Annotated in this window: 57 protein-coding genes and 2 riboswitches (2 of these 59 only partly in view); of the genes, 46 read left to right on the top strand and 11 right to left on the bottom strand. The window is 58.4% G+C overall.

Annotated features, from left to right (window positions below; all coding sequences use genetic code 11):
- From ABC336_RS05460 to ABC336_RS05400, 13 genes are all read left to right on the top strand, one after another.
- A protein-coding gene (locus tag ABC336_RS05460) for a hypothetical protein (RefSeq protein ID WP_413237706.1) crosses the window boundary here: on the top strand, positions 1 to 661 show its 3' portion. Its footprint begins 59 nt before the window's first position; only the last 661 of its 720 coding nucleotides appear in the window; the start codon falls outside the window, past its left edge; its stop codon occupies positions 659 to 661.
- A gap of 123 nt (positions 662 to 784) precedes the next feature.
- Positions 785 to 1,009, top strand: coding sequence for a hypothetical protein (locus tag ABC336_RS05455; RefSeq protein WP_413237705.1), 225 nt, complete (start codon positions 785 to 787; stop codon positions 1,007 to 1,009).
- A 41-nt stretch (positions 1,010 to 1,050) separates the two neighbouring features.
- Complete coding sequence (locus ABC336_RS05450; RefSeq protein ID WP_413237704.1) at positions 1,051 to 1,446, top strand: spore coat protein; 396 nt, start codon at positions 1,051 to 1,053, stop codon at positions 1,444 to 1,446.
- 154 nt (positions 1,447 to 1,600) lie between these two features.
- Positions 1,601 to 2,674, top strand: coding sequence for a DUF4397 domain-containing protein (locus tag ABC336_RS05445; protein ID WP_413237703.1), 1,074 nt, complete (start codon positions 1,601 to 1,603; stop codon positions 2,672 to 2,674).
- A gap of 206 nt (positions 2,675 to 2,880) precedes the next feature.
- Entirely contained in the window at positions 2,881 to 3,372 is a 492-nt protein-coding gene (locus tag ABC336_RS05440) for an Lrp/AsnC family transcriptional regulator (RefSeq protein ID WP_413237702.1), read from the top strand.
- A 17-nt stretch (positions 3,373 to 3,389) separates the two neighbouring features.
- A complete protein-coding gene (locus tag ABC336_RS05435) occupies positions 3,390 to 4,610 on the top strand; it encodes an aminotransferase class I/II-fold pyridoxal phosphate-dependent enzyme (protein WP_413237701.1) in 1,221 nt (406 codons plus the stop codon).
- Between the two features lie 110 nt (positions 4,611 to 4,720).
- Positions 4,721 to 4,960 (top strand): Spo0E family sporulation regulatory protein-aspartic acid phosphatase, encoded by a 240-nt coding sequence (locus tag ABC336_RS05430; RefSeq protein WP_413237700.1) that lies wholly within the window; start codon positions 4,721 to 4,723, stop codon positions 4,958 to 4,960.
- A 92-nt stretch (positions 4,961 to 5,052) separates the two neighbouring features.
- Positions 5,053 to 5,628, top strand: a complete 576-nt coding sequence (locus tag ABC336_RS05425) for a cob(I)yrinic acid a,c-diamide adenosyltransferase (RefSeq protein ID WP_413237699.1) — start codon at positions 5,053 to 5,055, stop codon at positions 5,626 to 5,628.
- A complete protein-coding gene (locus tag ABC336_RS05420; protein ID WP_413237698.1) occupies positions 5,625 to 6,605 on the top strand; it encodes an RluA family pseudouridine synthase in 981 nt (326 codons plus the stop codon). Before ABC336_RS05425 ends, ABC336_RS05420 begins: the two co-directional genes overlap by 4 nt.
- Positions 6,598 to 6,975, top strand: a complete 378-nt coding sequence (locus ABC336_RS05415; RefSeq protein ID WP_413237697.1) for an arsenate reductase family protein — start codon at positions 6,598 to 6,600, stop codon at positions 6,973 to 6,975. Before ABC336_RS05420 ends, ABC336_RS05415 begins: the two co-directional genes overlap by 8 nt.
- Before the next feature lie 6 nt (positions 6,976 to 6,981).
- Positions 6,982 to 8,058, top strand: a complete 1,077-nt coding sequence (locus ABC336_RS05410; protein ID WP_413237696.1) for a site-2 protease family protein — start codon at positions 6,982 to 6,984, stop codon at positions 8,056 to 8,058.
- A 227-nt stretch (positions 8,059 to 8,285) separates the two neighbouring features.
- The gene (locus ABC336_RS05405; RefSeq protein WP_413237695.1) at positions 8,286 to 9,545 is read left to right on the top strand and encodes an aminotransferase class I/II-fold pyridoxal phosphate-dependent enzyme; all 1,260 of its coding nucleotides are present in this window, start codon (positions 8,286 to 8,288) and stop codon (positions 9,543 to 9,545) included.
- On the top strand, positions 9,529 to 10,440 hold the full coding sequence (locus ABC336_RS05400; protein WP_413242441.1) for a 5'-3' exonuclease: 912 nt from the start codon (positions 9,529 to 9,531) through the stop codon (positions 10,438 to 10,440). The genes ABC336_RS05405 and ABC336_RS05400 overlap by 17 nt, the downstream gene beginning before the upstream one ends.
- Here ABC336_RS05400 and ABC336_RS05395 read toward each other — a convergent pair.
- Positions 10,437 to 11,864, bottom strand: coding sequence for a histidine kinase dimerization/phospho-acceptor domain-containing protein (locus ABC336_RS05395; protein ID WP_413237694.1), 1,428 nt, complete (start codon positions 11,862 to 11,864; stop codon positions 10,437 to 10,439). The two genes, ABC336_RS05400 and ABC336_RS05395, sit on opposite strands and share 4 nt — an antisense overlap.
- Before the next feature lie 165 nt (positions 11,865 to 12,029).
- Positions 12,030 to 12,143, top strand: a riboswitch (TPP riboswitch).
- Positions 12,144 to 12,212: 69 nt separating this feature from the next.
- Here ABC336_RS05395 and ABC336_RS05390 point away from each other — a divergent pair.
- From ABC336_RS05390 to ABC336_RS05330, 13 genes are all read left to right on the top strand, one after another.
- Positions 12,213 to 13,313, top strand: a complete 1,101-nt coding sequence (locus ABC336_RS05390; RefSeq protein ID WP_413237693.1) for a LuxE/PaaK family acyltransferase — start codon at positions 12,213 to 12,215, stop codon at positions 13,311 to 13,313.
- Entirely contained in the window at positions 13,310 to 14,755 is a 1,446-nt protein-coding gene (locus ABC336_RS05385; RefSeq protein WP_413237692.1) for an acyl-CoA reductase, read from the top strand. Before ABC336_RS05390 ends, ABC336_RS05385 begins: the two co-directional genes overlap by 4 nt.
- 11 nt (positions 14,756 to 14,766) lie before the next feature.
- Complete coding sequence (locus ABC336_RS05380) at positions 14,767 to 15,513, top strand: ABC transporter ATP-binding protein (protein ID WP_413237691.1); 747 nt, start codon at positions 14,767 to 14,769, stop codon at positions 15,511 to 15,513.
- The gene (locus ABC336_RS05375) at positions 15,510 to 16,286 is read left to right on the top strand and encodes an ABC transporter permease (protein WP_413237690.1); all 777 of its coding nucleotides are present in this window, start codon (positions 15,510 to 15,512) and stop codon (positions 16,284 to 16,286) included. Before ABC336_RS05380 ends, ABC336_RS05375 begins: the two co-directional genes overlap by 4 nt.
- A 44-nt stretch (positions 16,287 to 16,330) precedes the next feature.
- Complete coding sequence (locus tag ABC336_RS05370) at positions 16,331 to 17,350, top strand: ABC transporter substrate-binding protein (RefSeq protein WP_413237689.1); 1,020 nt, start codon at positions 16,331 to 16,333, stop codon at positions 17,348 to 17,350.
- Between the two features lie 9 nt (positions 17,351 to 17,359).
- On the top strand, positions 17,360 to 18,148 hold the full coding sequence (locus tag ABC336_RS05365) for a 3-oxoacyl-ACP reductase (protein WP_413242440.1): 789 nt from the start codon (positions 17,360 to 17,362) through the stop codon (positions 18,146 to 18,148).
- On the top strand, positions 18,145 to 19,167 hold the full coding sequence (locus ABC336_RS05360) for a ThiF family adenylyltransferase (protein WP_413237688.1): 1,023 nt from the start codon (positions 18,145 to 18,147) through the stop codon (positions 19,165 to 19,167). The genes ABC336_RS05365 and ABC336_RS05360 overlap by 4 nt, the downstream gene beginning before the upstream one ends.
- 26 nt (positions 19,168 to 19,193) lie before the next feature.
- Positions 19,194 to 19,838 carry a thiamine phosphate synthase gene (thiE, locus tag ABC336_RS05355; RefSeq protein ID WP_413237687.1) on the top strand — a complete coding sequence of 215 codons (645 nt, stop codon included), beginning with the start codon at positions 19,194 to 19,196 and terminating at the stop codon, positions 19,836 to 19,838.
- Positions 19,835 to 20,032: a sulfur carrier protein ThiS gene (thiS, locus tag ABC336_RS05350; RefSeq protein WP_413237686.1), complete on the top strand. Its 198-nt coding sequence runs from the start codon at positions 19,835 to 19,837 to the stop codon at positions 20,030 to 20,032. Before thiE ends, thiS begins: the two co-directional genes overlap by 4 nt.
- Before the next feature lie 3 nt (positions 20,033 to 20,035).
- Complete coding sequence (locus tag ABC336_RS05345; protein WP_413237685.1) at positions 20,036 to 20,833, top strand: thiazole synthase; 798 nt, start codon at positions 20,036 to 20,038, stop codon at positions 20,831 to 20,833.
- On the top strand, positions 20,833 to 21,963 hold the full coding sequence (gene thiO / locus ABC336_RS05340; protein WP_413237684.1) for a glycine oxidase ThiO: 1,131 nt from the start codon (positions 20,833 to 20,835) through the stop codon (positions 21,961 to 21,963). Before ABC336_RS05345 ends, thiO begins: the two co-directional genes overlap by 1 nt.
- A gap of 34 nt (positions 21,964 to 21,997) precedes the next feature.
- Positions 21,998 to 22,795, top strand: a complete 798-nt coding sequence (thiD, locus tag ABC336_RS05335; protein WP_413237683.1) for a bifunctional hydroxymethylpyrimidine kinase/phosphomethylpyrimidine kinase — start codon at positions 21,998 to 22,000, stop codon at positions 22,793 to 22,795.
- Positions 22,796 to 22,892: 97 nt separating this feature from the next.
- Positions 22,893 to 23,237: a hypothetical protein gene (locus tag ABC336_RS05330; protein WP_413237682.1), complete on the top strand. Its 345-nt coding sequence runs from the start codon at positions 22,893 to 22,895 to the stop codon at positions 23,235 to 23,237.
- Here the strand turns inward: ABC336_RS05330 and ABC336_RS05325 are convergent.
- Entirely contained in the window at positions 23,234 to 23,512 is a 279-nt protein-coding gene (locus tag ABC336_RS05325) for a hypothetical protein (protein WP_413237681.1), read from the bottom strand. The genes ABC336_RS05330 and ABC336_RS05325 overlap by 4 nt on opposite strands.
- A gap of 52 nt (positions 23,513 to 23,564) precedes the next feature.
- Complete coding sequence (locus ABC336_RS05320) at positions 23,565 to 23,861, bottom strand: DUF3055 domain-containing protein (protein WP_413237680.1); 297 nt, start codon at positions 23,859 to 23,861, stop codon at positions 23,565 to 23,567.
- A gap of 297 nt (positions 23,862 to 24,158) precedes the next feature.
- Between ABC336_RS05320 and ABC336_RS05315 the strand changes: the two genes are divergently transcribed.
- Positions 24,159 to 25,160 (top strand): HRDC domain-containing protein, encoded by a 1,002-nt coding sequence (locus ABC336_RS05315; RefSeq protein ID WP_413237679.1) that lies wholly within the window; start codon positions 24,159 to 24,161, stop codon positions 25,158 to 25,160.
- A gap of 13 nt (positions 25,161 to 25,173) precedes the next feature.
- On the opposite strand, the gene ABC336_RS05310 is transcribed toward ABC336_RS05315, so the two are convergent.
- Positions 25,174 to 26,196 carry a hypothetical protein gene (locus ABC336_RS05310; RefSeq protein ID WP_413237678.1) on the bottom strand — a complete coding sequence of 341 codons (1,023 nt, stop codon included), beginning with the start codon at positions 26,194 to 26,196 and terminating at the stop codon, positions 25,174 to 25,176.
- 163 nt (positions 26,197 to 26,359) lie between these two features.
- Between ABC336_RS05310 and ABC336_RS05305 the strand changes: the two genes are divergently transcribed.
- The 5 genes from ABC336_RS05305 (at position 26,360) to ABC336_RS05285 (ending at position 31,111) form a co-directional block, all read left to right on the top strand.
- The gene (locus ABC336_RS05305) at positions 26,360 to 26,818 is read left to right on the top strand and encodes a chemotaxis protein CheX (RefSeq protein WP_413237677.1); all 459 of its coding nucleotides are present in this window, start codon (positions 26,360 to 26,362) and stop codon (positions 26,816 to 26,818) included.
- Positions 26,819 to 26,899: 81 nt separating this feature from the next.
- Positions 26,900 to 27,673, top strand: a complete 774-nt coding sequence (locus ABC336_RS05300; RefSeq protein WP_413237676.1) for an SDR family NAD(P)-dependent oxidoreductase — start codon at positions 26,900 to 26,902, stop codon at positions 27,671 to 27,673.
- Positions 27,674 to 27,695: 22 nt separating this feature from the next.
- Positions 27,696 to 29,102: a DEAD/DEAH box helicase gene (locus ABC336_RS05295; protein ID WP_413237675.1), complete on the top strand. Its 1,407-nt coding sequence runs from the start codon at positions 27,696 to 27,698 to the stop codon at positions 29,100 to 29,102.
- Positions 29,103 to 29,112: 10 nt separating this feature from the next.
- On the top strand, positions 29,113 to 29,877 hold the full coding sequence (locus tag ABC336_RS05290) for an ABC transporter ATP-binding protein (protein WP_413237674.1): 765 nt from the start codon (positions 29,113 to 29,115) through the stop codon (positions 29,875 to 29,877).
- Positions 29,861 to 31,111: an ABC transporter permease gene (locus ABC336_RS05285; RefSeq protein WP_413237673.1), complete on the top strand. Its 1,251-nt coding sequence runs from the start codon at positions 29,861 to 29,863 to the stop codon at positions 31,109 to 31,111. The genes ABC336_RS05290 and ABC336_RS05285 overlap by 17 nt, the downstream gene beginning before the upstream one ends.
- A 62-nt stretch (positions 31,112 to 31,173) precedes the next feature.
- Here the strand turns inward: ABC336_RS05285 and ABC336_RS05280 are convergent, their stop codons facing one another.
- The gene (locus ABC336_RS05280) at positions 31,174 to 32,472 is read right to left on the bottom strand and encodes an aminotransferase class I/II-fold pyridoxal phosphate-dependent enzyme (RefSeq protein WP_413237672.1); all 1,299 of its coding nucleotides are present in this window, start codon (positions 32,470 to 32,472) and stop codon (positions 31,174 to 31,176) included.
- A 164-nt stretch (positions 32,473 to 32,636) separates the two neighbouring features.
- On the opposite strand from ABC336_RS05280, the gene ABC336_RS05275 reads away from it, so the two are divergent.
- Positions 32,637 to 33,422 carry a helix-turn-helix domain-containing protein gene (locus ABC336_RS05275; protein WP_413237671.1) on the top strand — a complete coding sequence of 262 codons (786 nt, stop codon included), beginning with the start codon at positions 32,637 to 32,639 and terminating at the stop codon, positions 33,420 to 33,422.
- Positions 33,423 to 33,608: 186 nt separating this feature from the next.
- Here ABC336_RS05275 and asd read toward each other — a convergent pair whose 3' ends face one another.
- The gene (gene asd / locus ABC336_RS05270; protein ID WP_413237670.1) at positions 33,609 to 34,406 is read right to left on the bottom strand and encodes an archaetidylserine decarboxylase; all 798 of its coding nucleotides are present in this window, start codon (positions 34,404 to 34,406) and stop codon (positions 33,609 to 33,611) included.
- 244 nt (positions 34,407 to 34,650) lie between these two features.
- Between asd and ABC336_RS05265 the strand changes: the two genes are divergently transcribed.
- The 3 genes from ABC336_RS05265 to ABC336_RS05255 all read left to right on the top strand — a co-directional run bounded on the left by ABC336_RS05265 (position 34,651) and on the right by ABC336_RS05255 (position 43,452).
- Positions 34,651 to 35,811 (top strand): glycosyltransferase family 4 protein, encoded by a 1,161-nt coding sequence (locus ABC336_RS05265; protein ID WP_413237669.1) that lies wholly within the window; start codon positions 34,651 to 34,653, stop codon positions 35,809 to 35,811.
- Between the two features lie 57 nt (positions 35,812 to 35,868).
- Positions 35,869 to 35,975: riboswitch (TPP riboswitch) on the top strand.
- 365 nt (positions 35,976 to 36,340) lie between these two features.
- Complete coding sequence (gene thiC, locus ABC336_RS05260) at positions 36,341 to 38,125, top strand: phosphomethylpyrimidine synthase ThiC (protein ID WP_413237668.1); 1,785 nt, start codon at positions 36,341 to 36,343, stop codon at positions 38,123 to 38,125.
- Positions 38,126 to 38,271: 146 nt separating this feature from the next.
- The gene (locus tag ABC336_RS05255) at positions 38,272 to 43,452 is read left to right on the top strand and encodes a WIAG-tail domain (protein WP_413237667.1); all 5,181 of its coding nucleotides are present in this window, start codon (positions 38,272 to 38,274) and stop codon (positions 43,450 to 43,452) included.
- A gap of 75 nt (positions 43,453 to 43,527) precedes the next feature.
- Here the strand turns inward: ABC336_RS05255 and ABC336_RS05250 are convergent, their stop codons facing one another.
- Positions 43,528 to 44,553: an HNH endonuclease gene (locus ABC336_RS05250; RefSeq protein ID WP_413237666.1), complete on the bottom strand. Its 1,026-nt coding sequence runs from the start codon at positions 44,551 to 44,553 to the stop codon at positions 43,528 to 43,530.
- 170 nt (positions 44,554 to 44,723) lie between these two features.
- Here ABC336_RS05250 and ABC336_RS05245 point away from each other — a divergent pair, with 170 nt between their 5' ends.
- From ABC336_RS05245 to ABC336_RS05235, 3 genes are read left to right on the top strand one after another with little or no spacing between them, the layout of a single operon-like run.
- On the top strand, positions 44,724 to 45,011 hold the full coding sequence (locus ABC336_RS05245; RefSeq protein ID WP_413237665.1) for a nucleoside-diphosphate sugar epimerase: 288 nt from the start codon (positions 44,724 to 44,726) through the stop codon (positions 45,009 to 45,011).
- 24 nt (positions 45,012 to 45,035) lie between these two features.
- The gene (locus ABC336_RS05240) at positions 45,036 to 45,383 is read left to right on the top strand and encodes an alpha-helical endospore appendage domain-containing protein (protein WP_413237664.1); all 348 of its coding nucleotides are present in this window, start codon (positions 45,036 to 45,038) and stop codon (positions 45,381 to 45,383) included.
- On the top strand, positions 45,384 to 45,701 hold the full coding sequence (locus ABC336_RS05235; RefSeq protein ID WP_413237663.1) for a hypothetical protein: 318 nt from the start codon (positions 45,384 to 45,386) through the stop codon (positions 45,699 to 45,701). It begins immediately after the preceding gene.
- Positions 45,702 to 45,791: 90 nt separating this feature from the next.
- Here ABC336_RS05235 and ABC336_RS05230 read toward each other — a convergent pair whose 3' ends face one another.
- Entirely contained in the window at positions 45,792 to 46,862 is a 1,071-nt protein-coding gene (locus tag ABC336_RS05230; protein ID WP_413237662.1) for a YheC/YheD family endospore coat-associated protein, read from the bottom strand.
- 174 nt (positions 46,863 to 47,036) lie between these two features.
- Between ABC336_RS05230 and ABC336_RS05225 the strand changes: the two genes are divergently transcribed.
- Entirely contained in the window at positions 47,037 to 48,143 is a 1,107-nt protein-coding gene (locus tag ABC336_RS05225) for an aminoglycoside phosphotransferase family protein (RefSeq protein ID WP_413237661.1), read from the top strand.
- On the opposite strand, the gene ABC336_RS05220 is transcribed toward ABC336_RS05225, so the two are convergent.
- A complete protein-coding gene (locus ABC336_RS05220) occupies positions 48,140 to 48,340 on the bottom strand; it encodes a hypothetical protein (RefSeq protein ID WP_413237660.1) in 201 nt (66 codons plus the stop codon). The two genes, ABC336_RS05225 and ABC336_RS05220, sit on opposite strands and share 4 nt — an antisense overlap.
- A 141-nt stretch (positions 48,341 to 48,481) precedes the next feature.
- Between ABC336_RS05220 and ABC336_RS05215 the strand changes: the two genes are divergently transcribed.
- Genes ABC336_RS05215 through ABC336_RS05200 form a run of 4 tightly spaced genes read left to right on the top strand, consistent with a single transcriptional unit; the run spans position 48,482 to position 52,234 of the window.
- The gene (locus ABC336_RS05215; RefSeq protein ID WP_413237659.1) at positions 48,482 to 49,669 is read left to right on the top strand and encodes a phosphotransferase; all 1,188 of its coding nucleotides are present in this window, start codon (positions 48,482 to 48,484) and stop codon (positions 49,667 to 49,669) included.
- A gap of 53 nt (positions 49,670 to 49,722) precedes the next feature.
- Positions 49,723 to 51,432, top strand: coding sequence for an HAD-IIIC family phosphatase (locus tag ABC336_RS05210; protein WP_413237658.1), 1,710 nt, complete (start codon positions 49,723 to 49,725; stop codon positions 51,430 to 51,432).
- Positions 51,429 to 51,662 (top strand): acyl carrier protein, encoded by a 234-nt coding sequence (locus ABC336_RS05205; RefSeq protein WP_413237657.1) that lies wholly within the window; start codon positions 51,429 to 51,431, stop codon positions 51,660 to 51,662. The genes ABC336_RS05210 and ABC336_RS05205 overlap by 4 nt, the downstream gene beginning before the upstream one ends.
- Positions 51,659 to 52,234, top strand: coding sequence for a GNAT family N-acetyltransferase (locus ABC336_RS05200; protein WP_413237656.1), 576 nt, complete (start codon positions 51,659 to 51,661; stop codon positions 52,232 to 52,234). Before ABC336_RS05205 ends, ABC336_RS05200 begins: the two co-directional genes overlap by 4 nt.
- Before the next feature lie 68 nt (positions 52,235 to 52,302).
- On the opposite strand, the gene ABC336_RS05195 is transcribed toward ABC336_RS05200, so the two are convergent.
- On the bottom strand, positions 52,303 to 53,316 hold the full coding sequence (locus ABC336_RS05195; RefSeq protein WP_413237655.1) for a glycosyltransferase family protein: 1,014 nt from the start codon (positions 53,314 to 53,316) through the stop codon (positions 52,303 to 52,305).
- A 5-nt stretch (positions 53,317 to 53,321) separates the two neighbouring features.
- The gene (locus tag ABC336_RS05190; protein ID WP_413237654.1) at positions 53,322 to 54,602 is read right to left on the bottom strand and encodes a nucleotide sugar dehydrogenase; all 1,281 of its coding nucleotides are present in this window, start codon (positions 54,600 to 54,602) and stop codon (positions 53,322 to 53,324) included.
- 188 nt (positions 54,603 to 54,790) lie between these two features.
- Between ABC336_RS05190 and ABC336_RS05185 the strand changes: the two genes are divergently transcribed.
- Both ABC336_RS05185 and ABC336_RS05180 read left to right on the top strand, forming a co-directional pair.
- A complete protein-coding gene (locus tag ABC336_RS05185) occupies positions 54,791 to 55,747 on the top strand; it encodes an SDR family oxidoreductase (protein WP_413237653.1) in 957 nt (318 codons plus the stop codon).
- On the top strand, positions 55,744 to 56,248 hold the 5' portion of the coding sequence (locus ABC336_RS05180; protein ID WP_413237652.1) for a glycosyltransferase family 4 protein. Its footprint extends 401 nt past the window's final position; the window shows 505 of its 906 coding nt (coding positions 1-505); it begins with the start codon at positions 55,744 to 55,746; its stop codon lies off the right edge, out of view. The genes ABC336_RS05185 and ABC336_RS05180 overlap by 4 nt, the downstream gene beginning before the upstream one ends.

Below are 56,248 nucleotides of genomic sequence, written 5' to 3'. Positions count from 1 at the left end.
TTTCGTCGGGAGTGAAGTGGAGGTGAGATTCAGCGGCAACGACTGTGTGAACGGTCGTTTGATCGCGATCTGCGGCGACTATCTTGTCGTCAAAACCCGCCACGGGAATCTCGTGTATATCAATGCAAGACAGGTCAAAAGCATCACTGAGCTGCGTTGCAGCCATCGCAGCGGACAGCATGTGAAATTTATCCGGGCGCATAATTTCCATGGCGTGCTCCAGGCGCTTAGACTGCAATTCGTCAAAATCGATCTGGGACGGACGGATAAGCTGAAAGGCTTCATCACCGAGGTCGGGCCGAACTCGTTGCTGCTCGTAGACAATGATGAATTGACGCAAGTATCGATCAATCAAATCCGTGCAGTCAGCCCGGTATGTCAGAGCCGCGGCACTCGTTCATGCGGAAATCGCTCGGGTGGCCATCATACAGGGGTGCATCGCAGCTGCGGTCATCGTACAGGCGGTCACCGCACCGGCGGAAGTCGCGTGGGCGGCGAATTTGCAGGCCCATGCAGAAGCCGCGGCAATCAGGTCGGCGGAGAGCTCACCGGCGGATATCGGCCTACTACTCCAGGTGTGGCTCCCGTCAACACCTACGGCCGTAAAGCCGGCGTCAGCCGATCGGCTCGTCCGATAAGACGCCGTGTTGGCAAGCGCTAGAGCACGAACAGGATCGTCTCGCCCTGGGCGGGGCGTTCCCTACATAATTTGTACAAATAATGACCATACTACAGGAGGTTTTCCAGAGCACCCGACAGAACCCCTGAAGGAGGAAAGATTCCAATGATGAAACCAATCACGGCCAAGGAGCTGGAGTACCTGGTGGACTCCATGTCCAATGAGGATCTGCTCATGAAACAATGCGCCGTCACTGCAGCTACAGCCAGCAACCAGGATCTGCGACACCAATGCCTGCAGCTGCAGGTCATGCATCAACAGCATTACGATGCGCTGCTGCATGCCCTGGAGCAGCATCAGCAGATGGCGCCAAGCCAACCCCAGCATTAACAAGTTCAGTTACACTCGACAAATAAGAGGAGGGTTTCCCTTTGTATCAACACAATCAGGCGATGCTGCCGCAGGAAGACATGGCATATACGGTTCTTTCCGACTTGAAGCGCGTTACCCGTGAGTATGCGACTGCTGCTACGGAGGCATCCTGCCCTAGCATCCGCAGCCTGTTCACCAATCTGATGAACAGCACGCTGAAGATGCAAGGCGACTTGTATCAGACGATGCAGCAGGCCAACATGTACAGCACGGCTTCCCCGGCTCTGCGGCAGGAGATCGACAAGCAGCTGCAGCAAAATCAGCAGACGAAGCAAAAAACGGCTCAATTTTTGCAGCAAACGACGCAGACCGGCAATCAGTTCGCTCAGCATGTCATGCCGCAGCAGACACATCAGATGCCGACTCAGCCTTCGCATAACCCATACTATATGTAAAACATCCGGGCGGATTCCAGTGGAGTCCGCCCCTCGTGCGTATCTTTGGGGCTCAATCCTTTTCAGCACTCTACCGAACCCACTTCTAAATCGGGACCCCCTTGGCATATCTATGTGAAGATGCAGGAAATGCCAAGGGAGGAATCAAATCGAGATGAGCTCACAAGAGAGGATCAGGATATGCTGGGAGCGGGCTAGTCTATATGGGCTGCTAAGTGACGGATATAAGTACACTTCGTTGGAGAAATCAGCTTATTACGGCAAATTGCACCGCGAATGGATGGATCGGCTGGCCGAGCAGGTTGAAGCGCAAGGGGCGGAGGCGGACGAGCGTGAACAGCTTGCCCCGTCCTACTCTCCTTCGGCGGCCCCTGCGCCGCAGGCCGGTGCCCATCCCCCGGCTGCGCATGGCGGTCAGTCGTGGACTGCCGGGCCGGCATACCCAAGCCAGGTATATCCGGGACTGACCGATCCGGCTTATCGCCCGCCGGGTATAGCCGGGCCAGGCGGCGGATATCCGTCACAGAACTATCCGGCTTACAGCAGCACCGGGGGCGGCTATTACGGCCAGCCGTCCGCCTATGGCCAGCCCGGCAGACCTGCCGTTCAATGGCCGTATGCCACGTCGCCGATCCGGATGGAGCCGATGACCAGCCGGCTGCGGATCATCCATGCCTCGCCAGAGGCGGGGCCCGTCGATATCTATATCAATCAAAAGCTCGCAGCACCCGGTGTGGCATACAAGGACGTCGTGCCCTACATGAACGTCCAAGCAGGTCATTATTTGATTGATATTTACCCTGCCGGCAAGACCGGTCATCTGATCCTGTCCCGAACGCTTCAGGTTCAGGCCGGCCAATCGTACACGCTGGCGGCCGGCAACAAACCGGATGAGCTGCAGCTGTATGCCTATCTGGACGATCCGGCCCCGACAGCCGGTCAGGCCCGGTTGCGGGTCATCCATTTATCGCCTGACGCTCCGCCGGTCGATATCCGTACAGAATCGGGAGCTGCACTTTTTAACCAGCTGGCCTTTGGCCAATCCACCGCTTATGCGACTGCACCTCCGGGTACAGTAGATCTCCAGGTGCTGCAGACCGGCACGGAGCAGATTGTATTGGCACTGCCCGGCAGGGAGCTGCCGGCCGATTCCGTGACAACGGTCATCGCTGTCGGATTGACGGAGGCCGAGCCGCCGCTTGAGGCTTTGCTGCTGTCGGATCTATAGGGGGGAATCTGCCGTCCGCGCCGCGGACGGTTTTTCCGTATGGATGCTTGAATCCCAGGATTGGATAAGTTTTACGTCTCCATAAGCTTTCGACAAAGCTCCTTGCCCCTATGAATGGGGCAATTTCGTTTTTGCTTGTTTGCATGAATGAATAGATGTAATATATACATTATGTATTTCAGACGGTGTGCAGGAGGGATTCAGTCGTGGAAGAGTTGAAGCTGAAAGTATTGGAACTGCTGAAGCAGGACGCGAGGCACACGCCGGCGATCATCGCCACCATGCTGGACGTTGCGGAGCCGGATGTGAAGCAAGCCATAGAAGAGCTGGAACAGGATCACGTCATCGTCAAATACGCGACCGTGGTCAACTGGAGCAAGGTCAGCGACGAGAAGGTGACCGCGCTTATCGAGGTGCAGATTACGCCGGAGCGAGGCCGCGGATTTGAAGGGATCGCCGAGCGGATCTACTTGTACCCGGAGGTGAAGTCAGTCTACTTGATGTCCGGCGCCTATGACCTTCTGGTAGAGATTGAAGGTCCGACACTCAAGGACGTGGCTTCTTTTGTATCCAACAAGCTCTCGCCGATCGATGCAGTTTTATCGACGAAGACGTTTTTTATCCTCAAAAAATATAAACAGGACGGCATCATCTTCGAAGAACACGAGGACGATCACCGGCTGTTGATCTCACCGTAAAGGCAGGTTGGCTGAACATGATCAAGAATGAAGAAGTCAATGAAACAAAGCTGCAGCCCCGCAGGGCGTCGATGCGGGACTATCTGTCACCGCAAGCGCAGGCGATCAAGCCCTCGGGCATCCGGCGTTTCTTCGATCTGGTCAGAGCCAATCGCGATGTCATCACTCTCGGGGTTGGCGAGCCTGATTTTGTGACCCCATGGCATGTGCGGGAAGCTTGCGTCTATTCGCTGGAGACCGGTCGGACCCAATATACGTCCAATGCGGGGATGATCGAGCTGCGAGAGGCGATCGGCCATTACCTGAACGATCGCTTCCATACCGCATATGAGCCGGAGGACGAGATTCTGGTCACGGTGGGCGGCAGCGAAGCGATCGATCTGGCGCTGCGGGCGCTGGTAGCTCCCGGAGACGAGATTCTGATCCCCGAGCCTTGCTACATCTCATACTCGCCGATCACCTCGCTGAGCGGCGGAGTGGCGGTCGGTATCGAGACCTTCGCCAAGGACGAATTCAAGCTGACGGCCGAATCGCTGCGCGCGTCCATCTCGCCGCGGTCCAAGCTGCTGATCCTGTGCTATCCCAGCAATCCGACGGGGGCGATCATGACCTATGAGGACTGGCTGCCGATCGCCAAGGTTGTCGAAGAGCATGACCTGATCGTGATCGCCGACGAGATCTACGCGGAGTTGTCCTATAACGGCAATCATGCGAGCTTTGCATCGCTGCCGGGGATGAAGGACCGGACGATTCTGGTGAGCGGCTTCTCCAAAGCCTTTGCCATGACCGGCTGGCGGATGGGCTATGCCTGCGGTCATGCCGATCTCATCTCGGCGATGCTCAAGATCCATCAGTACACGGTTATGTGCGCTCCGGTTATGGGGCAAGTAGCAGCGTTGGAAGCCTTGACCAATGGCATGGAGGAGAAGGACCGGATGGTCGAATCGTATAACCAGCGCCGTCGTCTCGTCGTTCACGGTTTTCGTGAAATCGGTCTGGAATGCCACGAGCCGCAGGGAGCTTTCTATGCTTTCCCGTCGATTGCTTCGACAGGGCTCGATTCGGAGGCCTTTGCCGAGCGGCTGTTGACCGAAGGCAGGGTGGCCGCTGTCCCGGGCAATGTATTCGGCAAGGGAGGCGAAGGCTTCATCCGTTGTTCTTACGCGACATCTGTCCAGCAGTTGACCGAGGCGCTCGATCGGATCGGTGAATTTGTTCATCGTTTGAAAAAAGGCTAAGGGATTGAATAGAACCGACTTCATTTGATATAATTTAACAATATATTAAATTATTAGTGCGACGGGCCGTGCTGCACGGCAAAGCCCAGCGCTTTAGGGGGGGATCGGACATGGCATACGCAGAACAAGAACTGTTGCATTGCGGCTGCAAGAGTGATGCTGCGCACAGTTGTGCCGGGCTGCCCCCCATCCGGAAGCTGGAGGATGAGATCCAGCAATTGCGCCACAAAATGGAGCAGACATACCTGCAAGAGGCCTCCTTTAATACCGAGATCGTTATCGAGATCAGCCGCAAGCTGGACCAGAAGATCAATGAATACATGAAACGCCGCCGCCAGTTCTCGGGCTGACGGGACAGGGATGTGACCTTCAGGGTTCCTCGCAAGAGGGGCCCTTCTTTGGTATGATAGAAAGATAACGAGTGAAAGGAAATGGATGCCCGATGAAAATCTATACCCGCTCAGGAGATAAAGGTCTGACTTCACTAATCGGCGGCCGCGTCAGCAAAGACGACGCAAGAGTCGAAGCTTATGGCACGATCGACGAACTGAACGCATGTACAGGGCATGCCGCCGCAGTGGTTGACCGCAATCCCGAGCTCAGCGAGCTCTCTGCACAGCTGCTGGAGATTATGCAAGAGCTGTTCGATTGCGGCTCGGACCTTGCATTTGCCGATGAGAAGCAGCCTGCTTACAAGATGACGGCAGATCCGGTACTGCGGCTCGAAGCCTGGATCGACGGGCTGGATCAGCTGGCTCCCGAGATCACTCGCTTTATCTTGCCCGGCGGCAGTGAAGCGGCTGCGCTGCTCCATGTGTGCCGGACCGTATGCCGCAGGGCGGAGCGCCGGATCGTGACGCTCGCCGGCGGGGGACATCCGGTGAACGGCGAAGTGATCGCTTATATCAACAGGCTTTCGGATTATTTCTTCGCGGCGGCAAGAGCGGCCAATGCCCTGCTGCAAGTCGAGGACGTAGCCTACGAGCGCAGCGCCGAGGTATTCCGGACGACCCGATGAGCGAGCGCTACTATACTCCGTTGTCCTATACAGCGGCACCCGAAGACGATGGGATGAAGGTAGGCACGGTGCTGGAGAGGCGCCTCGGCGTCTCGCGCAAGCTGATGTCCCGGCTCAAGCTGACCGAGCAGGGCATCCAACTCAACGGAGAGCGTGTCTATACATCTGTGAAGGTCCGGCCGGGCGACGTGATCACCTGTGCGATGGAACAGGAGACATCGGACGATATCCTGCCCCAGCCGATGCTGCTCGACATCCTCTATGAAGATGATCACCTTCTTCTGATCAACAAGCGGGCCGGCATCATCGTCCACCCCACGCATGGCCATTATACCGGCACTTTGGCCAACGGGGTCGTCCATCATTGGCTCGAGAAGGGGGAGCGGGTGCGCTTCCGTCCTGTCCACAGACTGGATCAGGATACGTCAGGAGTCGTCGCCATCGCCAAAAACCCGTATGTGCACCAGCAGTTGTCGAATCAGATGCAGCGCGGCGAGGTGGAGAAGCAATACTGGGCGTTCGTACTAGGAACGCCGGCCCCGCAGCATGGGACCGTGAATGCCCCGATCGATCGCGATCCCAAGGAACCGCATGTTCGGATCGTGACTCCGGACGGCTATCGGTCGGTGACCCATTACGAGACGGTGCAAGCTTACGACACCGGCGCAGCGCTCGTCAGATTGCGTCTGGAGACCGGCAGGACGCATCAGATCCGCGTGCATATGAAGCATATCGGCTGCCCGTTGATCGGAGATCCGATGTATGGCGGCGATGCGACCGGCGGTGTTGAACTGGCAGGACTCATCCTGGGCAGGCAGGCACTGCACGCGGAGCGTCTTGTCTTCCGGCATCCCTGGACAGGAGAGTCGATGGAGATCGTCGCTCCGCTGCCGGACGATATGCGGCAGCTCCAGGACACGCTGTCCGGAGCCGCCACTACAATGAGAACCGAAGGAGATGCCCATAGCAATGAGTAAACGCAAGTTGACGGTCTATTATTATCCGAAGTGCGGCACCTGCCGCAAAGCGCTCAAATGGCTGCAGGAAAAGGGCTATGAGCTGGAGCTGCACGATCTGTTCGAGCAAGCGCCTTCCAAGGAAACCGTGGCAAGCTGGATCGCCCTGAGCGGGCTGCCGGCCAAGAAATTCTTTAACACCTCGGGCGAAGTCTACAAAGAAATGAAGCTGAAGGACATGCTGCCGACGCTCTCGGAGGAGCAGCAGACCGAGCTGCTTGCAGGGAACGGACGACTGGTCAAGCGGCCTGTCGTTACCGATGGCCACACGGCTACCGTAGGGTTCAAGGAAGAGGAATATGACCGGGCCTGGCCCGGCACCGAGGAGTAAGCGACCGTGAGGGATGAGAGGAATCAGAGTCGTCGCAGTCCTTGGCTGCTGCTTGGGGCGGCCGCGTTGTTTCTGTTGTCCAAAGGGAAAACTGTGCTGCTGGCGTTGAGCAAATTCAGCGGACCGCTGATCAGTATGGGGATAACCGTAGGCGCGTATGCGCTCTTCAGCCCTATATGGTTTGCGGTCGGTCTGGTGCTGCTCATCCTCGTCCATGAGATCGGCCATGTGCTGGCAGCCAAACGCAAAGGGCTGCCAGTCAGCCTGCCGCTGTTCATCCCGTTCATCGGTGCGCTGATCATGATGAAAAAGCATCCCAAGGATGCCGTGACAGAGGCTTACATTGCCATGGGCGGGCCGGTTGTCGGCACAGTCGGCGCCTTGGTCGTGTATATTGCCGGGTATGCGCTGGACAATCCTTTCCTGCTCGTCCTAGCCAATGTGGGTTTTCTGATCAACCTGTTCAACCTGATCCCGATCCACCCGCTCGACGGCGGCAGGATCTCGACCGCGGTCAGCCGATGGCTGTGGCTAGTCGGCCTCATCGGCGGAGCGGCGGTCATCATCTACCTCAAGAGCTGGCTGCTGTTCCTGATCTGGGCGTTATTCGCCTGGGACTTGTATCAGAAATATGTAAAGTACCGGGGCACGGGCAAGCCCCAGCAGCTGCAAGGAGTCTATGAAGTGGATCTCTATCGACTCCAGTCCGAGCTGCCTTCCTGGTATGCGTACAGCGATCAACACCTGGGTCCGCTGGCCTTCACGACCTATTGCCGGTTGAGCGGCGAACAGATCGTCCGATTCAATTGGGGCGTGCTGAACTTCCAGGGCGAGCTGGAAGTTCCCTCTGGCAGCATTATCCGAGCTGTGGAGCTGACAGGAAATGAACGGGTGATGAAAGAAGACAGAGAGCTGCTGCGCGTGACGATTCGCGTGGACTACGCTCAGACGGTGGACGACCGGTACTATGAAGTTCCCAAAGCGACGCGTTGGCGATATGGAGCGGCTTATGCCGGTCTGGCCCTCTTCCTGGTCGCGATGATCTGGAGCATCCAGGCGATGGGCCTGCCGAAACCGTACTAGAGACTAAATGCTGAAAAGTGCCGAAGAGGGGCGGATCGATTCTGTAGAAAAGCCTGTGCTTCCGAAGTCGCTTTCTTTCAGAAAGCGTTAAAGCGCTCGCCTTTGTCCCCGGATTTCCCCTTCTAACAGGGTCAAATCATCATGAAATCTGGGACAACAGCGATCGGAAGAACGATCCGTTACCTATAGGCTCCTACATTCAGCTTCTTTAAAGGAGCAGATAGACAGTGAACAAGACGACAAGATGGCGTTCGCAGCGCCTGGAGCATCTGGGCTCGGCAATCTTCGCCGAGGTGGCCGGCTGGAAGGCGGAGGCAAGGGCCGCCGGTCTCGATGTCATCGATCTGGGCATCGGCAGCCCGGACCTGCCTCCGGCAGAGCCGCTGCGCCAGGAGCTGAGCCGGCAGGCTCTGCGGGAGGATCGTTACGGTTACCCGTCTTCCAGAGGGGACGCAGCTTTCTTGAGCCAGGCGTCGGCATGGCTGGCTCACCGCTTCGGTATCGCTGTCGATCCCGTTACCGAGCTGCTGGCATTGATGGGTTCGCAGGACGGCTTGGCCCATCTCGCGCTGGCGGTTACCAACCCCGGAGACAAGGCGCTTCTGCCCGATCCGGGGTATCCCATCTATGGAGCCGGCGCCGCGCTGGCTGGAGTGGAGCCGATGTTTTATCCGCTGCGGGAGAGCTCGGCGTTCCTGCCGGACTTGGATGCGATCCCGGAAGAACAATGGCGGGCTGCAGCTTATATGATCGTGAATATACCCGGCAATCCCGTTTCGGCTGTTGCGGATCTGCCTTTCTTCGAGCGGCTATTGGACAAAGCCCGTAAATATGATGTTCTCGTCGTCCACGACCTGGCCTATTCCGAGATGGCTTTCGATGGCTGGCAGCCGCCAAGCATCCTGCAGCTGCCGGGTGCTGCCGAGATAGCTGTGGAGTTCCATTCGTTGTCCAAGAGCTTCAACCTGGCCGGCTGCCGCATCGGATTTCTTGCGGGGAATCGCGAAGCGGTAGGCGCACTGGCCGATCTGAAGGCTAATATCGACTACGGGGTCTTCAATGCGGTGCAGCAGACCGCGATCGCGGCGCTCAGAGCAGATATGGAGCGAGGCAGCCGACCGTCCGTAGGCGCATTGTACCAGCGGCGCCGCGACCGCTTCGTGGCAGCGCTCCGAGAGGAGGGATGGGAGGTCGAGATGCCCAAGGCAACGATGTTTTTGTGGGCCAGGATTCCAAGTATGGACGGGGGTTCCAGTTGGACCTCGCGGTCGATTTCCCGGGAAATGGTCAGACAAGCCGGCGTGGCGGTCATACCTGGTGATGCTTTTGGTAAGGAAGGCGAGGGGTTTGTCCGGATCGCTATCGTGGAGCAGGAGGAGAGATTGGTAGAGGCAGCTCGGCGAATCGGCAGCTTTCTGCGGGAGCATGGGCTGGTCGGCAAAGCTGCGGAACAGGAGGAAAGTGATGCAAATGGAGTTGGATTTTGACGGTAATTTGAATCAAAGGGAAGGGGCAGGGGGCAGGCAGCGCTTACTGCTGATTGACGGCATGGCAATTCTGTTCCGGGCGTATTTTGCAACTTCCTTTACGGGAGCCATCAGACGTACCAGCAGCGGTATTCCGGTCAATGCAGTACATGGCTTCGTGAGGTATTTCTGGGACGCTGTGAAGCGGTTCGAGCCGACGCACATCGTCTGCTGCTGGGATATGGGGAGCAAGACGTTCCGCAGCGAGCAGTTCGGAGCGTACAAGGCGAACCGGCCGGAAGCCCCGCTTGAACTGATCCCGCAATTCGATCTGGTCAAAGAAGTGGTCGACAGCTTCGGCGTTCCAAACGTTGGCCTGGCCGGGTATGAAGCAGACGATTGCATCGGCACGCTGGCTAAGCTGCACAGCAAGGAAACGGAAGTCTATATCGTTACAGGAGACCACGATATGCTCCAACTCGTAGATGAGTCGGTGACGGTGGCGATCATGAAGAAAGGCCAAGGCAATTATACCCTTTATACTCCGAGCTATCTTATGGAAGAGCGAAGCTTGACGCCGCTGCAGATCGTTGATCTCAAAGGACTTATGGGTGATACCAGCGACAACTACCCCGGCGTGAAAGGAATCGGCGAGAAAACGGCACACAAGCTGATCCTGGAGTACGGGAGTATCGACGGCATCCTGCAGCGGCTTGCCGAACTGCCGGCTTCCGTCCGCTCCAAGATCGAAAACGATCTGGACATGCTGCATCTATCCCGCGAGCTGGCTCGTATCCAGTGCGATGTGCCGATCGAACTAGCTCTTGAAGGCTGCTGCTGGTCGCCGGATCATCACCGCATCGGCGCCAAGTTCGAGGAGCTTGAGTTCAAGAGCTTGCTAAAGCTGATCGGCTAGTCGGCCAGCTGTGTTGCCGCCGGTTCCGCTGTCTGCAGTTCTGGCTCAGCGGGCAGATGCAGGGAAAAAGCGCTCCCTGCCCCTTCTGTGCTGGAGAAGCTCAGTCTGCCGCGGAGCAGCAGGGAAAGCTGTTGACAGACGGACAGCCCCAGACCGCCGCTGCCGATGGCGTGGAGCAGCGCAGGATTGTTATCCTGCAGTGCCCGGCTGAGCAGACGCTGATGCTCTGGCGGTAAGCCGATGCCTGTATCCGCCAGACGGATGATGATCCAGCCTGATTGATTATCCGGCATGAGGGTGAGGCGGATCGAGCCTTCTTCGGTATGTTTGAGCGCCAGCAAGAGCAGGATCCGGATCAGCTGGTTCAGGCGGAACGGGTCTGTCGTAATCGTCTCGGGCATGCCTGGCTGAAGCTCCATACGGAAATTCAGTCCCTTCTCATCCAACAGCTCCTGATGCTGATAGTAAATCAATTGTCCCAGCTCCTGGAGGGAAACGGGTTCCATCGCAAGCTCCATTTTGCCTGCCTCAAGCTTGGACAGGTCCAGAATATCCTCGATGATCCGCAGCAGCTCCGTTCCCGATTGATGGATCTGGGCAGCTATCTTTGAATTGGCGGCGCATTCCTCTTCTTCTGCATCCTTGATCAGATCGGACATCAGCAGGATGCTGTTGAGAGGTGTCTTCAGCTCGTGAGACATATTGGCGATAAATTCAGATTTGTATTTGGAAGACTGCTGCAGCTGGACCGTTTTTTGCTCGAGATTTTCTTTGGCCTTTTTCAGCTCCATTGCCTGCTTCTGCAAGATCGTATTCTTATTGTGGATCTCTTCCCCGCGCATCTGCTCCTTGTAAAAGTCTCTCATGATAAACACGAAGAACCCGCTGACAACAAGGCTGGTCGGATAAGTGAACGGCGCAATCTCGTTCAGGTACAGGTCGGTTGGTATAGCCCCGAACAAGGCGATGCCGCACACCTGCGTGGTATTGATAATGATGATGGAGAGGAAGGCCTTGTACCGGTAATCCCATTGCTTCCGATTGAATAGTCTGACCAGCATCGCACCGGCGACACCCAGCAGCAGGATATTGATCGAGCCTGTAACGGCAGTAGAAGTCAGCCCTGTCACCGTATACCGGGAGGCAGCGATACCCGCCCCGATCAGCAGCAGCAACCGCGGATCGCGGAACACCAATGCGCCAAAGATTAGGGGTACGGCCCGCAAATCGAACAAGGCATAATCAGCTACCCGGACGCTGAATATCATGGAAAGCCAGCCGGAGATGATAAAAATCACGACCATCACACTCTGGCGGATGCGCCAGCTGGCTGTGGCAAATATATTTTTATAGATAAGGTTAAACAAGTAAGAGCATGTGACCAAGATGGACAGGTTTATGAAAAAGGTTTTGTAAATGTGCATGCATAGGGCCCCCTCGCTAGCTATTGTACCTCATCGCGGGGACGGGCACCACTGAGATTTACAAGCAATAATCAGATACACAAAACGCCAGGCGGGTTGTATAATACGCCGGGTTCTTCTATAATGAAACTAAATGTGAGAGTCAATAAGAACAAGCTCTAAAATTTTATATGCAGTGGGTGCTTGCGGAAGCAGGCTGAGATCGCATCTGGACCGATGCGGGACCATAGGAACCTGTTTGGGTAATGCCAACGTAGGGAATAGAGTCGGTCAGGGGCCGTCAGGACACTTTGCGTGCGCAAGGTGTCTTTTTTATTTTAGGTTCCTTCTGCAGGAAAGGATTAACTGATGACGATCAATACGGCAGAGGGGCTGCAGCGTGAGATTATGGCATACATCTCGCTTGCGCCAGAGCAGGCGAGACCAGAGGAGTTCGAGAGACTGGCATTGCAGCTCTTCAAGTATCAGTTTGCCAATATTGAACCCTTCCGGGCGTTCTGCAGGCTGCGGGGCAGAACACCGCGGACGGTCAGGACATGGCGGGACATCCCGGCTGTGCCGATCCAGGCATTCAAGCACAGCACGCTGAGCGTATCTCCGCCTGACGAAGCGGCTGCGCTCTTCATGACGAGCGGCACGACGGATCCGCAGACGCGAGGCAGACATTACCATCCGACGCTTGCCGTCTATAACCAGTCGATGCTGACGGCATTTCGCCGTTTTGTCACCCGTGACCGCAGCCGGATGCGGATGGGCATCCTGTTCCCCGAGCCTGCAGAGCTGCCTCATTCTTCACTGGCTCATTACCTGGGTTTGGCGCGGACTCATCATGGCGGCGATGACAGCATGCATCTCGTCCGTGACGGCGTGCTCGCCGTGGATGAACTAGAGTTGCTGATCGAACAGGCGCGCCGCAGCGGCAGGCCGCTCATGCTGCTCGGCGCTACCTTCAGTTTTATCCATGCGCTGGACGCGGCTGGCGGTGCCGACTGGCAGCTGCCAGCTGGCAGTCTGCTGCTTGATACAGGGGGGATCAAAGGCAGGTCGCGAGAGATGGATGCTGAAGTTTTTTATACAATGCTCAGCGAGAGATTCGGGGTTGACCGCAGCAGCTGTCTCAATATGTATGGGATGACCGAGCTGAGCACTCAGTATTACGACTCAGGCAATGAACGGCTGCCATCCTGGAAAATCGGTCCCCATTGGATTCGGCCACGGGTTATCGATCCCTTGACCGGGGCGGAGGTTCCTGCAGGAGAGCAGGGCGTACTGGTGCACTGCGATCTGGCGAACTGGAACGCCGTGACGACGATCCTGACGGAGGATATCGGCGTGCTGCATGAGGACGGCCGGCGCTTCCAATTGCTGGGCCGCGCCGAGGGCAGCGCGGCACGAGGCTGTTCCTTGGCAGCGGAGTCGTTCAAGACAGCTGCCGGAGCGCCGCGATGACGGTCTTCGGAGGGTATCTGCCGCCGGGGTTCCCGCAGGCGGCCGAGATCAAGCGGCAGACGCTTCGGTTCGTGCATCAGGGACGGACTACCGAGGTGGAGGTTCCCGCCCCGGACCCGGAGCAGCTAGCACAGCTGATGGGGTACTTGCGTGAGCGCCAGCATGAGACGCTGGCCCGACTGCCGGTTTTGGCCATTGCCGAGCGCATCGGCCAAGCGGCCGTGCGGATGCTGGACCAACGCGAGGATCGGGAAGCGGCAGTTCGGACGATCAGCGGCATCACCGGTTATGCGGCCGAAACGGTACGGAGCGGGCTGATTCGTACGCTGCAGTCGTTTCGCAAGCCGCAGCTGCTCCGCTTTTTGGCCCAGGACTTCACGGATTCGTCGGTACTGGACGATTTTGTGCCGCAGCCTGCCGGAGGCTGGACGCGGGCCTACGGGCCGACGGTGTCCACGCACATCTGGGCAGGCAATGTGCCGGGCTTGTCTCTGTGGAGCCTGACTGGTGCTTTGCTGGTGAAGTCAGCCGTTCTCGGCAAGACCGGCAGCAGCGAACCGTATACCGCTGGTTGGCTGGCGGCGGGGATTGCGGCCGAGTGCCCCGAGCTGGCCGGGTGCATGGCCGTTGTCTGGTGGCAGGGCGGCGATGAAGCAGCGGAGCAGGCTGCATTTGCGGCCTCTGATGCGGTGATCGTCTACGGCTCAGATCAAGCGATCCATAGCGTCCGCAGCCGCGTGCCGGCAGGTACGAGCTGTATCGGCTTCGGGCATCGCATAAGCGTCGGATTCGTCGGCTCGGAGACACTGCAGATCAGGCAGGCGCCGTTGATTGCCGCTGCGGTCGCCAGGGATGCCGCCGCGTATGACCAGCAGGGCTGTTATTCGCCGCATCAGATCTTCGTAGAGCGAGGCGGCAGGGTCGATCCGTCATCGTTTGCAGGCGCCGTCGCTCATGAGCTGGCCAATCTGCAGCTGACACACCCGCCGCACGAGCTCACGCCGGCCGAAGCCCGGGCGGTCGCGGAGTACAGGGCGTCGGCCGATTGGGAGGGAGCAGCGGGCGGGCGCGTCTGGCGAGATTCGTCAGGAGGCTGGACGCTCGTCTACAGCGAATCGCCGCAGCTGCGGCCAAGCAGTCTCAATCGCAGCTTGACCATTACTGCAGTCGAGTCGTTGGATGAGGCAGTCAGCCTGCTCGCGCCTTTGCGGCCCTGGCTGCAGAGCTGCGGCGTGGCAGCAGCGCCTGAGCGGCTGTTCCGGTTGAGCAACATGCTCGGGCAGGCGGGAGTGAGCCGGATCTGTGCATTTGGCGAGATGACGATGCCGGAGCCCGGGTGGCATCATGACGGCCGTTTTCATCTGCTGGATCTGGTCCGCATGGTCGATATCGACCGTTCGGCGGAGCAGGCGGCAGAACTGTCGGCCGATTATCGGGATTAGGTGGTTAGGGCATGTCGTTGTTGAGTTTTCACCAGGTGAGTTTCAGATACCATTCGTCGGACGATCGGCCAGTCATCGGAGAGATCTCGCTTCATTTGCGGGAGGGCGAATTTTGCGCGCTGTTAGGGCGCAGCGGCTGCGGCAAGTCAACCTTGCTCAAGCTCGCGGCCGGGCTGCTGCAGCCGAGTGAAGGACATGTATCGTTGGCGGGCAACGCAGTGCGCGCGGGAGCTGATATCGGCATTGTCTTCCAATCCCCGGTGCTTCTCGAATGGCTGACCGTACTGGACAATGTGCTGCTGCCGATCCGTGTCCACCGCAGGCCTACTGCGGAAGAACGGGGCTACGCCCGCACACTGCTGGCGCAGGTCGGGCTGGGAGCTCGCGCAGACAGTTACCCTGGACAGCTCTCGGGCGGCCAGCAGAGCCGGGTCTCGTTGGCGCGGGCGCTCATCACTTCGCCGCGACTGCTGCTGCTCGACGAGCCATTCGCCGCGCTGGACGCCTTGACCCGGGAGGAGCTCCAGGAGCAGCTAGCCGAGCTGGTGGCCGAGCGGGGCATGACGGCGCTGTTCGTCACCCACGACATCAGCGAGGCGCTCTTCCTGGCCGACCGGGTGCTTATCCTGCATGAGGGCGGGATTGCCCGGGAGCTGATCGTACACAGCAAACGATCCGCGCGGGTGCGCTTCGGGGACGAGCAGCTGGAGCTGATGGCGGAGGCCAGAGTACTATTGGCGGGAGGCGGTGGCGCATGAGAAGGTTTGTCATCCGCATGCTGCCGCTCTTGCTGCCGCTGGCTCTGCTCTTCCTTTGGGAATGGCTGGTTGCCTATCGGGAGCTGTCCGAGTTGATCCTGCCGGCGCCGTCCACGATCCTGCGCTCATTGTGGCAAGGGCTGACAAGCGGATATCTGCTCCCGCATGTGGGCGTTACCCTGACGGAGATTGCTCTGGGCCTGCTGCTCGGTGGCTTGTGCGGGTTTGCGGCAGGCGTCGCGATGGGCGAGTCTTCCCTCCTTCGTAGGCTGTTGTCGCCCTATGTTATTGCCAGCCAGGCAGTCCCCAAGCTGGCGCTGACACCGCTCTTCGCTATCTGGTTCGGCTTCGGGATGACATCCAAGGTAGTCATCACTGCGTTGATCTGCTTTTTTCCAATTCTGGAAAGCACTCTGTCGATCGTCCACTATGCCGATCGCAGCCGGCTCGAGCTGTTCCGTTCCCTCGGTGCGGGACGGCTGACAGTCCTGCTGCGCTGCAAGCTGCCGGGCGGCCTGACAGAGCTGATGAGCGGCATCCGGGTTGCAGTGGTGCTGGCTGTCGTCGGCGCTGTCGTCGGCGAGTTTATCGGCGCTTCCCGGGGATTGGGGGCGCTCATCATCGCTTCCCAGGGCATGATGGATACGCCGCTGATGTTCGCCGTGCTGCTGCTGCTGACGCTGATCGGACTGGCGCTGTATTATGCGGTGAGCCTGATCGAGCGTATGCTGCTCCGGCACCGCTATCCGGCCGGCGGCAGCGCAAAGCGGTGAAGAATTGAACCAGACACCACGACACTTATATAAAGGAGCAAATCATGAAGCGTAATCGATTATCCGGTATTATCCGCCCGCTCATGCTAGGGCTGGTCTGCTCGCTGGCGGTTGCCGGCTGCGGCAGTACATCGCCGGCAGGCGGAGGCGAGCTGGAGCAGGTCCGCATGGCGAGCTGGAGCCAACCGATCTCCGAACAGACGCATCTGCTGTCCGAGCCTGAGTACGGCTGGTTTGCGGAAGCGGGGATCGACCTGGAGTTCATCCCCGGCGCAGGCGGAGGCGACGCGATCAAGCATCTGCTCAGCGGGCAGGCAGACATCGCCTTTACCGATCCGGGCTCCTTGTTCTTTGCACTCGATAAGGGAGAAGCACTCGTCGCCATCTATAATATATATCCCCAGAACGTGTTCAATGTCGTCGCGTTGCAAGAGAGCGGCATCCAGGAGCCTGAGGATCTGCGCGGCAAGACGATCGGTGTCTACAGCCTGGCGAGCGGGACCAGGCATAATCTGCTCATGCTGCTGAGCGCGGCAGGTATCGAAGAAGACGAAGTCACCATCGTGGAGACAGGAGTCTCGAACTTCCTGCCGCTCATGCAGGGACAGGTCGACGCTACCGCAGCAACCGATACCGGTCTGCTGATCGGACTGGAGAAGGGGCTGGGCAACATCAACGTCATGGAAGTGAAAGACTTCCTGAATATGCCCAGCGACCTGTTCGTCGTCACTGAAGAGGTATTCCGCGAGAAGGAGGCGCTGATGCGCCGCTTCCTGCAAGCTTATCAGGCAAGCGCGGCGTGGATGCTGGAGCAGCCGGAGGAAGCGGCGGAGCTGGCGATAAAACACGCGATCGACGGTCAGGACAAAGGTCGCAACAGGGCGATTATCGAGGCCAGGAATGCCGCTACCGTCTCGGAGCTGACCGAGTCGGAGGGACTTGGCGCTCTGGAGACCGAGATCCTTCAGCAGGCAGCAGATGCGTACTATGAGCTGGGCTTGATCGAGAACCGTCTGGATATGGAAAGCGTGATCCGGGACGATCTGCTGCCGGGGCGGCCATGAGGTGGCATGATGAAGCGATGTGAAGGGAAGACAGTGCTCGTCACTGGCGCGAGCCGGGGCATCGGGGCTGCGATCGCACAGGCCTTCGCCGCCGAAGGCGCGCTGGTCATCGTCAATTATGTGCGCAATGAAACGGCGGCCAGGCAGGTGGAAGAGGCTTGCACCAGGGCAGGAGGCAGCGGCTGGGCGATCAGGGCCGATGTGACCAAGCCGCATGAGGTTCGGCATATGGTAGAGGAAGTCACGGAGGAGACGGGGGGCGTCGACGTGCTGGTCAACAATGCGCTTCCGTCCTATCCGTTCGATCCGGAGCTGCGCAAGTCGGCATGGGAGCTGGAGTGGGACGATTATCAGCAGCAGCTGGACGGATCGCTGCGCGCCGGCTTCGAGGTGTGCCGGGCTGTCATCCCGGGCATGAAGGAACGGATGGGCGGCCGGATCGTCAATATGGTGACCAACCTGACCGTTTCCCCGGTCGTTCCCTACCATGACTACACGACAGCCAAAGCCGCGCTTGGCGCGTTCAGCCGCAATCTGGCCGCCGATCTCGGTCCATATGGGATCACAGTCAATTGTGTCGCACCCGGCCTCGTCTATCCGACCGAAGCTAGCCGCAGTACGCGTGAGGATGTTCGTTCACAGATCCGTGCCCAGACGCCGCTGCGGCGCTTGGCTGTCCCGGAGGATATCGCCGGGCCGGTCGTGTTTCTGGCAACGGAGGGGGCCCGCTTCATGACGGGACAGACGCTGGTCGTCGATGGCGGCCTGACGATGAGAGAAGGGAGTCATCTGGGATGAAGGATGCGCATGATCGATTCTCCAGACAGCAGCTGTTTGCGCCGATCGGCGAGGGCGGGCAGCGCAAGCTGGCGGAAGCAGGGGTCCTGATCGTCGGTATGGGGGCGCTCGGTACGGTGCTCGCCAATCATATGGTCCGAGCTGGTGTCGGCAGTGTCCGCATCGTCGACCGCGACTTCGTCGAATGGAGCAATCTCCAGCGGCAGATGCTGTATGACGAAGACGACGCGCGCGAGGCGCTGCCCAAGGCAATCGCTGCCAAACGCAAGCTGGAGAGCATTTACTCCGCCTGCCGCATAGACGCGCATGTCAGCGATGTTACCCGGGACAATATCGGGCAGCTGTTGGAAGGTATGGATCTGGTCTTGGACGGCACGGACAACTTCCAGACCCGCTATCTGCTCAATGATGCTTGTTACGAGCAGGGCATCCCGTTCGTTTATGGCGGGGCGGTCAGCTCGCGCGGCATGAGCGCCGCTTTTATCCCCGGCGATACCTGCTGCCTCCGCTGCCTGCTGCCGGAGTCAGCGGGCGAGGGCGACGGACAGACCTGCGACATGATCGGCGTGATCTCGCCGATCATCGATGTTGTCGCCTCCTTCCAGGCGGTCGAGGCGCTCAAGATTCTCGTCGGCGATCGGGAGCGGGTCCGCCGCAGCCTTCTGAGCTGGGAGATGTGGAATTACCATACGTATGAGATGAAGCTGCCGGCAGCAAGAAGCGACTGCCCGACATGCGGACGGAGGGAGTTCCCTGCCCTGCAGGCCGACAGCTCGGAGCTGGCATTGATGTGCGGCAGGGATACGGTTCAGATCCAAGGACGGCATCCGTTGGACCTGGAGCTGTGGAAGCTGAAGCTGCAGGAGGTTGGAGAGGTGAGCAGCAACCCGTATCTGCTGCGTCTGCAGCTGGCCGAAGGCGAACGTCTCGTGCTGTTCCCGGATGGCCGGGTGCTCGTCCAGGGCACGGAGGACCCGGTCCGGGCCAAGACCCTGTATGCGAGATATATCGGCATGTAGTAATGACATAAGGAGGTAACGAACAGATGAAGGATTTTACCCTTTATACAATTACCGGCGAGCAGTTCCATCCCGGCAGGTCGCAGATCGAAGTGATCGAGGAAGCGATCCTCGGCGGCAGCGATATCATCCAGCTGCGGGACAAGACCGCCTCCAAGCGGGAGGTACTGCGCAAGGCCGAGGCGCTGCGCGAGCTGACACGCCGACATGGCGTCACGTTTATCGTCAATGATCATATCGATATCGCGCTGGCCGTCGATGCCGACGGCATCCATCTGGGCCAGGACGATCTGCCGCTGGAGACGGCGCGCCGCATCATGGGCGGCAAGATCATCGGGATCTCGACGCATGCTATCGAAGAGGCTCGCGAGGCCCAGCGCGGCGGCGCGGACTACATCGGCGTCGGACCGGTGTTCGCCACCAAGAGCAAGGTGGATGTAGTCGATCCGGTGACGACAGACTATGTACGTCAGGTGGCGGCCGAGATTACGATCCCTTGGGTCGCCATCGGCGGCATCAAGCTGCATAATGTCGGCGAGGTGCTGCAGGCCGGCGCTCGGCGGATCTGCGCGATCAGCGAGATCGTCGGCAGCAGCGATGTGCGAGGCACCTGCGAAGCGTTCCGGCTCGCCATCGCCAAAGGCGGCGGACGGGAGGCGAGACCGCTATGAGACTGACGGTTAATGGCAAGCCGGCGGAGCTGGATGCGGCCGTCCTTGGCGATGTGCTGCGGCACTACGAGCTGCAGGGCAAGCTGGTCGTAGCGGAAGTGGATGGGATGATCGTCGACAAATCCGTCTGGGAGGACACGCCCCTCAGCGAAGGCATGCGTATCGAGCTGGTCCATTTTGTAGGAGGTGGCTAAGCTATGACGACATCACAACAGCAAACGGGAGATCCGCTGATCATCGGCGGCAAGAGGCTGAGTTCGCGATTTTTCCTCGGGACCGGCCGGTATCCCAACCCTCACGTTCAGAATGAGGCGATCCGGGCTTCGGAAGCAGAGGTACTGACCTTTGCGATCCGCCGGATCAATCTGGAGGAGCCCGAGGATGATGCGATCCTGCATCATCTGAGCTTCAAACCATTCACCTATCTGCCCAATACGTCCGGCGCCTCGACTGCGGAGGAAGCGGTGAGGATTGCCAGAATGGCTAGAGCTTCAGGCCTCAGCGATTGGATCAAGGTGGAGATCAGCGCCAACGAACGGACGCTGCTGCCCGATCCGGTAGAGACGCTGAAGGCGACAGAGATTCTGGCGGCAGAAGGGTTTACGGTACTGCCTTATACTTCAGACGATCCCGTCCTGTGCAAGCGGCTGGAGGAAGCAGGAGCGGCGGCTGTCATGCCCGGCGGCGCGCCGATCGGGACGGGCCTGGGCATCCTCAATCCCTACAACATCGGACTGATCGTAGAGGAGGCCGGCGTACCGATCATTATTGATGCGGGATTGGGTGCGGCGGCGGATGTCACCCAAGCGATGGAACTGGGCGTGGATGGCGTCCTGATGAATACGCCTGTCGCCAAAGCGGTCGATCCGGTGCGAATGGCGCTGGCTATGAAGCTGGCGATCGAAGCGGGGCGTCTGTCCTATCTGGCCGGCCGGATCCCGAAGAAGCGTTATGCGACCGCTAGCAGCGAATTTGCAGCATTGAAGGTGACCTGATGAGCAAGCATATCCTGGTTGTCGGGGGCGGGGTGATCGGACTGTCCACCGCATTCGAGGCCGCGCGCCGGGGTCACCGGGTCACGCTGCTGGAGCAGGGACGCTGCGGCGGCCAGGCATCCGGCGCAGCGGCAGGCATGCTGGCGCCTTTCTCGGAGAACGGCGAAGGACCGGATGATTTCTTCCTGCTCTGTCTGGCCAGCCTCAGGCTCTATCCCGACTGGCAGCAAGCGGTCAAGGATGCCTCCGGGCTAACTTTTGAATATAGCAACTCTGGTTCGCTCAATGTCGTCTATCATGACTCCGATCTGCTCGCGCTGGCCGGCAGAGCGGCATGGCAGCAGCGCTTTGGCAGTCCGCCGGAGATCGTGCAGGGAGCGGCCCTGCGGGCGCTGGAGCCTGCCTTGTCGACTGCTGTGCGGGCGGCGCTGTATCATCCGGACGAGAGCCACATCTATGCACCGGATTACGTACGCGCGCTGGAGGCGGCCTGCCGGAGGGGCGGCGTCCGGATCCTGGAGCGGCTGGGCGAGGTGCGAATCGGCATGCCCGAGGATGAGCGGGCCTATGTCACGGATGCTCAGGGCCAGATCTATGAGGGGGACTGCCTCGTCATCTGCAACGGTGCCTGGGCGGGTGCTCTCCAAGAACCGCTCGGCCTGCAGCTCCCCGTCTATCCGATCCGGGGCCAGATCTGCGCTTATGAGCTGGCGGAGCCCGGGACGGTGCGCCATATGGTATTTGGCAGCCAGGGATACGTCGTCCCCAAGGCTAATGGCACGCTCGTCTGCGGGGCCTCCGAAGATGTCGCCGGTTTTGATACCTCGGTCACCGAGCGTGGCATCGGTCGGCTGCTCAATTGGAATCACCGTCTCTATCCGTTCCTTGAGCAGCTGCAGCCCTACCATCGCTGGGCCGGTCTGCGACCCGCTACCCAGGATGGTTACCCGCTGCTCGGCAAGCTGCCAGGCCGGCGGCAGCTAGTGATGGCTGCCGGCCATTACCGCAACGGCATCCTGTTGAGCCCGGTCACCGCGCAGGCGGCAATCGATCTGATCGAGGAGCGCACACCTCGGGTCTCGCTTGGACGATTTGCGCCGGAGCGGTTCTCCCGGCTGGCTGTCCGCTGAGCGGGCGGCTACCACAATTTTGGAGGCGATGTTTATGATACCAAGAGCATTGACGATTGCCGGCTCCGATTCGGGAGGCGGGGCGGGCATTCAGGCCGATCTGAAAACCTTCCATCAATTAAAAGTATACGGCATGAGCGTCATCACCGTACTGACCGCTCAGAATACGCTGGGTGTCCAGGGCGTCTATCCCCAGTCGCCGGCATGCATCGAAGAGCAGCTGCGTTCGGTGCTGACGGATATCGGCGCGGATGCGGTTAAGACCGGTATGCTGTATTCAGCGGAGATCATAACCTGTGTTGCCCGTTATCTGGAGCATTCCGGAGTAAAGCAGCTGGTCATCGACCCGGTGATGATCGCCAAAGGCGGCACGCCGCTGCTGCAGGACGAAGCGGTGGATGCGCTGCGCAGCCTGCTGCTGCCGCTGGCAACCGTCATCATGCCCAATCTGCCGGAAGCCTGTACGCTTGCCAGGCTGCCTCTAACCGATCGGGTGGAGGATATGGAGGAGGTCGCGCGAGCTCTGTATGCGCTGGGACCGCAGTATGTGCTTCTCAAGGGAGGGCATCTCGGCGGCGGGGATGCCATCGACCTGTTGTATGACGGCAGCGAGATGCTGAGACTGGCTTCGCCGCGCATCGCCACCAGACATACCCATGGCACGGGGTGTACGCTCTCGGCGGCCTTGACGGCCGAGCTGGCCAAAGGAAGAACCGTGCAGGAGGCCTTCGCTACGGCCAAAGCCTTCATCGATGCCGCGATCGGCCAGGCGCTGGAGATAGGCGGCGGGATCGGCCCGACGCATCACGGCGCCTACACGTCCGCCGGCTAGCCAACTGGTCTGGAGGGGCAATGCGCTCTAAAAGATTGACAACGATGCCCGAAACCCCAACAATAGAGAATATATTCTCAAGGGTGGGGAGCCTGTCATGGCAGATAACAATAATGTGACCAAAGAAGAGCTGGATGCCCTGCTGGGCGGAGAAGCGGATACAGGCGTAACACAACGTGAGGATGCGGAGGAACGGGACGGAGCTGGAGGATCGATAACCGTAAAGCGGCTGCTGCATGCCGTCCAGGCGCTGCATGCCCGGGTCGAACTGCTGGAGGATCAGGTCAGGGAGCTGCGGCTGCAGGCCATCAGCGGGCAGCTGCAGTCCCAGGACAAGCGGCCGGTGCCGCAGAGCAAGCCGGCTCCCAAGCCGTCCGCACCGGCCCCCCGCGCCGAGCCGCAGCTGAGCCGGCTGGAGCGATACGGCCGAGGCCGTTCTTAATCCTCTACCAGATCAGGATCCGCGTTGCCTTCGCCGCTGTCGCCGGGAAAATGGCGGGAGAGCCCTTCGTGGAGGTGACGGTTCTCGTAATCAAAGCGGTTGGTGGGACGCTGATCGGCCCTCCAGGGGCTGCTCTTGCCCAAGGATTCGCTGAGCAGATCGGCGCCGTAAGGTCCCTCCGGGAACTCTTCGGCGGTCAGGTCATTGCGCTGCGACTCTACAGCGGGCAGATCGGTATACTTGCGTTTATCCTCGGGAACAAATGGATCGGACATCTCTAGACCTCCTACAATCGGAATCGCTTGCCGTCCATTAGGGTGCCACAGATTAATCGGTAAAATTCACCACGCCTACCACCAGCGTCAAAAACTGCTTGAGTTCATCGGCATCTTCTTCATGCAGTCGAAATGTGGCTTCCAGATATCCGGGCTCATCAAGGTCATCCGGTCCGACGATTGCCGTCCGGCCGGCCTGAAGATCAGTGATGAGCTTTTTACCGTAGAATCGGCTGGTAGATGTGATCGCCAGATCGAACCGCTGCAGTCCCGGTGTGATGAAGGTGACGAAGCGGGTCGAGGTTTCTTCGGTAGTATCCGACAAAAAATCGTATTCATTGAGCTGCATAATCAAGCCTCCTACTATCAGGTGAAAAAAAGTCTGCGTGAAACGGATCGTTCTCATTATACACCATCCAGAAGGACAGGGCATGGGAAGGACTCAGCCCAAGAAAATACTTGCCTCCATATCCGAATTATGGTACGATTCAATTAATCGAAAATTTGTTCGGAATGAGGAAGCACCTCTTCGGCACTACGCTGAGGAGGTGCTTTTTTTGATGCATATCCAGCGAAGCCGGAGCCGGTTGCCGGTATCTTCAGGCAGCAGTTTTCGATAATTTCAAATCCGGGGAGGCTTTGCGATATGCAACTGGTATTTATGAATACGCTCGAGAAAGAAACGGCAGAAGGACGGATCAACAGCGCTCAGGTGTCCATCTGCGAAAAGCAGGGAATCTGGCATGTATTGTGGCAGGAGACAGGTGCGGAAGGGGGAGCTGAGAGCTGGTTCGAGGGAAGTTCGTGGGAGGAGATGCTGACAACCTTCCGTCACGGCATCGCCATCAAGATGGGGGAGGGATTTATTCCTGTGGTTGACGGCATGCTGGAAGACCGCGGTTCGGCAAGGGGGGCAGGCGGCCTGATCTCCTTCATCCAATGCTACGGAGAGATGAATGCGCGCTCCGAGCTGTTCGATGCGCTGCGCGAGTGGCGCCGCAGCAAAGCGATCGAGTTGAAGAAAGCAGCATACGTCGTCGCCACCAACCGGATGCTGTGGATGATCAGCGCATTTGTCCCGCATCAGGCAGGAGAGCTGCTGCAGATCCCGGGATGGGGGGAGACCAAAAATATCGCTTATGCGGAGGACGTACTGGCGATCACCCGTCAATTCGAACAGGATAAGCCTTTCCCGCTGCACTGGGTGATGGAGGAGCTCGACGTTCAGGAATATACGCGGTGGCTGTATAAGCAAAAGGAGAACAAATTCAAACTGGAGCTGGATCGTCAGCAAGAGAAGCGGCTCATCCTGAGCGGTGTCAGCGAAGGCCGGTCGCTGGACGAGCTGCAGTCGGCATTGGAGCTCCCGCGCCGCGAACTGCTGGAGAGAGTGGAGCAGCTGGAGAAGGAAGGCTATGACATGGAGCCTCTGATCGGCAAGGAACTCTCCTCTGTGCCCCAGACGGAGCAGCAGCGGATCTGGGATGCGCTCGCGGCAGTCGGCGACCGGTATCTCAAACCGGTGCTCAGTCAGGTCTATGACGAGGAAGAGCTCAAGGGCAAGCAAGTAGACTTGCTCTATGACAGACTGCGTCTGATCCGTCTGCGCTATCGCCGAGGGGCGTCCGAGCAAGGGCAAGCTATCTAGCTGCGCTGCTGTCCTATCCGGCGCGTGAAGCTTCTTCATGGAGGTTGACGCCGCCATCAGGCCAGATCGACTGGGCGAAGCGGATCGGCGGACCGCTGTCGCAATCCAGCCCGGTCTCGTAAGAGCGGTTGGCGATAAGCGCTGCCGTCCGGGCCCGCATGGCTTCACTATCGCCTGATTCCAGGCTGTCCGAGCCGGTGCGTGCTTCTCGCAGCCAATCGATGATCGAGCGGATGACCTCCTTGGCTTCGATCATCGACTGCTCCCATAACATCCAAACGCTGTCGTCGTGCCGGATCGCGGCGTTGGTCGGGTCGATCCAGGACTCTCGGTGTTCGTTCAGGATATCCAGCGGCGGTACGTATCTCTTGTAGACAAGCGCCTCGAACTGGCCAAAGGTCAACAGGCGCCGGATCCCTGTTGGATCGTAGAAAAGCCGATGAGCCTGCACCATATCGCGGGCGGCCTGATGCCAGTCCTCCGTCTCGATACTGGTAGCAAGGTCGGGATAATGGCAGGCTGCGATTTCCTCGAAGCAATCGACGACGCGCTCCGGCAGCCGGCTGCCGAACCGCAGCTCGTGCCATACGGGTGTCTTCCAGGTCTGGAGACCGAGCAGTTCTCTTGCGACCAGCGTGTCCATCATGACCTCGAAGCGTTGATGATCCCACTTGCGGAAGCCGGAGCGGCTGAATACGTAAGGGTGCATATTGCGATCGAGGATATGGTGCAGCACGAAGCCCATCGTATAGACAAGGGTCTGCTCGCGCTCGGGGTGGCTGTCCGGCAGTCCGATGGCGCCCTCCAGCATGTCCATGATGACCGGACCGCAATGGCGACTATGCATGGCGCTGCCGAGACGGTTCATTGTCTTGTCCTTTTTCCAGGGCAGATAATTGTGATAAAAGAGAAAGTCAGGACCCTGGCAGCCAAAGTTGAACAGCCGCTCCATGTCGGGATCCGCGATCTTCTCCGCTTCGCGGGTTTCTCGGAGAACATGCTGCCCAAAGATCAGGTGCGTCCAAATGTTAGGCAAAAGGAACCCCTCCTAAAGGTACAGTTGTTTTAGTGCTTTGGCACCGTCCGATTCGGGCGGTGTTTGTCGTTTTTGGCAAAACATAGTATACTTGTCCTATTAAATTGAGTATAATAGAAAAAGATGAATGGCCAAGTATGTCGAAAAGGAGCGTAACCTTACTATGAAGGCAGAATATATTAATCCGTTTCTTGAATCGGCAAGAATCGTCATTGAGCAGGTAGTTATGATTCGGCCGGCGACCGGGCAGCTTGGGGTTAAGGATGTCGAGTTCATGGAGGACTACATCTGGATTCAGATCGGCATGACCGGGCAGATGAGCGGTGACATTGTGTTTGGCCTAACGGAAGATGTTGCGCTCAAGATCATATCTGCAATGATGGGCGGATTCGTCGTCTCCGAGATTGATGAGATCGGCAGCAGCGCCATCTCGGAACTCGGCAATATGATTAGCGGCAACGCCAGCACCTTGCTCTTCAATCAAGGGGTCAAAGTTGATATCACCCCTCCCAAGATCGTGCGTTCTACACAAACGGACGGGTTCGAGACAAAGAAAGCTCTGACCATCCCCCTTATCATGGACGGCATCGGCGAACTGGATATCCAAGTCCTGATTGCATAATATCATTTTCAAGGCTCCTGCGGGAGCTTTTTTTGCTTCTTGGGGTCAATCTAAAGTAATATTGAGACAGGTGATGCTTATATGTTACAGGGAAAAAAAGTGCTCATCACGGGGGCGACCAGCGGGATCGGCCTGTTGACGGCACAGATGCTGATCGACCAGGGCGCACTGCCGATCATAACCGGACGCAGTGAGAGCAAGCTTACGGCTGCGTACAACCTTCTCAAAGGCGAGCATGGCAGCTATCTGATGGATGTAACCAACGACGCCCAGGTGAATGAAGTCATCCCGCGCATCCTGACGGATTACAATGGGATCGATGTGCTGATCAATAATGCCGGCTATGCCCGGTTTGAAAAGCTGACGGACGCTGCCATAGAAAGCTTCTCCGAGATGATGGAGACCAATTATATGGGTACGGTCCGCTGTACCAAAGCCGTCATCCCCCATATGACCCGGCAAGGAAACGGACAGATTGTCAATATCGCTTCTCTGGCCGGTAAGCTCGGCACGCCGAAGTCGACCGCTTATTCGGCTACCAAGCATGCCGTCCTGGGGTTTACGAATGCCTTGCGGCTGGAGCTGGCGGGTACCGGGATCACGGTATCGGCTGTCAATCCGGGGCCGGTGGAAACGCCGTTCTTCGAGACAGCAGACCCGGAAGGCCATTACGTTAATAACGTACGTTGGATGATGATGAAGCCGGAGCGGGTTGTAAAAGCGATCCTGCGTGTCATCGAGCACCGCAAACGGGAAGTCAACCTGCCACTTATGGCCGCCGGAGGGATGATCCTTTACCAGCTGTTTCCCGGCCTGGCGGATCGGATCGCAGGGCCATGGCTGAACAAAAAATAACCGCGTTGGAGGCAATCTAGCAATGAAAGAAGTATGGGAACATTTGGGCGTACACCCGCTCCTGAGCGAAGGCTTAGTCGACAGGGGACTGAGCGCGCCTACACAGGTACAGTCCGACACGATCCCGGCACTGCTGGCGGGAGAGCACGTCTCCGCCCGGTCCCAGACAGGCTCGGGCAAGACGCTGGCCTATCTGCTGCCGCTGCTGCAGCAGATCGACGGGTCGCGCAAGGATGTGCAAGGGTTGGTGCTGGCGCCGACACAAGAGCTCGCGATGCAGATCTTCGGGGTCGCACAGGACTATGCCGAATTGCTCGGCATCCGGACACAGGCACTGATCGGCGGAGCTGCAGTCAAGCGACAGATCGAGAAGCTGAAGAACCATCCTCAACTGATCATCGGCACCCCCGGCCGTATCCATGAGTTGTACAAGAGCCGCAAGCTCAAGCTGCATGAGGTGCGGATGGTTATTGTTGACGAAGTGGATCAGGTTTTTGGGCTGAGCTCGACAGCCGAAGTCGAGACGATCCTTTATAATACCCATCCCGAGCGGCAGATCGGGTTTTTCTCGGCGACGTACCCTGAGCTGATGCATCGTCTGACCCAGCGTTGGATGAAGGAGCACACTCACGTGTCTGTAAGACCCGATGAGCGGGTGGTCGCGACGGTGGACAATCTATATCTCGTCTGCGAGCCCCGCGACAAGGCGGAGACCGCGCGCAAGCTGATCCGGCTGCTGGGGGCTTCTTCGGCGCTGCTCTTCCTGAACGATACGGATCAGATCGCCAACTGGCAAGCGAAGCTGAGCTACGCAGGATTTACAGTAGAAGCGCTATACGGAGACGCGGACAAGATGCAGCGCGCAGGGACTTTGGCGCGATTCCGCGATGGCCGCTGCCAGCTGCTGCTGGCGACCGACATCGCTGCCCGCGGACTCGATATCGCCGGGCTGCCGCTCGTCATCAATCTGGATCCGCCGCCGGACGCGGATTACTACGTGCACCGTGCCGGCCGGACCGGCCGGATGGGCAGAGCCGGCATGGTCGTCTCCATCGTCTCGCCGCAGGAAGTGTTCATCATGCGCAAATTCGAAAAGCAGCTGCGTATCCGAATTCAGCGCAAGGAGATGGCAGGCGGACAGCTGCAGGAAGCCGAAAGCCAGTCCAAGAGCGTCCGGCCAAAGCCGGGCCCCCGCAAGCCGAATGGCGAAACAGCCGGGACAAAGCCCGCACCAGCGGGGGCGGGAGAGCCGGCTTCGAGAGCGCAGGTCGGCGCCGCTCGCGGTCAACGTGACGGCAGCTCAATGGCACGTCAAGGTTCGGGGCAAGGGTCGATGCGCAAAACCCGTAAAAAGGAAAATACGAAGGACAAGGGAGCCCCGCGTTGGCTGAAGGCCAAGCGAGAACGGAAGGATACAGAAAACGAATAAGTACGGGGGGATGCACTTGGATAGCATTCTGCAAGTCAACGGTCTTACGGGCGGCTACAGCCCGCGCAGACCGGTGCTGCATGACCTGAACTTCGAGATCAAACCTGGCGAGATGGTCGGCATGATCGGTCTGAATGGCGCGGGGAAAAGTACGACAATCAAGCATATCCTTGGTTTGATGAAGCCGCACAAGGGCGAGATCCGGATCAAGGGAACGACGCTGGAGGCTTCGCCGGAGCAGTACCGGTCGGCATTTGCCTACGTCCCTGAGAACCCAGTGCTCTTCGATGAGTTGACGGTCCAGGAACATATGAGGCTGACCGGGATGGCCTACGGCGTAGAGGAGGCCCGCTACAAGGAACGTAGCGCTTATCTGCTTGAAGAGTTCCATATGAAGGCCAAAAAGGACGCCTTCTCGAATCATCTCTCCAAAGGAATGCGGCAAAAAGTGATGATCATGAATGCGCTGCTGCCGGAGCCCGCCCTCTACATCATCGACGAGCCGTTCCTCGGTCTTGACCCGCTGGGCATCCGATCGCTTCTGGAGCGTCTGGTGCAGGTCAAAGAGAGCGGCGCGGCGATCCTGATGAGCTCGCACATCCTGGCAACGGTGGAAGCGTATTGCGACCGATTCCTGGTCGTGCATCAGGGCAAGATGGCGGCTCAGGGGACGCTGGAAGAGATTCGTGAGCAGGCGGGGGCGCCCGGGATTTCGCTGGAAGAGGCGTTTTACCGCTTCGTGGTGGCAGGTGACGGCGATGCGTCAATCACTTGAGGCGCTGTGGGGGCAGCGGGCTCGCGCCTTCCGGCTTGAAATCTTCCCTTATCTGCGTTTTATGGTGCAGAGCGGGTTCCCCGGATTTGTCGTCCTGATGATCATCCTCGGGATGATCGGCTACGGCACCCTGCTGCGCGAGCCGCCTGCCGGATTCCCGACGATTCTGGTCGGGGTGATACTGCTAACCCCGGTCATGTGCTGGAGCCCGATGCGTACCTGGCTCCACCCGGCGGATACGGTTTTCCTTATGCCTAGGGAACAGGAGATGGCCGGCTACCTTCGTCGTTCATGGGTGTATAACGGCAGTGCTGCGGTATTGCTGATGCTGGGCGTGCTGGCGCTCTTCTGGCCGCTGTACAACCGTACAGTCGAACATGACTACGCACTGCCGGTGCTGGCACTCGTCCTGGTCATCCTCAAGCTGTTCAACATGCACCATGCCTGGCGAGAGCGGCGGATGGCCTGGCCCGGAGCCCGCTGGGTATCCCGTTTAGTACGCTGGCTGCTGCATGCGGTGATGATCGCCATGCTGCTGGACACGGACGTGACGATGGGGCGTTCGCTGCTATTCCTTGCGGCTGCCAGTATCACGTACTTGCTCTGGTTGCGACTGCCCAAGCAGCATCAGCTGCCGTGGGAGCGGCTGATCGAAGAAGAGCAGGCGACCCGCCGCCGATACTACAGGTTCCTGGGCGCGTTCATCGATGTCCCGGTGCTTGCCCAGCGGGTGCAGCGCCGCGGTTATCTGGCATGGCTGGCCGCCCGCGTTCCTTACCGGGAGAGCCATACCTACCGCTACCTCTTCAGCCAGACCATGATCAGGGCCGAGCTCGGAGGCATCCTGGTCAGGCTGGTCCTTCTGGGGGGGCTGGTCGGGTATCTGACCGGCGCAGGGGCGTTGCTCGAAGGCTGGGGAGCAGCAGCGGCATATCTGCTGTTCGTCTTCATCGTCAGTGTCCAGGCCCGGTCCGTAACCATGGTCCATCGCTATTCGGTATGGCGGCATATCTACCCGCTGCCGGAGGCCCGCAGGCAGGCGTCGGCGGTTGCTGTGGTACAGTTGACTACGGCACTCTGCGCCATATTGATGTGGCTGCCGCTGGCGGCAGGGCTGGTGATGGAAGGACTATACAGCGCGACAGCAGCAGCAGCCGTCATCGCAGCGCTTTATGTTCGGATGGTGCTGCCGCGCCGTACACGGCGGCGCCTTGCTTCCGCCGAAGAAGAGTAGACGCAGCGAAGAGGCCCCGCGCCGAGCGAGGCCTCTTCGAGCTGGTTATGCGTACGTGCAGTTTATCCTTCTGTAACGTCCTTGACAGCCTGGCAGATCGTCTCGAACAGCTCTTCCAGATGCAGCTCCTCGATGCAGGAGAAGGCTACGCGCAGATCCGACTCGCCAAGTGCGATCGTACCGACGCCGTAAGCATCCAGCAGCCGGGTGCGGACGGCTTCCGCGGAAGCGTTCTTCAGCTTCAGGCACATGAAGTAGCCGGAGTTGAACGGGTAGTACTCCCATACGTCGCCGAAGCGTCCGCTGTCCAGCAGATCCTTCACCCGGTTGGCGCGGCGCTTCATGATGTCGAACTTGCTGCGGCGCTGTTCATCGAAGTCAGGCGCCTGCAAGGCGCGGAGGATAAAGGTCTGCGACGGATGCGGGCCGCTGGAGATCGTGGCGCGGATGATACCGAGCGTCTTCATCTCCAGCGCCTTCAGCACTTCTTCTGAGGGCGAAGCGTACGTAATGAAGCCGACACGGAAGCCCCATACATACTCTTCCTTGGTGGCGCCGTCCACTTTGACCGCCAGCACACGCGGATGCAGGTCAGCCAGTTGGCCGTAGAGCGACTCATGCAAGGAATCCTCGAAGAAGAGGCCGAAATAGGCGTCATCTGTCACGACTACGACGTTGATGCCGGCCTCTGCGGCGTCGCGGATCGCTTCTACAATCTCGGCGCCTTCCTGCCTGGTCGGTGTGTAGCCGGTCGGATTATTCGGGAAATTAAGAATGACGATGGCTTTGCCTTTGCCTTGCTGCGTCAGCAGCTTCTCGCGCAGACCGGCGCTGTTGAAGCGGTTCTCCTCGTTATACAGCGGATATTCGATCATCTCCGCGCCGCGGCGGATACTGAACGTGAGCTCGTAGTTCTCCCAGTTCTTATCCGGGATGATCACGGCATCGCCCGTATCAGCGAACAGGTCGGCGACGATGCTGAGTCCATGCGTCAGCGCATTGGTGACGATCGGCTGGCCGAAGGTCTTGCCGGCGAGAGACGGATTCTCCTCAAGCATCTTGGCGCGCCAGATCGTACGCAGCTCAGGCTTGCCGGCCGGTGGAGCATATGGATAAATGTCCTTGGGCTCGTAAGCGGACAGTGTTTCTTGGATGGTCTTCAGATGCATCGGTTGCCCGCCCTCTGTGGCGATGCCGATCGTTGCATTATACTTTTTGGCTTTGGCTGCTGCCTCTGCCGACTGGCTCAAGATACCTACCTTAGGAAAATAAATGGCTTTGCCTATTCCTGACAGCATGTCAAAAATATGCGGATTTTCCGATTGAAGCGTCTCGTTCAACTGCTTGGCAAGTAAGTTCATGATTATCTTCCATCCTTCCAGCTCATTTCCGTACCTTCCGGGTGTATTATAACATTAATTAATTGCAAACGACATAACCGGTCTCACATTTTTGCAAGTTGCGCGTACTTTTTGAAGTATTGTATGATGACAACAAAGGATAGCGGAAGGAGCGGAATTGGGGGATGTTGCAAGCAGAGCCGTCTACTTTGATACTCAAGCCCGCTTTTGCCAAAATCGTGTGCGAGCCGGGCTGGAGATGGCAAAAGCGGGAGAAAGCGCTGGCCAACTATGATTTATTCTACGTGTGGAGCGGCGAAGGAGAGGTCATCCTGAACGACCGCCCGTTTGAAGTGACCAAGGGGAGCTGCTTCCTGTTCCGGCCGGGCGATCATACAAGTGCGACACACGAGCCGCAGAAGCCGCTTGTGTTGACCTATATTCACTTTGACGTGTCGGTGCCGGTCAGCGAGGTGCCCCGGCCATATCGGGTACTGCAGGAGACGGTCGACTTCGAGCATCTGCTCTCCCGGTATGTGCGTCTGTTCCTCGTGAAGACCTACGCCGCCGAGGAAGAGGCAAGGCTGATCTTGAAGCAGCTGCTGATCCTCCTGCTGCGTCAGGATCTGGAAGGGCCGGTAGAGAAAAATGTCAGCAACCAGCTCACCGAAGCGATTCACGAGATCGCCAACTATATTCGCCAGAATCCGGGGATCCCGCACCGGATCGAGGATCTGGCGATGCGTGCACAGCTCTCGCCGCGGTATTTCTCTACCCGGTTCAAGCAGCTGATCGGAATGTCCGTTCAGTCTTACATGATCCAGACCCGTATCGACCGGGCCCAGCATCTGCTCATGCACGCCGGTATGAATGTGACCGAGGTCGCCGACGCGCTCGGGTACCGGGACATTTTTTTCTTCAGCCGCCAGTTCAAGCAGTATACCGGCAAGAGCCCCTCCGAGATCCGGTAAGCTACGTGCTGGAGCGGCTGCACACAGCTCGAACAGGGATGCGTGGTACAGGCATCCCTGTAGTTGATTTCTTATTACAGCCAGCTTCTTGTCCCTTGCCAAAAACCAGCCCCCGCCTTCGACAACAAGGCAGGGGCTGGTTTGCTTGTTTAAACTAACGGCGACAGCCGTTTCACCTAACCCGCCTCAGTTGCTGCTTGGCAAGCGCAGGGTACCCAAAGACTCGCCCATGCGCACCTTCTTGCCTGGCATCAGATCCCCGCGCAGACTAAACGTATGATCCTCTGTTAGCAGGACGACCGTGGAGCCGAATTCGAAATAAGCCAGCTCCTGCCCCTTCTCTACCTCGCGAGAGAGCGGCTCGACGTACTTGATACTGCTCACATTCATAGCGCCTACCTTCACTACCGCGATCTCGCCGCCGGCATGGCGGATGTAAGTCGTCAACCGTTCGTTGCGGCTCAGCACCCTTGTCATATGGCGCAGGCCAAAGTCATTGACCGGGTACACCTTGCCGGGGACATGCTCCTTCTCGACGATCGTGCCGCTGACCGGCGTATGTATCCGATGATAGTCCGTGGGACTCAGGTAGAGAACGATACAGAAGCCGCCGACATAGCTGGCTGCCCGAGGGGAGCGGTTGAGGAGCTCATCGATCGTGTAATCTTGTCCTTTAATATTGAATATCGTCCCCGCCTTGACCGGCCCTGCTCCAGTGATCAGCGCATCCACAGGACTGACCAGCGCCGCGGGATCATCGTCGATGACGCGTGCTCCGGCCTTCAGCCGACGGGTGAAAAACTCGTTTAAGGTGCTGTATTCGCCGATCGCTTTCTCTGCTTCCTGCACCTGGATCCCGTACATGCGTGCGAACGACGGGATGAACCGCCGGCTCAACGCAGACTGGGCAAGCCTGCCTGTCAGACGGGAGATCCATTTGCGTGAACTGAGCTCGGTCATGGATCGCATCAGCCATCTCTTCATGAGGATTGAGCCACGTCCTTTCCGCCTGGTAATCTTGCTCTCTATCGCACTAGTGTGCCATATCGGATAGGACAAATCAATAGTCAGCGCCAAGTGCGTCATGGGGCACCTGGACCGTTCGCGTTCAGCAAGTTAGGCCAAGCGTATGGGAGGATGCCGTGCCGGAGAGGACATCCGGTGTGTAAATTAAGATAACGGGATCCTTGTACTCAGCTACAGTCAGGAAAGGGGCGGACCGCATCGTATGTCAATGAATCGTGTTGCCTTCGTCACACCGGGCTCGTATCCGCTGCCATCGCCTGGCAGCAGCTCAGTCGAACGAGTGGTGGAGCATATCGTACCGCTCCTCGCGCCCCATATCGAGCCTCGCATCTATGGCCGGACTGCGAGACATCTGCCCAGGCGGGGCATCTACCGAGGCGTCACCTGCTGCCGGTATCCCGCTGCAAGCAAACCCCGGTATGTCCGCCTGGTAGGCAGCGCGCTGCGGTCCTTTGCACCGCAGCTGACCGTTGTGGAGAACCGGCCGCTGTATGTCCTCCGGCTGCGCAGACAACGACCGCGGGCGCGCATCTGGCTCAACCTGCACTCCTCCACCTTTCTCGATCCGGCCCGCATCAGCCGGACTGCCCTGCGGGAGAGCTTTCGGCAGGCAGAGAGGATCATCGTCAATAGCGAATATTTGCGGGATGTGGCTGCCGGTATGGTACCGGAGGCAAACGGCAAGCTGCGGGTGGTGCATCTGGGCGTCGAGAGCAGCCGCTTCCTGTCGCAGTACAGTCTTGCAGGAGCTCAGATGAGGGAGGAACTGAGGACGCGCCGTGGATGGCACGGCCGCAAGGTGCTGCTCTTCATGGGTCGGCTGCTGCCCCGCAAAGGGGTGCATCATCTGCTGCACGTCCTCCCCGACCTGGTCCAGGCGCATCCCGATGTGCTGCTCGTCATCGTCGGCAGCGCGTTCTATGGCTCGCACCGGATGACGCCGTATACGAGACAGCTTCACAGATTGGGCAACGCCTTCCCCGGACATGTGAAATTTGTGCCCTATGTACCTTACTCCGAAGTGCCAAGCTGGTTTATCGGCGCCGATCTGGCCGTCGTGCCGTCTGACCGCCGGGAGGCGTTTGGTTTGGTCAATGTCGAAGCGATGGCCTGCGGTCTGCCGGTCGTGGGGACGCGTGCCGGCGGCATGAAAGAAGTGATCGAGGAAGGCGTAACAGGCTTCCTGGTCGACCCTGAGCATCCCCGTGAAGAGCTCAAGGATCGGTTGATTTGGCTCATGCACAACGAGGATCTTCGATGCTATATGGGTCAGCGTGCGCGGGAGCGGGTAGAGCAGCTGTTTACATGGGAACAGTCCGCTGCCCGGTGGCTGGAGCTGCTGCGGGAAGGCGGCTATGCGTAAAGCAGGCGGGACAAGTAAGCATTGACAATGCCAGTATCATCCTAGTATAGTCATAGCAGAATCCACTAGGGGTGCCCGAACGGGCTGAGACAAGGCGAGCGAGCTTTGGTCCCTTTGAACCTGATCTGGGTTATGCCAGCGTAGGAAAGTGGGAATACGTACTCGGACAAGTGCATGCGCACGGTTACATATTCGGCCGTCGCCGGTGAAAAGGCGCCGCCGGAATGAGACACACTGCTTCGTTGGTTACGAAGCCAGTTTTGCTCCGCAAAACTCAGCCCATGCTTACGAAGCTAGTTTTGCTCCGCAAAACTTTTAGGCAGCCGTTCACTAGTTTCTTTGCGTCCATCACCCGAGTTCTTATTCTGCCGCTCCTTCGTCGGGGGCGGCTTTTTGCTGTCACCGCCAGGAGCGATCGCGATGCGCATTCGGCCGCACACCGTGATATACAGGGACGAGGCGTCTGGGCTGCAGCTGCTGGAGCTCCTGGGGGATTCGCACATTTGCTCGCGAAAGGAATGATATTTGCATGACTAACACAACGACACGTATTGCCAGTTCACCATTCCCAGGAAGTCGCAAACGGTATGTGCAGGGCTCCAGGAGCGACCTGCGCGTGCCGGTGCGGGAGATCGGACTGGAGCCGTCGCGTAGGGGAGACGAGGAGATCCCCAACGAGCCGCTGCTCGTCTATGATGCAAGCGGGCCATATACCGACCCTGAATATACGGCCGATGTTCGGCTCGGACTCCCCGATATACGCAGCGGCTGGATCAGCGAGCGCGGCGACACCGAGATGTATGAAGGACGTCCCATACAGCCTCTCGATAATGGATATGTCTCAGCTGCCGGTGTGCAAGAACGAGGCGCCATGATGTTCCCCGGAGCTGCAGACGGAAGCAGGCGGCCGAGAAGAGCCCGCCCCGGCAGCAATGTGACGCAGCTGCACTATGCCAGAGCAGGCATCATCACGCCGGAGATGGAATATGTCGCGCTCAGGGAAGGCATGACGCCGGAGTTCGTCCGTGCCGAGATTGCTGCCGGACGGGCCATCCTTCCCGCTAACATCAATCACACGGAACTGGAGCCGATGATCATCGGCCGGGCGTTTCACGTGAAGATCAATGCCAACATCGGCAATTCTGCCGTCCTCTCCTCGGTGGAGGACGAGGTGGAGAAGATGACGTGGGCGACCCGCTGGGGAGCGGATACGATCATGGATCTGTCCACCGGCAAAAATATCCACACGACTCGGGAGTGGATCATCCGCAACGCTTCGGTGCCTGTAGGCACGGTGCCGATCTATCAGGCGCTGGAGAAGGTGGGCGGTGTGGCGGCCGACCTGACGTGGGAGATATACCGGGACACGCTGATTGAGCAAGCGGAGCAGGGCGTGGATTATTTTACGATCCATGCTGGCGTGCTGCTGAGATATATCCCGCTCACGGCTGAGAGACTGACCGGGATCGTCTCGCGCGGCGGCTCGATCATGGCATCCTGGTGCCTGGCGCACCATCGGGAGAACTTCCTTTACACCCACTTTGAAGACATTTGCGAGATCATGAAAGCCTACGACGTCTCCTTCTCTTTGGGGGATGGACTCCGTCCAGGGTCGATTGCGGATGCCAACGATGCCGCCCAATTCGCAGAGCTGGAGACACTCGGCGAGCTGACCCGGATCGCCTGGGAGCATGATGTGCAGGTTATGGTCGAAGGACCTGGCCATGTGCCGATGCACCAGATCCGCGAGAACATGGATCGCCAGCTGGAGGTATGCCAGGAGGCGCCTTTCTATACGCTTGGTCCGCTGACGACAGATATCGCTCCGGGATACGACCATATCACCTCGGCGATCGGCGCGGCGATGATCGGCTGGTTCGGCACAGCGATGCTCTGTTATGTGACACCAAAGGAGCATCTCGGCCTGCCGGGCAAGGAGGATGTCAAGGAAGGCGTCATCACGTACAAGATTGCCGCCCATGCTGCCGATCTGGCCAAAGGCCATCCCCGGGCCAAGCTTCGTGACGATGCGCTCTCGAAGGCGCGCTTCGAGTTTCGCTGGCGGGATCAGTTCCATCTCTCGCTCGACCCGGAGCGGGCGCTGGCCTATCACGATGAATCGCTGCCGGCGGAAGCGGCCAAGACCGCGCATTTTTGCTCGATGTGCGGCCCCAAATTTTGCAGCATGCGGATCACCCAGGATATCAGGGCCTACGCGGCCGCTCAAGGGCTGCCGCCGGATGAATCGGCCATCGAAGCAGGCTTGCAAGAGCGCTCGCAGGCATTCCGCTCCGGCACCGGTATCTACAGCTGAGCCACTGTCTTCTTCGTACAGCATTCAAGATTTGAAGTCGAGTCCACTTCTTTGCATCACTTCGTGATCAAAAGCGGCCCTGTGTGACCTGCCCATAGGTCAATGCATATGCTGGAGATAACAAAGGTGGGAAGAAGGAGTGGACTATGGCTAAAAGCAGGAGAGGAAAGAGTGCGAGGAACCGCAAACCGTTGTTTTATGTGGATAATCCGAAAAAATCTGAATTGAAATGGCTCGATGATTTGGCCAAGAAAAAGCAGATTCCCCCGTCTGCCGGCATCAGTCCATCGGTGAAGGCAAGTCCGGATAAACTCAAGCCGGTCACGATCAATCATGCTGTGGCGGAAGCGGACGCTGAGGTCATCCATGCCGATACGCAGCAAGCCCCGGTATGGGAGGATGAAGACTCCGCCCAGGAGTCTGTACTCGGAGAAGCATCCGTGCAGGATGATGAGCAGAACAGCAGGGGAGCAGAGGATGCGAATCCGAACGAGGAAGAGCAAGCAGAACGGCTGCCAGAGCTGACCAGCCCAGGTGATGCAGAGCGGGCAGCAAAGGTTGAGGAAAGACGGACGCCTCGTCGTCCGGGCCCGATCATCTACACGGATGATCTTGCAGACGGAGCCGTGACGGGGGAGAAGCTGGCAGCCCAGAGCATCGATAGCTCGAAGCTGCGCAAGAGCAGCATCCTGACCCAGACGATCGCAGACTTCGCGGTGGAGAGTATCAATATTGCGGACCGGGCGGTAACCGCGTCCAAGCTTGCCTCGGAGAGCATCACCAGTGAGCATCTGGCCCGAAATGCGATATCCGGCAGCAAGATCCGCGACCGTTCGATTACGAGCGACAAGCTCAAGGATGGCAGCATCAACTCAGAGAAGCTGGCTGACCGGGCGATCCATGGTGCCAAGCTGGCTGAAAAGTCGATCGAAGCCAAACATTTGGCCATTGGCAGTCTGAGCGGGGAACAGCTCGAGGACAGCTCGATTCCTTCGGCCAAGCTGCAGAACGCAGCGATTGAAGCCAGACATGTTGCAAACGAAGCGATCGACACCTCCAAGCTGGCTGAAGAAGCGGTCACGTCATCCAAGATCAGGGACGGCGCCGTGACGGGTATTAAAATTGATCGGGAAACCATCGATGGGACGCATGTCAAGAAAGGCGTGCTGCTGGCAGATCATATCGCGGATGGTGCAGTCGGGGGAAAGCATCTGGCTCCGGGCGCCGTAGCGGCAAGCCATCTCGAGGAGGGCGCCGTCGGAAGCCGGGAGCTGCAAGCGGGAAGCGTAACCCAGGACAAAATCGTAGCCGGACTCATATCAAAGGAGCATCTGCAGCCAAACGCCGTCCGAAGCGAGCATCTCGCACCCGGTGAGGTCGGTACCGTCCATATTATCGACAGCAGTCTGACATCGAGCAAATTGGCGGATCAATCGGTAACGACGATCAAAATCGCCGATCATGGCGTCACCTCTTCTAAAATAGCCGATGCCAGCATCGGTCCGCAGAAGCTCAGTAACGAAGCCGTGCAAGGCAGACATCTTGGACGCTCCAGCGTCACTGCCGACAAGCTGGCTGCCGGTTCTGTCGGACGCCTTCATCTGACTGACGGGATCATCGGGGGCGAGCATATCCTGCCGGAGGCAGTCGGACCGGGCCATCTGGAGTCAGCGAGCGTTCATACGGAGCACATCGCACCTCTGGCTGTCCGGGAAGAGCATATCGGTATCGGGGCGGTCGGTATGACTCAGCTTGCGGATGATTCAGTAGGAGAGAGCAAGCTGGCGGAGGGCAGCGTGCATGCGCAGGCCATCGCCAGGCAGGCGGTGCAGTCGCATCATCTAGCCGACGAAGCGGTGACCTTTGATAAATTGGCTGCCGAGTCGATCCGGCCGTATCATTTGACGAAAGGAGCGGTTGGAGGCGAAGCGCTCGCCAAGGGCAGCGTGTCCGGCCGGCACCTGCAGCCGGACATCATCGAGACCGCTCATCTGACGATTGAATCGGTAGGGACGATTACGATTCAAGACGGTGCGGTGACGTCGGCCAAACTGGCAGAGGCGAGCGTGACGGAGCGTCACATCGGCCCGGGCACCGTGTTCTCGCATCATCTGGCCGATCATGTCGTTAGCTCGCTCAAGCTGTCTCCGGAGAGTGTGGCCACAGACAAACTCGCAGACGGCGCAGTTACTTCAGCCAAGCTGGGCGAAGCCAGCGTTACCGCGAGCAAGCTGGGACTGCAGGCTGTGGAGAGCATTCACCTGAGGGACGGAGCGGTCGAGACGGAGCATATCGCCGATCATGCGGTCGGCACCGAGCAGTTGCAGGCTGGGGCGGTAGGCGCGGCGCAGCTATCAGACGGGGCTGTGCATTCGCGCCACCTGAGGCAGGGCAGTATCCAGGCTGGACATCTGGCGCTGGCAAGCGTTGGACCGGAAGAGTTGTCGGAAGAAGCGGTGTCCGGGCGTCATCTGGCAGCCGGCAGTGTATTGGGGATTCATCTCTCCGAAGCATCTGTCCGGGAATCCCATCTGACGGATGCTTCGGTGAGCAGCAGCAAGCTGGCGGATAGCAGCGTCACGCTGCGACATCTGGCAGAAGGGGCGGTCGGTTCGGAGACGCTCCGGCCGGAGTCCGTCACTGGCAAAGCTCTTGCAGCCGGAGCCGTGGAGAGCAGGCATCTAACAGAGAAGTCCGTCAACCACACGCATCTGAGTGCAGAGTCAGTAGGGGCTGACCATTTGTCCGCGGGGGCTGTCGAGACCACCGCTCTGGCTGCGGGCGCGGTAACTTCCGACAAGCTGGCCCTTCAGGCTGTGCAGAGCGAGCAGCTCGCGCTGGAATCTATCTCCGGCAAGCACATCCGGGCAGAAGCAATCCAGGGCTTCCACCTGAAAAAAGGCACCATCCACGTCCAGCATCTGTCGGAGGATGTGTTCAGACTTGAGAAAGTCAAGGATGGCGTCATCCCGGGCAGCAAGCTCAGCTCGCACAGCGTGGGTCGGCAGCAGCTGGCGCCTGCCAGTGTCGGCGAGGAAGAGTTGGCTGCCGGAGCGGTAGAGACGGTGCACCTGATGAAAGACGCTGTCACCGCCGACAAACTGGCGACAGGAGCGGTCGAGGCAAGGCATATCCTGCCGGGAGCGATCGGCGAAGAACAACTGGCGGAACGCTATGTCACCCAGCGGGAATATGCGATCCGGCCCGAGCTTGCGCCGCGGCTCGTCACGACAGGCGAACTGGCCGATGGGACAGTGACGACGGAGAAGCTGAGTGACGGAGCGGTGTCCGGCAGCAAGCTGGCTGGCGAAGCCGTGGATGCAGCGAAACTGGCCGATGGCGCAGTAACGATGGAGAAGCTGAGTGACGGAGCGGTAACCGGCAGCAAGCTGGCAGCAGGAGCGGTAACCGGCCAGCACATCACGGCTGGAACGATCGGCGAGGAGCATCTGACAGAACGATATGTGACGATGCGGGAATTCGATCACCTAGCCAGTAGGGAGCGCGAGCCGGTCAATACGCTGGATCTGGCCGAGGGAGCGGTGTCTTCGACTGTGCTGGCCGATGAGGCGGTCACCCGGAGCAAACTGGCGTCTGGCGCAGTCGATGGCAGCAAGCTGGCTGACGAAGCTGTCGGCCCATCAAAGCTGTCGGGCGGTGCGGTAACGACGGAGAAGCTGGCAGACGACGCGGTAACGACAGGCAAGCTGAGCGAGGGAGTAGTCACCGCCAGCAAGCTTGCAGAGGGCGCTGTGGAGGGAAGCAGGCTGGCACCCGGTGCTGTGGACCGCAGCAAGCTGGTGGATCAAGTCATCGACACATCCAAGCTTGATCGCGGTGCCGTTACGTCCGAGAAGCTCGCAGATCATGCGGTAACGACGGAGAAACTGGCGGGCGGTGCGGTGACCGGCAGCAAGCTGGCGGCTGGATCCGTAGATGCCAGCAAGCTCAGTGACGGCGCAGTGACGGGCAGTAAGCTGGCCGATGGATCGATCACCGGACAACAGATCGTGCCAGGGTCGATCGGCCCCGAGCATCTGACAGAGCGTTATGTGACATTCCAGGATTATGATATGCTGACCTCTGCGGAGCGCGAGCCGATCACTACGCTGGATCTGGCAGAGGGCGCCGTATCTACGACTGTTCTGGCCGATGAAGCAGTCACCCGGAGCAAACTGGCGACCGGCGCAGTCGATGGCAGCAAGCTCAGTGACAAAGCTGTGGACACATCGCAGCTCGCAGACGGCGCGGTGACGACGGCGAAACTGGCGGGCGGTGCGGTGACCGGCAGCAAGCTGGCGGCTGGATCCGTAGATGCCAGCAAGCTCAGTGACGGCGCAGTGACGGGCAGCAAGCTGGCCGAAGGATCGATCACCGGACTGCAGATCGCACTTGGAGCAATCAGCGACGAGCACCTGGCCGAACGATATGTGACACTGCGGGAGTTTGATGCGCTGGCAGGTATGGAGCGCAGCCCGATCACTGCTCTTGAACTGGCAGAGGGGGCCGTGGCCACGTCTGTGTTGGCTGATGAAGCGGTCACAGCAGCCAAACTGGCAGAGGGCTCGGTAGACAACAGCAAGCTGCGTGAGTTGTCTGTAGACACTACGAAGCTCGCAGACAGCGCAGTGACGATGGAGAAGCTGAGCGATGGCGCAGTCAGCGGCAGCAAGCTGGCGCCGGAGGCGGTGGATAGCGCCAAGCTGAGGGACGGCGCTGTCTCCACTAGTAAACTAGCGGACCATGCCGTAACGACGAATAAGCTAAGCGACGGGGCCGTAACGGCAGCCAAACTGGCACCGGGTCTCCTGAAGCCTGCAGAACTGGCCCCAGGCAGTATCCGAACGGAACACCTTGCTGATCATTGCGTGAGCAGCCGGCAACTGTCCGATGGAGCGGTGACGGGAGATAAACTGGCTGCCGGATCGGTCGGAAGCGCCCAGTTAGCGGAAGGCATGGTCGGTGCGGAGCATCTTGAACCCGGAGCTATCCAGGATAAGCATGTGCAGAATGGGGCTATCACGCCGGCCAAACTGGCTTTTGCACCTGTCATCAGCAGCTCTCCGCAAGGCAATGTGGTGCAGCATTACGGTCTGACGGAATACCGCTTCTCCGAGCAGGAGGAGCAGGTTGACATCTATCTTACCTTCCGTACGCCATTCAACAGCCATGCCTATGTGCTTACGGCAATGACGGACCATCCTGCCTGTTACGCGATCATCAAGTCCAAGTCGGTGGCAGGAGCCGTCGTCACGATCATCCGTACCCGGATCAGCCCTCAGCCGTCAGGCGTGCTTAATTGGATTGCTGTTGGTACGACCTTTTGATCCCTCAGCTACAGGCTCATACAAAAGCCGTCTCGTCGTGCCGAAACCGGCGCCCTGCGGACGGCTTTTGTGATCTTATTCGCTCACCGGCGGTACAAAGTTCTGCATGAACTCGTCCATATCGCGGTCAGCCTTGCTCTGGTTGCACAGATTGCAGGCGCACACGCAGTTCAGAGGCGTCGTGTGGCCGCCCTTGGCACGCGGCAGCAGATGATCGATCGTGTCGCCGTACCCGCCGCAAAAATAACAGGTGTAACGGTCCCTTGTCAGAATATAGCTGCGGAACGTCTTATTACTGTACAGTCGCTGAACAGTAAAAGGGTTTAAAATCACCGCTGCGTGCTCTCTGACCAGGACTTGTGCCGTTTCGAGGTCCGTCTCCTGATGCCAGCGCCGGCCTTTCTCTGTCCTTCCGCGCATCCAGACGACTCCCCGCTTTGTCGTGCGCAGTCCGGAGACATCAGGCGTCTCCACCTGCATCAGAGACGCATGCTGAGGCAATTTTTTCTTCGAGGTGACCGGTTTGACGCGCGGAGCGGCGGGAGAAGCCGGCACAAGCGGAGACGCCTTCGATTTGCGCTTTCGCTTTCGCTTGCGTGGCTTGCGTGGCGATTGGCTATCCGCTTCCTCTTCATCCCGGGGAGAAGAAGCGTCAGGACCGCCTGCGCCCCATATCGAGCCGTCGCCCTGGGTGGGCTGTGCCTGCTCCGCAAGTGTCGCATCCGCTGTACCCGGATCCGCAGGAAAGTCCTGATGATCCTCAGGTTTATCTGCATCAGAGGCTATGTCTAGTATCTCGTCTGATCCGTTAACACCCGCTCGCTTCTTCCTCTTTGCTCGCGATCTGCCTGAACTCGAGCGTTTGACTGGTGCGGGCGCCTCCTGCTCCTCTGGGGAAGGGCTTGGTGCCGAAGCAGAGGAGGAAGACTGCGCTTGGCGGCATTCCTTGCATGTCCCGCGCCTTGCGCCTTGACGCGAGCGCTTGCCGGTCCTGCGCAGGAACTCATGGGCAGGCTTGCTCAACCCGCAGGAGACACAGGTTTTGTGCTGGACCGTTTCCTCGGTAATCTCTGGTTCGCTATGTGAATGGTTAGTAGTCATCAGTGTCATCCCCGTTTCAAGGTAAGGCATAATGTGCCTTTCATTATATCATATTTTAAGCCATTACCCTTGCTTGCTAATCGTCGGTGCTGTGGAAAGACACTGTAGCAGCCGCTTCTTCTGCGCATATGCTATGTAAGAGACATGACGCAGGGAGGTGCCTTAACAAGATGGAGCACAGCATCGATCAAGTCATCGAGCATTTGTCGGCTTCTCAACGGTATCTGGCCCGCATCCTGGACGCGGAACGCCATGTCGCCGTCCGGATGGGAGAGGTCATAGACGCCCTGCCTGACCAGGATCCCGCCTTTGAAGGGGTGCCTGAGCTCATAGAGAACGTCCAACTGATCACCAAAAGCGTGGTTGGCTACCTGAATAGCCTGGCCGATCTGGAAGAAACGCTGGCCGATCAGTTATCTCATGTAATGAAAGAGCTGGATGGCGGCAACGATGAATAATCCGGACAAAGGAGCGAAGGCGCCATGAGCCGTGAACAAGCGTTTCTGCGAGTGCTGGAATCGTCGGCCAATCTGCAATCCAATATGGCACAGATCCTGGAAGCCAAGGCGGTAGAAGCGGAAAAAACGCGCAACTGGATATGCAACCATGTTCGGAGCGATGCATTTGCCAGTCAGCAGCAGCTGGTTAAAGATACGATGGAAATCCATGACCAGTTGATCGAAGTTATCGATGGTCTCTCGAAGATGGGGCAGGGGATGTGCAGCATGCTTAAGGTCGTACTGCGCCATGATGCAGACGGCGGCGATACCATGGACGGGATGGGTGGGCTATTCGGAGGCGGCTTTGATATGGAGGCAGGTGACAAGTAGATGAATCTGTTAAGCCGGGAGCGGGAGGCCAAGCTGGAGCTGCTGGCCTCTCTTGCCCGCAGCCAGCTGGCGCTGGCCCGGATCCTCGAGAGTGTGGCTGATGTCGCGGCCTGCTCGCCTGACTCGGCTCGCGCGCTGCAGCGGGAGCTCCGGGCGATGACCCGCTTGCAGCAGTCGGTGGCAGCGAGCATCGCGCCGCTCAGGATCGCCCGGGTGCGCTCAGGCAAGCCGGGGCGGGTATGGCTGAGCGGCACTCATGTGGCTTTGAGCAAGGGCTCTTACGCAAGCCTCCCAGCTTCTGCGCGGCAAGGACCGTGAAGGGCATGACGTGGCAGCAGTCATTGTCCAGCCCGGTTCCTCTGGCGGCAGGTCGGCGAATGGACAAGCGGTGCTGTTTACGACCCGGAACTACCGGCGCTGGTCGAGCAGATAGCGGGCATAGCTGATGGGGTGCGCATAGGAGCGGCGCCATTCCTCAAGCATGCCGGCCTTCTGGAAGCTGTATCGCAGATCCCTGCCGTTGCACTCGATGAACATGGGGAACCCGTGCGCTGTCAGTCCGATATCGAAGCCGAGGTCGGCAAGGCTCGGCAGGTGTCTGCTCAGATGGTCAGCAGCCCGGAGGCAGAAGTCCGAGATCTCGCTGCGGATGCGGATGACTTCGGACTCGGGCAGGAGAGAGAGCACCTCCTCCAGCCGGTAGACACGGCCGCCTCTGGCTAGATTGGTAACCGGGCTGCCCGCCGTAGCTACTCTGGCGGCAATCCCGGTGATCGTCCAGTCGCCGCTGCTGCACCGCTGCACAGACACTCTCAGGTCGTATGAGGAGCCTTGGTAGGTAGCGAGGGGCAGCCGCTGCTGCACCATGTAACGCTTCGCTCTCATCCCGCGTCTGAGCGGCAGCGGCAATACAGCTGCACAGGTCCGGGTAAGCCAGCGCCCGCGCTGGGGATAAGTAAGCAGCCAGCCTGACTGGGTGCGGTCGAGCTTCATCACTCCGCGCCCGATACTGCTGTTGTCCGGCTTGAAGATAAGCGAGTCATAATAGATCTTCATCTCCCGGATCGTCTCTGCCGTAGCCGCCATCGTGCCAGGCAGATGAGGCCGCAACTGCTCATCGAGCATCAGCAGCTGATGAATGTAGAGCTTGCTGTAGCGATTCCACCCGTTGAAGACCAGCTTGCCTGATCGCTTAAGGTTTGCGAGCCGCCTTCTGGCCGCTGCTGTCTGCTGGATCGACCGGTTATGGATGACTTCGGGGATCGGCATGCACTCCCGCCGATATCCTCCGTCCCGCTTCACATATGCCAGCACAGTACCGTCAGGGCGAAGGTCTGCCAGCCGAAAATAACACGGTATGACATTGTAGACCTGTCCGGCTTCCTCATAAAACGAAATGTGCTCCCTGCCGGTTCGTGCCGCGGGTATGCCCCAGTATGTCTTGGGATCCAGTAGAATGCCTACATAGGGCAGCTGCATGGGTCAATACCTCCCCGTTATGATGCTCCTGCCATACCCTATGATAAGCTGCTGCTGCATGCATGGACGAATGGTGCCCGCAAGTACCCAATCTTTGCCGTCTCAGGGCCAGATGACCTTACGAGAGCTTGTGTACACACATAAGATATAGGGGAAGAACGGGGAGGGGTGCAGGTGGGACGCAGAAGAGATAAACACAAGTATGAAGTGACGGAAGCGATGATTAGAAAGTACTGGGACCGCCTGGAGGCGGGTGACGTGTGGAAGGAACGGCACGGCAAAAGTGCTGTTCTTAGCGACAATAAGATGACGTGTATCAAGGATTCGTACAAGAGCAGTATCTGGAAGCTAACCCTTATCTCAGAAAATAAGCCTGTTGTCCTCATTCTAAAGGTGCATAAGCCACTCCGGCGGAAAAGACCGGAGAGCACCGTAGAGAAAAACATTTATCGGCGCGCCCGCAAGGTCATGCAGCCATTTATGCCCTATATCTATGCAAGCAAGCGCAATGTCCTCCATCACGGCGATCTCTGGACGGTGATGGAATATGTGCAGCCGGTCGAGGGACAACTGGTTTATACACCCAAGCATTTTGCAAGCATTCTCCCCATGCTGGCCAGGATGCATGCAGCGACTTATGGCAACAGGCTGGCTCCCCATGTCGCCAAATTCGGCGACTGGATGCCCCGGTACGACAGCGCAGCTATGCGGGAGCAGCGCGAGCAGACGCGCCGCGATACGTTGCATTATCTGAGGGAAGCGATGAAAAAGCCGAATGTGAAGCAGATCGTCGCTCCATACGAGCGGATGCTCCGTCACCTGCTTGAGAAGGGGCCGGACTATTGTCCGGAAGTAACCCGGAGGGGGCTTAGCGTCATTCATGGCGATCTGCATACAGCCAACATGGCCAGCAACCATATAGGCAAGGCGGATTGGCAGCTCAAGCTGATCGACTGGGAAGGAGCCAAGATCGCTCCTTGCTGGTACGATGTCGTCTATCTGATCGGCGTCTTCCTTGCTTACCGGCGGGAGTGGAAAAACGAGGAGGAGCAAATTACCAAGTCAGCGGTGCAGCTCTACGCGCAGGAAATGGAGAAGCACGGAGTCGTCTTTCACAGACCGCCGCTCGTGCTTTACCGCATGGCCTATCTCCAGCGCGTATTGGAGCGGGGCATCTATCTTCAGCTGAGCTGGGCGGTCACAGGCAAGAAGGATGCCAAGCTGCTCGCTGTTTATCTTGAGAAAATCCGGGTGCTGAGCAAATTATTGAAGTTGTACTAAAGAAGGAACTGTTCTCCGCGCTGGACCCCTACCGGGAGCCCGAGCAGAGCGCTGTAACCGTGCTGCAGGTCATGCAGCACTTCCTCCGGCGTCGGCTCCGGCGGCAGCTTCATCGGCTCGTCACTGTTGCCGCTGCAGGCAGCAGCGCACAGGAGCAGAAGCATCCAGCATCCGATCAACCAGCCTTTTCTTTTCATGCGAACCACCTCCCTATGCGTTATTACCCAGTATACCATTCCCCATTAACATGCCCGGCAATGACCGCGCTGAGCGAGTAGCACTCGGCTGCCCCTCCACATAAGATGGGAGGAGTACAGTAGAGCGAGGGATGTATGCCTATGACCAATGCGTATGATCCGGAGGGCTATCAACATGGCCGAACTGCCGGATATCAGAAGGGCAAGGAAGACGGATTCCAGCAAGGTCTCGAAGCTGCCAGACGGGCCGCCGCCGCTCCGCCGCCGCTCGGCGAGATCAGCCTCAGATGGCGGGAGGCAGGGTACGCGGATCGGATCGGCGCTTATCTGGGGACGCCTGTCGTCCTGGAAGACCAATCGATGGAGTGTCTGAAGGAGACGGTCAAAAGCGCCATCTGGAAGCTGGAGATCAAGAGGGGCGCACAGTCCCAGCCGCTTATCCTGAAGATCTTCAAGGCGCCGGTAGCGGGTCAGGACTTAAATGAGCTCAATATGTACCGACATGCAAGCAAGCTGCTCTCCGAGGTTATGCCGGACATCTGTTTGATCGATGCGCATCCGGCAACAGGCGATGTCTGGGTGTTTATGGAATATGTGCCGCAGTTGAAAGGGCAGGTTGTATTTACACCCGACCATTTCGGCAAGATTGTACCGTCCCTGGCCCGTCTCCATGCAAAGACCTATAACGACCGATTCTATGAGCAGTGGGACAGGTTCGCGGAATGGCTGCCGATCTACCAGTCTGCGAAGGTGGCGATGGAGCGTCAAAAAACGAATAAAGATACGCTGATTTATCTGGATAAGGCGATGGAGCGTCCAGAGCTCAAGGAACGGCTGCAGGACAGTTACGCGATGCTGCAAAAAATACTGATTAAAGGACCCGAATTTTTCCCTCAACTGCTGCAGGCCGGTCAGAGCATCATCCACAACGATCTGCAAACCCCCAATATGGGGTGCGCCAATGTTGCCGAAGAACAGTGGACGATCAAGTTCATCGACTGGGAGGGGGCGCGGTTTGCTCCATGCTGGTTTGATCTGTTTAATCTCGCCGGCGTATTTTTTGCTTACCGCAAGGATTGGCGGAAGGATGAGGATGCGGTGATCGAGCGCTGCTCGCATCTGTACGCGAACGAAATGCAGGGCTTTGGCATCGTCTTCGAAGAAGATCCCGTTCGTCTGTACAAGATGGCGTATCTGCAACGGGTGCTTGAGCGCAGTCTATACCTGCAGCTGCATTGGGGCGTGGACGGCCAGAAGCCTGCTTTCCTGCTGGATACGTATCTGACGAAAATTAAAGGCTGGGGCCAGGAGCTCGGATTGTACGCCTAAGCGGAGACATTGAAAAGACTAAATGGCAGTGGGCTGCCGGAAGGGGGTTACATGTGAGCACTGGGCTGGATCATTTGGACGCTGCCGATATCTTGCTCGGCGGGAGATTGTCGCGTTCAGCGCTGCTGACTGCACCCAAGCTGACGGCCAGCCGGGTGCTGAAGCTGCGTATCGACAGGACCATGCCCTTCGAATTTGTGGGCCGCTGGCTGCCGGTCTTCTGCAGTCTGTGGGGTGCTTCGGTAAGCTGTACCTACTCGGACTATGATGCTGCGCTGACCGGCATCGGCGGCACGGAGCCGCAAGACAGCTATCTGCTCTGGCTGGATTGGCGGATCTATACCGGATCCATGGAACCAAAGGAGGCTGCCGGCTGGTTGACCGAGCGGATCCGGAAGCTGCGGCAGCAGACAGAACGTACGATCTGGGTCAACAATTGGCCGGAGACGTCGCCTGCGGACGAGCGGCTGTTCAGCTTCCGCACCCGCGACTCCGAGCGCTTCCGTGCGTTGAACGACCATCTGACTGCGGCGGTGGCGGGGCAGCCGGGCTGTGAGCTGATCGATCTGAGGATGCTGAGCCGCGAATCGGAGACGTTCTTCGATCCCCGCAATGAATCGGCCAGCAACTATCCGTTCTCCGGCGAGGCGACGCTGAATATCGCCCGCCACATCGGGGTTCACCTGCTGCCATCGGCCCTGCAGCCGCGGCTGAAGGCGCTGGCGCTGGATCTCGATGACACGCTCTATCGTGGAGTGCTGGGCGAAGACGGAGCAGACGGTGTCGTCCTGACGGAAGGCCATGCGGCATTGCAGCGACTGCTCTCACGGCTCCGGGAATCCGGAATGCTGCTGACGATCTGCAGCCGCAACGAGGAAGCCGATGTCCGCGAGCTCTTCGAGCACCGCGCCGACTTCCCGCTGCGCTGGACGGACTTCGCCGCGACGGCAGCCAACTGGCGGAGCAAGCCGGACAATCTTAATGAGCTGGCACGGCAGTTGAACATCGATCCGTCGGCGATTCTCTTCATCGACGACAATCCCGCCGAGCTGCTCAAGATGGCTGCGCATCAGCCGGACGTTCGCCTGCTGCGGGCCGAGTCGGAAGGCGGGCAGACGCTGGATAAGCTGGCGTACTACCCGGGATTGTATCAGCTGCGCCCGGACGGCGAAGCGGCGTCCCGGACGACGGATATCAAGGCCAATCAGCAACGCGAGCTGATGCGGCAGGGGGCAAAGGATCAACTGTCCTATCTGGCGAGCCTGAAGATGGTGGTGCGGCTGCATGTCAATGAACGGGCTCATGCTGCAAGGCTGTATGACATGAGCCAGAAGACCAACCAGTTCAATCTCGCGCTGCGCCGGATAACCGAGCAGGAAGCGCTGGAGATGATGGATCCCGGGCGGTATATCACAGTTACAGCGGCGCTATCGGATCAGCTGTCCGACAGCGGCATCATCGGCGCGCTGGTCTGCCGGATCGGGGACAGGGAGGCCAGGCTGGTAGAGACCGTATTCAGCTGCAGGGCGCTCGGCCGGGGCGTCGAGTCGCTGGTGCTGGCCCGGACGCTGGAGCTGCTGGCGGCCCGCGAGGTGAAGTGGCTCATCATTGACAGCTGCGAAGGCCCGCGCAATGCGCCTGCCAGAGCATGGGCTTCGAGCCTGGGCCAGGCTGCCGGCGGCAAATATGAGGTGAAGAAGTTGCAGCGAGTGGTAAAAAAGCTGAACGATCGTCATCCTGCGAAGGTGGAGGTGGTGCAATGAACCGGGAATTGCGGCAGCAGGTTGGGGAGTTGCTGGCCGGTGTGCTGGAAATCCCCCTGCAGGCCGACGACAACCCGCAGCGGCGCTTGCTGGACAGCTGGGATTCTTTGAAGCATATGGAGCTCATCCTCTCCCTGGAGGAAACATTCAATATCCGTTTTACCAGTCAGGAAGTGGCCGTAATCGAGAGTCTTGACGATCTGGTGCGGATCGTCGAGGTGAAGGTATGAAGCAGGCGATCACGGTACAGCGCTTCGGCGTCCGGCTTCGCCCTGTGACAGAAGCAGACGCAGCTTTCATCTACCGCATTCGCCGGATGCCCGAGCTCGCGCAGTACATCGGCGACATCGGCGACGACTATGCGGCTCATCAGGCGTGGCTGGCAGAGTACCTGCAGCGGGAGGACGATTATTACTTTTGTATCGAACGCATGGACGGCGAGCCGCTGGGCACGATCGCCGTCTATGACATTGCCGGCAGCGTCGGCCACTGGGGGCGCTGGATCATCCTGCCTGCCGCGCCGGCTGCGCCGGCAAGTGTATGGCTGGCTTTTCATGTGGCATTCGAGCAACTAGGCTTGGATAGCATCTTCTCCAATACCGCCCAGGAGAACGGCAAAGTCATCTCGTTTCACGAGCGGTGCGGCCTGGAGCGGATCCGGATCGATGCCGGTGCGCTGACGATCCGCGGGAAGGCGCATGATATGGTTATCCATCGGGCTCGGCGTGAGGCATGGCCGCAGATCCGGCAGCGGCTGGAGAAGGCTGCGCGGATGGCGCAGCGTCTGCTGGAGGAGTCATAGTACAGGTTGCAACACGCAAAGGGCTGTCCCGGGGGTCATGCGACCGAGGGACAGCCCTTTGCAGCTCGCTATAGCAACTCATAGATGGACTTCAATTCCCGGGCCCGGCCTTCGGATTCATAATACTGCTCGATGTATCGTCTTCCTGCGCGCCCTCTCCGCTCCCGCAACTCTGGATTCCGGATCAGCCGCTTCAGGGTGGAGTAGATCGTGTCTGGAGAAGCGCTGATTAACGGCAGCCCCGGCGGATAGGTTCCCTTTAATTCATCGCGTATATAGCAGACGACCGGTTTGCCGAGTGCCATTCCCTCCAAGCTGAACACACCGCATGAGCCTTGCAGCAGCTGATCGATAATAAGATCCGCTTGCCGGTATTTGGCGATTGCCGCTTTGTGAGGGAGATTCTGCACCAGTTCGAAGTTGAAGTCGAGTCCGCGTGCCTTCAGTCTCGTTACGGCCTTCAGTACATATTCCGTCCCTTTGACATACTCATTTGTCGGAGCATGCACGATTAGCGGCTTAGGATTATCCTTGGCGGGAAAGGCAGGGGCGAACTTGGCTATCGTAATCGATTGGCGCAGCAGATGGACGTGTTTGTAGAACGGCTTGATATAGGCCAGCAGTTCGTGATCTGCGACGATCGCATGATCAATATAGCGAGAGAGTGCCCGCAGTCTGCGACAGATCGCTTCTTCGCTCCGCCGCAAGCCGCTCTTCACACGCACATACGGATTGTCTTGCGTCCGTGCGATCGACAGCATCCGTACATCGGAACCCCTGTGTTGAACGACCAGCTTCTTGCCGAGCTGCTTGAGATAACGAAGGTCACTCAGGTCCTCGAAAAAGGTCTGGCCAAAATGAAAATGAAAGACATCATATTGCCGGACTGCCTTCTCCAACCATATCTCCCGTGCCTTCTGTCGCTCTTCTCGGGAAAGCCGCTCCAGATGCAGGCAGCAATCGGGCTGCAAGGGAACGCTGCGCTGCCGGAAATGGCAGGAGGTCGCCTGAACGCCAATTTGGCGCAATGCGGTACACATCTCGATCATTTGCCGGCCGACAGGCAAATGAAGCACGCGCATCGCGTTCACCCTCCCTGCCCGCCGCCAAGTCGCATAACCGCCGCCTTGCCGCTTTGTCCCTGAGTAGCATTGCGCGTATCGTAGATCAGGGAAGCATGTTCCAACAGCATCGGGACCGGCAGTCCCCGATGCACGGTTGCGAGGATGACGATATCGTTATCTCTGATCGTATCGGGGGTCAGATCGGTGCTGTGCAGGCTGTCATCTTCAAGAGGAATGGCGGGCACCAGCTCGTCATGATAGGCCACCTCACAGTTTTCCTCAACCAGCAGCTGCAGGAGTTCCATCGCACTGGATTCGCGGATATCGCTCACGTCCGCTTTATAAGCGACCCCGACGACGAGCACACGACGTCCGGCAAGCGTTGCAGTTTGGAAATGGCTGCGCAGTTCCTCCAAGATGTAGCCTGGCATGCTTTTGTTGATTTGCTCGGACAACTCGATAAAACGGCTGCTCACTCCGAGCTCGGCGGCTTTCCATTGCAAATATAGCGGATCGACGGGAATGCAGTGGCCGCCGACACCGGGACCTGGCAAGAAAGGAGAAAAGCCATACGGTTTTGTCGCCGCCGCATCGATGATCTCCCATGCATCGAGCTTCATCCGGTTGCAGATAAGGGCAAATTCGTTAATAAATGAAATGTTGACAAACCGGTAGGTGTTCTCCAGCAGCTTGGTCATCTCGGCCGTCTCCGGAGTGGATACGCTAACCAGGCGATCGAACACGGAATTATACAAGTGATGGATCTGCACCAGGCATGCTTCCGTAATGCCGCTGATGACTTTCGGAATGGCGGTGAACGGATGGCTGCGGTTGCCGGGATCGATCCGTTCTGGCGAGTAGCCGATATACAGATTGTCGCCGGTGCGAAGGCCGCTCCGCTCCAGGATCGGCATCAGAACGTCCCGCGTCGTGCCGGGATAAGTTGAACTCTCCAGAATAACCAGTTGGGAAGGAACCAGGTGAGGTACGAGGGATTCGGCGGCAGCGATCAGGTAACTCAGGTCAGGCATCTGATCTCGTACCGGCGTAGGCACGCAGATTACAATGGCTTGCGCATTCCTGGTATCGCTGTATTGACTTGTCACGCGCCACCTTCCGGATGCCGCGGCTTCGGCGAGCAAGTCATCGCCGATGTCGGGGAGATAGCTCTGCCCCTGCCGGGCAGCCTCGAGCTTGCGTGGGTCCTTGTCCAGACCGATCACATGATAGCCCTGCTGATAGAAGGTCAATGCCAGGGGCAGCCCAACATAACCTAGCCCCACTACAGCAATGGTACGATACATGCATCATCTCCACCTTTTTTGTTCAGGATCGAATTTATCGTATGCTGCGAGTCTACGAAAGGCGTGGGCAAGACTACCAATAAAAAATATAGATTTCCTATAGGTAGGTGGCGAGTCCATCAAGCCGTTCCAGTCATACATTGAAAGGAAAACGACCGGTGTGGTCAAAGCCTTGGGGAGGTGGAAGGATGGATAAATATGTCGTTACAGGCGGTGGGGGCTTTATCGGCTCTCATCTTGTAAGAGCCTTGTTGAAGCGTGGTGGAAGAGTTACCGTGCTGGATAATTTCTCTACAGGGAGCCGAGACAATCTGCGTGGTGTGAAGGCGGACTGTGAAATTATCGAAGGCGATATTAGGAATATGGATACAGTCAAGGCAGCTCTGACAGGAGCCAGAGCAATCCTGCATCAAGCAGCACTTCCTTCCGTTCCGCGTTCGATCAAGGATCCTCTGAGAAGCAATCAGGTCAACATCACAGGAACGTTGCATGTGCTGTATGCCGCAGCGGCCGCAGGCGCAGAGAGACTGATCTTCGCCGGATCCTCCTCGGTCTATGGTAATCAGCCGGGACTGCCAAGGAGAGAAACGATGTCGCCGGCCCCTGCATCCCCATATGCGTTGAACAAGCTGGCGGGTGAAACCTACGTGCGATTGTTTTGCGAGCTCTACGGACTTCAAACGATGACCCTACGTTACTTCAATGTTTTTGGGCCTCGTCAGAACCCGGATTCGGAATACAGTGCTGTCATCCCCAGATTTATTGATCTGATGCTGAACGGCCAGACTCCAATCATCCATGGAGACGGTCACCAGTCTCGTGATTTCACTTACATCGACAACGTAGTGGAAGCCAATCTGCTGGCACTGTCAGCCCGGATGCTAAAAGGGGATGCGATCAATATCGGTGGGGGGGAGAGTGTCACGCTGAATGAGGTTTGCAGTCAGATTAATGCACATCTCGGCAGCAACCTGAAGCCGGTACACGGACCCGAACGGCAGGGTGATGTCAAGCATTCACATGCTGATATCGGGATGGCTGCTGCGCTGATCGGATATCGACCGCCAGTCAGCTTTGATGCAGGCCTAAAGCAGACGATAAGCTGGTACGTAGCAGCAAAAGGAAAGCGGGGCGGTCAGGCATGAAAATACTACTGGTGCCTGATCATCCCGGCTGGGCATTTGATAATCGCGCGAATGATCTGTTAAGCCTGAGATGGAATGGGTTACGTTTCACTAAGAAATATCAATCTGAGGTGCGAGCCAAGGACCAGAAAAGATATGACCTGATCTATCCTATGTCCCTATCAGTTGCTCGTAGATTGCACAGTGCTGGTATCCCAATGAACAAAATGGCCACGGGAATTACATCGCTTCGAGTATTTGAAAATCAATTTGCAACCAATGGGGAGTTCAAACCAAAATTTCTATCCTTCGTCAAGCAGCTGCGCGGCATCAATGCCTGGTCTGACGAAATCGTCACAATCTTCAAACCGCATTGCAAGATTTACAAGACGCGAATCGGTATCCGCGAGGACCAGTTCAAACCAATGGCGAGTAAAAAAAACCGCGATATCTTTACCGTCGGATGGGTCGGGCGGATCGATGATCCCAAATCACGCGAGCTTAAAGGATACGACATCGTAC

The organism is Paenibacillus jepli, from assembly GCF_047238105.1.
GTDB lineage: Bacteria > Bacillota > Bacilli > Paenibacillales > Paenibacillaceae > Paenibacillus_D.
The sequence above is the reverse complement of the archived record's forward strand: the minus strand, read 5'-3'. Positions and strand labels throughout refer to the sequence as shown.

Coding starts and splice junctions, on each gene's coding strand:
- ABC336_RS05455 (WP_413237705.1), top strand. CDS start 785: ATGATGAAACCAATCACGGCCAAGGAGCTGGAGTACCTGGTGGACTCC.
- ABC336_RS05445 (WP_413237703.1), top strand. CDS start 1,601: ATGAGCTCACAAGAGAGGATCAGGATATGCTGGGAGCGGGCTAGTCTA.
- ABC336_RS05435 (WP_413237701.1), top strand. CDS start 3,390: ATGATCAAGAATGAAGAAGTCAATGAAACAAAGCTGCAGCCCCGCAGG.
- ABC336_RS05430 (WP_413237700.1), top strand. CDS start 4,721: ATGGCATACGCAGAACAAGAACTGTTGCATTGCGGCTGCAAGAGTGAT.
- ABC336_RS05425 (WP_413237699.1), top strand. CDS start 5,053: ATGAAAATCTATACCCGCTCAGGAGATAAAGGTCTGACTTCACTAATC.
- ABC336_RS05420 (WP_413237698.1), top strand. CDS start 5,625: ATGAGCGAGCGCTACTATACTCCGTTGTCCTATACAGCGGCACCCGAA.
- ABC336_RS05415 (WP_413237697.1), top strand. CDS start 6,598: ATGAGTAAACGCAAGTTGACGGTCTATTATTATCCGAAGTGCGGCACC.
- ABC336_RS05400 (WP_413242441.1), top strand. CDS start 9,529: ATGGAGTTGGATTTTGACGGTAATTTGAATCAAAGGGAAGGGGCAGGG.
- ABC336_RS05395 (WP_413237694.1), bottom strand. CDS start 11,864: ATGCACATTTACAAAACCTTTTTCATAAACCTGTCCATCTTGGTCACA.
- ABC336_RS05390 (WP_413237693.1), top strand. CDS start 12,213: ATGACGATCAATACGGCAGAGGGGCTGCAGCGTGAGATTATGGCATAC.
- ABC336_RS05385 (WP_413237692.1), top strand. CDS start 13,310: ATGACGGTCTTCGGAGGGTATCTGCCGCCGGGGTTCCCGCAGGCGGCC.
- ABC336_RS05380 (WP_413237691.1), top strand. CDS start 14,767: ATGTCGTTGTTGAGTTTTCACCAGGTGAGTTTCAGATACCATTCGTCG.
- ABC336_RS05375 (WP_413237690.1), top strand. CDS start 15,510: ATGAGAAGGTTTGTCATCCGCATGCTGCCGCTCTTGCTGCCGCTGGCT.
- ABC336_RS05370 (WP_413237689.1), top strand. CDS start 16,331: ATGAAGCGTAATCGATTATCCGGTATTATCCGCCCGCTCATGCTAGGG.
- ABC336_RS05365 (WP_413242440.1), top strand. CDS start 17,360: ATGAAGCGATGTGAAGGGAAGACAGTGCTCGTCACTGGCGCGAGCCGG.
- ABC336_RS05360 (WP_413237688.1), top strand. CDS start 18,145: ATGAAGGATGCGCATGATCGATTCTCCAGACAGCAGCTGTTTGCGCCG.
- thiE (WP_413237687.1), top strand. CDS start 19,194: ATGAAGGATTTTACCCTTTATACAATTACCGGCGAGCAGTTCCATCCC.
- thiS (WP_413237686.1), top strand. CDS start 19,835: ATGAGACTGACGGTTAATGGCAAGCCGGCGGAGCTGGATGCGGCCGTC.
- ABC336_RS05345 (WP_413237685.1), top strand. CDS start 20,036: ATGACGACATCACAACAGCAAACGGGAGATCCGCTGATCATCGGCGGC.
- thiO (WP_413237684.1), top strand. CDS start 20,833: ATGAGCAAGCATATCCTGGTTGTCGGGGGCGGGGTGATCGGACTGTCC.
- thiD (WP_413237683.1), top strand. CDS start 21,998: ATGATACCAAGAGCATTGACGATTGCCGGCTCCGATTCGGGAGGCGGG.
- ABC336_RS05330 (WP_413237682.1), top strand. CDS start 22,893: ATGGCAGATAACAATAATGTGACCAAAGAAGAGCTGGATGCCCTGCTG.
- ABC336_RS05325 (WP_413237681.1), bottom strand. CDS start 23,512: ATGTCCGATCCATTTGTTCCCGAGGATAAACGCAAGTATACCGATCTG.
- ABC336_RS05320 (WP_413237680.1), bottom strand. CDS start 23,861: ATGCAGCTCAATGAATACGATTTTTTGTCGGATACTACCGAAGAAACC.
- ABC336_RS05315 (WP_413237679.1), top strand. CDS start 24,159: ATGCAACTGGTATTTATGAATACGCTCGAGAAAGAAACGGCAGAAGGA.
- ABC336_RS05305 (WP_413237677.1), top strand. CDS start 26,360: ATGAAGGCAGAATATATTAATCCGTTTCTTGAATCGGCAAGAATCGTC.
- ABC336_RS05300 (WP_413237676.1), top strand. CDS start 26,900: ATGTTACAGGGAAAAAAAGTGCTCATCACGGGGGCGACCAGCGGGATC.
- ABC336_RS05295 (WP_413237675.1), top strand. CDS start 27,696: ATGAAAGAAGTATGGGAACATTTGGGCGTACACCCGCTCCTGAGCGAA.
- ABC336_RS05290 (WP_413237674.1), top strand. CDS start 29,113: ATGCACTTGGATAGCATTCTGCAAGTCAACGGTCTTACGGGCGGCTAC.
- ABC336_RS05285 (WP_413237673.1), top strand. CDS start 29,861: ATGCGTCAATCACTTGAGGCGCTGTGGGGGCAGCGGGCTCGCGCCTTC.
- ABC336_RS05280 (WP_413237672.1), bottom strand. CDS start 32,472: ATGAACTTACTTGCCAAGCAGTTGAACGAGACGCTTCAATCGGAAAAT.
- ABC336_RS05275 (WP_413237671.1), top strand. CDS start 32,637: ATGTTGCAAGCAGAGCCGTCTACTTTGATACTCAAGCCCGCTTTTGCC.
- asd (WP_413237670.1), bottom strand. CDS start 34,406: ATGAAGAGATGGCTGATGCGATCCATGACCGAGCTCAGTTCACGCAAA.
- ABC336_RS05265 (WP_413237669.1), top strand. CDS start 34,651: ATGTCAATGAATCGTGTTGCCTTCGTCACACCGGGCTCGTATCCGCTG.
- thiC (WP_413237668.1), top strand. CDS start 36,341: ATGACTAACACAACGACACGTATTGCCAGTTCACCATTCCCAGGAAGT.
- ABC336_RS05255 (WP_413237667.1), top strand. CDS start 38,272: ATGGCTAAAAGCAGGAGAGGAAAGAGTGCGAGGAACCGCAAACCGTTG.
- ABC336_RS05250 (WP_413237666.1), bottom strand. CDS start 44,553: ATGACTACTAACCATTCACATAGCGAACCAGAGATTACCGAGGAAACG.
- ABC336_RS05245 (WP_413237665.1), top strand. CDS start 44,724: ATGGAGCACAGCATCGATCAAGTCATCGAGCATTTGTCGGCTTCTCAA.
- ABC336_RS05240 (WP_413237664.1), top strand. CDS start 45,036: ATGAGCCGTGAACAAGCGTTTCTGCGAGTGCTGGAATCGTCGGCCAAT.
- ABC336_RS05235 (WP_413237663.1), top strand. CDS start 45,384: ATGAATCTGTTAAGCCGGGAGCGGGAGGCCAAGCTGGAGCTGCTGGCC.
- ABC336_RS05230 (WP_413237662.1), bottom strand. CDS start 46,862: ATGCAGCTGCCCTATGTAGGCATTCTACTGGATCCCAAGACATACTGG.
- ABC336_RS05220 (WP_413237660.1), bottom strand. CDS start 48,340: ATGAAAAGAAAAGGCTGGTTGATCGGATGCTGGATGCTTCTGCTCCTG.
- ABC336_RS05215 (WP_413237659.1), top strand. CDS start 48,482: ATGACCAATGCGTATGATCCGGAGGGCTATCAACATGGCCGAACTGCC.
- ABC336_RS05205 (WP_413237657.1), top strand. CDS start 51,429: ATGAACCGGGAATTGCGGCAGCAGGTTGGGGAGTTGCTGGCCGGTGTG.
- ABC336_RS05200 (WP_413237656.1), top strand. CDS start 51,659: ATGAAGCAGGCGATCACGGTACAGCGCTTCGGCGTCCGGCTTCGCCCT.
- ABC336_RS05195 (WP_413237655.1), bottom strand. CDS start 53,316: ATGCGCGTGCTTCATTTGCCTGTCGGCCGGCAAATGATCGAGATGTGT.
- ABC336_RS05190 (WP_413237654.1), bottom strand. CDS start 54,602: ATGTATCGTACCATTGCTGTAGTGGGGCTAGGTTATGTTGGGCTGCCC.
- ABC336_RS05185 (WP_413237653.1), top strand. CDS start 54,791: ATGGATAAATATGTCGTTACAGGCGGTGGGGGCTTTATCGGCTCTCAT.